The sequence below is a fragment of the Lederbergia panacisoli genome, from assembly GCF_024626525.1.
In the GTDB taxonomy this organism is placed as follows: Bacteria; Bacillota; Bacilli; order Bacillales; family Bacillaceae_C; genus Lederbergia; species Lederbergia panacisoli.
In genome coordinates this window covers 288,357-346,027 of the sequence record NZ_JANJGU010000002.1, presented here as the reverse complement: position 1 = coordinate 346,027, position 57,671 = coordinate 288,357, and the positions used below count along the sequence as shown (strand labels likewise).

The window sequence follows — 57,671 nt, the reverse complement described above, 5'->3', positions numbered from 1 at the left end:
TGAGGTTGCCGGCATCAATCGTTCCAACACTATTACGTCCTCCAGGCCAATCTGCTTTTAATAAAAATGAATGAAGTGCCACTTTAAAATCCTCCGTTTCATAAAACTCGTGTTATGATTATAACATCTTACTACATAAAGGAGCATGTAATATGAGCCAATTCCCTCAAGTAAAAGATACCTTACAATTGATTGAGAAATTAGTTTCGATTCCGAGCCCTTCCGGAAATACACGAAAAGTAATCGACTCTTGTGAACAATATTTAGAAAATCTCGGTCTCGAAATGAAACGAAACCGCAAAGGCGGCTTGTTGATTACCATTCCAGGAAAAAATAAAGAGCAACATCGTATGTTGACTGCACATGTCGATACACTTGGAGCGATGGTAAAAGAAATTAAGTCAAATGGAAGATTGAAACCTACGATGATCGGTGGATTTCGCTGGAATTCAGTTGAAGGCGAATATTGTAAAATTGAAACAGATTCAGGAAAAACATATACTGGAACGATTTTAATGAAGCAAACATCTGTCCATGTATACAAGGATGCAGGGGAAGCAAAAAGAAATGAACAAAATATTGAAGTAAGAATTGATGAGATTACGAAAAGTGAGGAAGAAACGAGAAAGCTAGGCATTAATGTTGGCGATTTTGTCTCATTTGATCCACGTGTCCAAATAACACCAAGTGGTTATATTAAATCTAGGCATTTGGATGATAAGGCGAGCACAGCTATTTTATTGCAATTAATCAAACATATTCAGTCTGAAAAGATTGAATTGCCTTATACAACTCATTTCTTAATTTCAAATAATGAAGAGATTGGATACGGCGGCAACGCTAATATTTCTCCTGAAACTGTTGAGTATTTAGCGGTAGATATGGGAGCGCTCGGTGAGGGGCAAGCATCTGATGAGTACACTGTTTCAATTTGCGCGAAAGATTCGAGCGGTCCTTATCATTACGGCTTAAGGAAGCATCTCGTCCAATTGGCGAAAGACAATAATATTGACTATAAAGTAGATATTTATCCATATTATGGATCTGACGCGTCGGCTGCGATTAATGCTGGCCATGATATCGTCCATGGCTTAGTAGGGCCAGGAATTGAATCCTCTCATGCCTTCGAAAGGACCCATGAGTCCTCACTCATTAATACGGAAAAGCTTTTATTTGCTTATGTGATGTCGCCAATAACTGAAATATAACTTTTTCTATAATGCGTCCGGATTCAAAAGTTCGGACGCATTTTACGTAAAGGAGGCGAAAAACAATTAAAACAAATTTTTCAGAAGGTGAATTAGTGCAAATTCTTTCAAATTATTCATTGGGAAACTATTTAGCCTCAGCTCCATTTACAACTGGAACGGTTCAAACAAATATTAAAGTCCAAACAACAGACGGTCAGTTTGTTTTTAGATATTATGAAAATCGTTCAGTCCAATCTGTTTTATTTGAAACGAACTTTCTTATTTATTTAAGTAAACACGAATTTCCTAGTCCAAAACCATTTATTAATAAGGATGGGAGGTTTGTTGGGACTTATAAAGAAAAGCCATATGTTCTTTTTGAATATATGGAGGGAGAACATAGTAACGACCCTAATGGAATCCAAAAAATGCAACTGATTAAATTGGCAGCAAAATTACATAATATTAGTAAAAACTATACACCTTTATATAAAGAATTTAGATTAAATTATAATGTTAAAATGTGTCGGGAACTAGCGCGACAACAATCTGAACGATTTACTACAAAAACTGCAGTAGAAAAGTTTCTTTGGCTAGAGCAGGAGTTGACCCAATTAACTCTTCCTGAATCATTACCAAAAGGGATCTGCCATGCAGATTTTCATTTTTCGAATATCCTTTATAAGGATGAAAAATGTAGTGCATTAATAGATTTTGACGATGCTAATTATACGTATCTTTTATTTGATCTTGTTGTTTTAATCGAATATGAGGCATGGCGACACGATGTTGATCAATATCTTAATTTGAACAAGGCAAAGGAAGTAATTTTAGAATATATGAAATATAGACCTTTAGAAGATATTGAAAAAAAGCATTTATTTGATGTTTATAAATTAAGTATTTTAATTGATTGTGTTTGGTATTTTGATAGAGGTAATGTAGACGACTTTTATGAAAGAAGAAAAATTGATTACCTCAATCAAATAGGTAGAATAATTTTTTACGAAAAACTTTTCGAGTAAATTGTAAAGGTTTATTTAAAAACTTACCGTTGATATTCATTCTTCTAAGGAATATGATAGAAAAAGACTGAACAACGGAAGGAATTATGTGTATGGCTAAAACATTAAAAGCAGAAGTGGAATCAAGAAGAACTTTTGCAATCATCTCTCACCCAGATGCCGGAAAAACGACTATGACGGAGAAACTCCTTTATTTTGGCGGAGCGATTCGTGATGCTGGTACGGTAAAAGGCAAAAAAACTGGCAAATACGCTACATCCGATTGGATGGAAATAGAAAAACAAAGAGGAATTTCCGTTACATCATCTGTTATGCAGTTTGATTATGATGGATTCCGGATTAATATATTAGATACCCCTGGGCACCAGGATTTCAGTGAAGATACTTATCGAACGCTCATGGCAGTAGATAGTGCCGTCATGATTATTGACTCCGCAAAGGGGATCGAGGAACAAACTTTAAAATTATTTAAAGTGTGTAGAATGAGGGGAATCCCGATTTTCACATTTATAAATAAATTAGATCGACAAGGGCGGCCTCCACTTGAGTTGCTAGCTGAGTTGGAAGAAGTGCTCGGAATTGAATCCTATCCAATGAATTGGCCAATTGGAATGGGAAAAGAATTTTATGGCATTTATGATCGTTATAACAAAAGAATTGAACAATTCCGAGTCGATGAAGACCAAAGATTTTTGGAATTGGATGAAGATGGGGAAATACTTGGAAATCATTCCTTAAAGGAATCGGCGTTATATACCCAGGCTTTGGAGGAAATTATGTTATTAGATGAAGCCGGAAATGAATTTTCGGATGAGAAAATTAATAATGGAACATTGTCTCCTGTGTTTTTTGGTAGTGCATTAACGAACTTTGGTGTCCAAACTTTTTTAGAAACATATTTACAGTTCGCGCCGTCACCTCAACCAAGAATGACAAATGAGGGAAAAATTGATCCAACTTCTGAAGGTTTTTCAGGTTTTATATTTAAAATTCAAGCGAATATGAATCCTGCTCATCGTGATCGTATCGCTTTTGTCAGGATTTGCTCCGGTCAGTTTGAGCGTGGGATGAATGTCTCCCTTGCCCGAACTGGAAAACAATTCAAACTTTCTCAATCGACGCAATTTCTTGCAGATGATAGAAGCACGGTAAATGCGGCCGTGAGCGGCGATATTATTGGGTTATATGATACGGGAACTTATCAAATTGGAGATACAATATCTGAAGGAAAACGAGATATTCATTATGAAAAATTACCTCAATTCACTCCCGAAATATTTGTACGAGTCACCGCAAAAAATGTGATGAAACAAAAAAGCTTTCATAAAGGTGTCGAGCAGCTTGTACAAGAAGGTGCCATCCAGCTTTATAAAACATACCGAATGGAAGATTATATTCTCGGGGCTGTAGGTCAACTTCAATTTGAGGTTTTTGAACATCGAATGAAAAATGAATACAATTCCGATGTAATCATGGAATCGATCGGCTCAAAAATTGCGAGATGGATTGAAAACGAAAAAATTGATGAGTCTCTTTCTAGCCAAAGAAGTCTGTTAGTTAAAGATCGATACGACAAGCCACTATTCCTTTTTGAAAATGATTTTGCCTTGCGTTGGTTCCAGGATAAGAATCCTAATGTTAAATTGTACAATCCGATGGATGAACATGATTAAGCTGAGAAAGGTAGTGTCCAAGGCACTGCCTTTTTTGACCTTTAGCCTTGATGAAAAGCCTTAATCCGCCAATCCCAGGATGAGGCTTTTTTATTTTTTGGACATACTATCCGTAAGGGAGGAATGTTTATGGCTAGAAGAAATAGGACGCTGGTTCCCGGGGCAAGAGCTGCTTTAGATGGCTTTAAGGCGAAAGTGATGTCTGAAAAGGGATATCATGTAAATCCTAATAATCCTAATGACGTAAAATATGAAATCGCGAAAGAACAAGGTGTTCCGCTTAAAAAAGGTTATAATGGCCACTTATCTGCTGAAGAAGCGGGAAAGGTGGGCGGTCCCATCGGTGGCAATATGGTTAAAGAGATGGTTCGAATAGCGCAAGAACAGTTAAGTAAAAATCCACAAAAATAAAAAGTGCCGCTCTGTCGGCATTTTTTGCTGTCTTAAGCTAATGTTTATATCAAAAAGAATCCATCGATTCAATATAATTCCAGTCGGCAAATTGTTATAATAAAATTGTCAAGGGAGTACGAAAGGGGTATACATAGTGAATTTGAGTAAATTTTCCATAAAGAGGCCTGTTTTTACGATTGTAACGATGTTTCTCGTCATTATTTTAGGTGTAGTTTCACTTTTAAAAATACCTCTAAAGTTAATACCTGAAATTAATCCTCCGATAGCCGTTGTCGTCACTTCATATCAAGGTGCTAGTCCCGCCGAAGTCGTTGATAAAATAACAAAGCCACTTGAAGCGAGCCTTGCAACATTGCCAGGGATTAAAAACGTACAATCTATTTCGAAGGAAGGTTCAAATTTAATCCTGTTAGAATTCTCTTGGTCTACCGCTATTGATGATATTCAAAATGATGTACTTCAAAGAATCGATCAAACACCAATCCCGACAGACGCCGGAAAGCCACGTTTTTTAAAATTTGATCCAGCACAATTCCCTGTCATTCAACTTTCTCTAAAGACTAATAAAGATGAAAAAAGTCTTAGAAACTTAACTGATAAATTAACTACTGAGCTTACGAAAGTAAATGGAGTCGCCAGTGTTAATATTACGGGTAATTTAGTAGAAGAGATCAATGTGACACTCAATCAAGATGAATTAAAAAAATATCAATTATCGCAAGCAGAAGTAGTGAATATTATCCAAGCCAATAATATTTCTACTCCCGGGGAAACAGTCCTCACAGAAGGAAAAGAACTTACGACTCGAATTATGAGTATGGTTCATTCAGCAGATGAAATTGCAAATCTTGCCATTACTGTTAATCCAATAAATGGTGAAAAAATTAGAATAAAAGATGTTGCTACAGTAAAACAGCAGGAGCAAACCGCGGAAAGCATTACACGTACGAATGAAAAGCCATCAGTATTACTAAGTGTGCTTCAAGAGACAGACGCCAATACAGCAGAAGTTTCAAAGGATTTTCAAAAAGAATTAAAATCACTATTAAATAAGGAAAAATATAAAGAAATTGAGTCAGATATCCTATTTGACCAAGGTGATTACGTAAGGATGGCGATCGGGAATATTGCCAACTCATTAATTCTTGGCGGAGCACTGGCAATGCTCGTATTATTTTTCTTTTTAAGAAATATTAAGAGTCCGCTTATTATTGGAATTGCCATACCATATTCCGTTATCGTTACGTTTGTATTGATGTTTTTTGCGGATTTTGCATTAAACATCATGACTCTTGGGGGACTAGCATTAGGAATTGGGATGCTCGTCGACAATGCCATCGTCGTAATTGAAAATATATATCGACATTTATCTATGGGAAAAGATCCAAAAGAAGCTGCCTTGCATGGGGCAAAAGAAGTAGCAGGCGCCATTACTGCTTCCACCCTTACAACAGTTGCTGTCTTTCTTCCAGTTGTTTTTATTAGTGGTCTACTAGGACAATTATTTAAAGAATTTGCATTTACGATTTCTTTTAGTTTATTTGCTTCCTTATTTGTTGCTTTGACGGTTGTCCCGATGCTCGCTAGCAGGCTGCTAAAAAAACCACAGGGTGATTATGAGGCAATAAGGCGTAGATCGAAACCAATGAATTTACTCGATCGATCCATTCGTTGGTCTTTGCGTCACCGATTTTTAGTGTTATTTACTGCAGTTTTATTATTCATAGGCGGAATATTCGGCATGACGACAGTAGGAACGCAATTTCTTCCACCAACAGATGAAGGTTTTTTTAGTGTTAATGTTAAGCTTGAAAATGGAGCATCACTATCCGAAACAGAGAAAGTAATTAGCGTCATGGAAAACGAGCTAAAGACGGAAAAAGATGTAGATGTATATGTCAGCTTAATTGGTTCCACGCAAGAGTCTACATTCCAAGGGGGAGGAATGGCGAATAGTGCAGAAGTATATGTAAAGTTAAAACCTCTAGCAAATAGAGACAAATCCTTATTTGAAATAGTTGATCATATAAAGCCTAAAATAGAAAAAGAAGTAGTGAAGGTAAATAAGGAGGCAACTCTCCGATTTAATGTCCAAGCTGCGTCCGGTATGGCGCCGCAAACGATGTCATTTAACGTTACAGACTCCAATAAGCAGAGACTGGAAAAAAGTACGGATAAAATTTTTAGCGCATTAAAAAATATAGAAAATGTAACAGATTTATCGACAACGACTGCTAATACCGTTGAGGAAATCCATATTACGATAGACCGAGATAAAGCATTCGAGGCTGGACTTTCACCTGCCCAAATCGCAATGATTTTTAATGACGCAACACGTGGGGTACAAGCTTCGCAAATTATTACCGATGATATGGAAATTTATGGTGTTAACGTGGAGTTTGATAAGAGTATTACAAGAAATATTGAGGAATTAAAATCCATATTAATAAGAAAACCTGACGGATCTTATGCCCAGTTAGCGGACTTGGCAAAAATTGAGGAAGGTACTGGTCCAGTTGAAATTCAACGTATTAATCAACTAGATTCAGTAGAATTTACTTTAAAATATAGTACGGAGACGAATTTAGGAAAAATGTCAAAAGCGGTAGAGTCGGAGATTGCATCTTTGAATCTCCCTAGTGATATAGAAATCACGTATAGCGGTGAAAAGGAATTACTAGAAGATTCAATCGATGATATGATCATGGCATTTATTTTAGCCATTATACTAATTTATATCGTTATGGCTGCACAATTTGAGTCATTTAAATATCCATTCGTTATTATGTTTACAGTACCGCTCATGGTCATTGGCGTCGCAATTTCCCTAATTGCAAGTAAGATGCCGATTAGTGTACCAGCTTTTATCGGGATCATCATTTTAGCTGGGATTGTCGTGAACAATGCGATTGTTATTGTTGACTATATTAATCAACGCAAAGAAGCTGGACTATCCAGCTATGATGCGCTGATAGAATCAGTCAAGGATCGTGCCAGGCCGATTTTAATGACTGCATTAACTACGATTTTAGGATTAGTGCCACTGGCATTAGGGATTGGAGAAGGAACAGAAATGAATCAACCAATGGGGGTTGCCGTTATTGGTGGTTTAATAAGCAGCACATTCTTAACCTTATTTGTCATTCCAGTAGTTTATAGTTTATTTGATCACGAAACTAGAAGAATGAATCGGAAAAGGAAAAGATGGAAGACAGAAAGCTAGAAAATATTAAAAATAATATATGTGAATATTGCCTTACTAGACTCCATACATTATAATAACAGTAAATTAATACATTTGACGTTAAGTCAAAGGGGAGTAGCGTTAGGTAGAATTTTCATTTCTACCTAAAACAAAGTCGTCATTTCGTGAAGGAATTCACCGGCTTTGTTGGCATGAAAATGTCTAGCAAGACCTTTGCCCATATGGCAGAGGTCTTTTTGTTTTTATTGAAAACAAAATTTCCTGCCTTGGGGATGTGAAAAATAAGGGAGGAAATTTAATGGAATTATCGATGATGTTGGAGTATGGATGGGTATTTTTAGTACTAGTGGGTTTGGAAGGGATCCTTGCTGCGGATAATGCAGTCGTTATGGCAGTAATGGTTAAACATTTACCGGAAAATCTACGGAAAAAAGCTTTATTTTATGGATTGCTAGGGGCCTTTATTTTTCGTTTTGCAGCCCTTTTTGCCATTACGTTTCTCGTCAACGTATGGCAAATTCAAGCAATTGGTGCTGCTTATTTAATCTATTTATCTGTTCATCATATTATTAAGAAAAAAGAGAAGACTAAAAAATCTGTAGAAAATGGTAAAGGTCAATCATTTTGGATGACGGTATTAAAAGTAGAAATAGCGGATATTGCCTTTGCAATTGATTCAATGCTTGCTGCTGTTGCATTAGCTGTAACGCTTAGACCCACTGGATGGTTCCAAGTGGGAGGTATCGATGGAGGGCAATTTATAGTCATGTTATTAGGTGGGCTTGCAGGTGTCGTTATCATGCGTTTTGCAGCTACATCATTTGTAAAACTGCTGGCTAAATATCCTACACTAGAAACAGCTGCATTTTTAATTGTTGGTTGGGTTGGAGTCAAATTAAGTGTCTTTACATTATCCCATCCTAATGTAAGTATTCTTAACGAACATTTTCCAGAATCAACTATGTGGAAATTAACATTCTGGACAGTGTTGATCGGAATAGCGGTAGGGGGATATTTAATTTCAAAGAAAAAAGCTATACACAATAAGCAGTCAGTAAATTTATATAACTGAAACGGTAAAGGAAGCTGATCCAATGTCAGCTTCCTTTTTACTTATCATTGTTGTTTTCCACTTAATTCAGCTTGCGCTTGCTGTACTAATCTTTTTGTTATTTCTCCGCCTACTGAACCGTTAGCTCTAGACACTGTATCTGAACCAAGAGTGACTCCGAATTCTTGGGCAATTTCAAACTTAACTTGATCTAAATATTGTTCTATGCCTGGGACGAGCAATTTATTACTGCTTCTAGCCATTTCAATTCTCTCCTTTAATTAAATTAACATCGTATTCATAGTATGGACTCAAACACAAAAAGCATAACTGGTAAATCCATCTCGATTAACTGAAAAATGTATATGATGGAAAATGAATAAAATGGATGTTTTTCTTTTCATTACATCGCTTTTTCATTATTATAAAAGAATGGATGTTGCATGGGAGGATTATAATAGGCATGAAACACTTAAAGAAACATAAGTTGACTAGGCTTACGCCTTTTAGGATCCTAGTTACATATTACGTATTAACCGTTGCTTTTTCAGCAATCCTCTTAAGTTTACCGTTTGCCAGAAAGCCGGATGCAAAATGGTCATTCATGGATGCTATATTTACAGCAGCAAGTTCAGTGAGTGTTACAGGTTTATCAACAGTGAACATTTCTGAGACTTTTACGGTGCCTGGTATTTTTCTACTTATGTTTGTTTTGCAAATAGGTGGAATTGGAATAATGACGATTAGTACTTTTTTCTGGCTATTATTAGGGAAAAAAGTTGGGCTTATGCACCGGCAATTAATTAGAACGGATCAAAATCAACTTAATCTTGCTGGTTTAGTTGCACTTTTAAAACAAATTATTTATATTATTTTGTTGATAGAACTTTTTGGTGCTCTCGTGCTCGGAACATATTATTTAAAATACTTTCCAACCTGGCAGGAGGCATTATTACAAGGGTTATTCGCTTCAATAAGTGCTACGACAAATGCAGGATTTGATATAACTGGGCAATCACTTATTCCATTTGCAAAAGATTATTTTGTACAATTTGTCACGATGATATTGATTATTTTAGGTGCGATTGGTTTTCCTGTTTGGATTGAAATTAAAAGATTTTTACTTCATAAAGATGCAAAAATAAGATTTCGTTTTAGCTTATTTACTAAAATCACGACTACAACATACTTTTTACTATTAATAATAGGCACGGTCGTTATAGTTGCGATTGAGTTCAATCATTTTTTTGTCGGAAAGTCTTGGCATGAGTCATTTTTCTATGCCTTATTTCAATCGACGACAATGAGGAGTGCTGGCTTGCTTACATTGGATGTTAATCAGTTAACTTTACCCACCATTCTCTTTTTGTCTTTTCTAATGTTTATTGGAGCATCACCAAGTTCGGTTGGTGGGGGAATCCGGACAACAACATTTGCACTTAACATCCTATTTCTTTTTCACTTTGCAAGGGGTCGATCCTCGATTAAAGTGTTTCAACGAGAAATTCATCAAGATGATGTGATAAAATCTTTAGTTGTGTTAATGCTCGCAGTTATATTGACAGGTTTGTCGATATTATTATTATCTATAACAGAGGATGCCAGCCTTATTTCTATTATTTTTGAAGTGGCATCGGCATTTGGAACTTGTGGAGCATCGATGGGGATCACGCCAGATTTGTCTGGTTTCGGAAAATCGGTATTAATTTTACTAATGTTCATTGGAAGAATTGGCATTTTGTCCTTTTTATTCATCATGACAAACAACGAAAAGGAGCCAGACTTCCATTATCCTAAAGAAAGAGTCATTATTGGATAGTTAAAATGAACATGATTTTTTAAAGTAAAAAAGAAAAAGTTTTTAGTCTATATTTAGAATTTAGCCTTTTGCTGTCCAGCTGCAGCGCTTGTGCTTTTTTTAATAGCCAACAGGAGGGTTTAAGATGGGAAACAAAATTAGAATTGGTATTACTGGTTATGGAAATTTAGGAAGAGGGGTAGAAGCAGCGATAAAACAAAACCCTGATATGGAGCTTGTAGCTGTTTTCTCTAGACGAGATCCTTCAAGTGTCATAGTTGCAGATCCAAAGGTAAAGGTGCTTCCGATTGCATCAGCCCAAGATTATAAAAATGAAATTGATGTAATGATTTTATGCGGCGGTTCTGCAACTGACTTACCTGAACAAGGACCAGCATTTGCAGCGCATTTTAATACGATTGATAGTTTTGATACACACGCAAAAATCCCAGATTATTTTGCAGCTGTGGATGAGGTTGCAAAATCTTCTGGTATGGTCAGTATTATTTCAGTAGGATGGGACCCAGGTATGTTTTCGCTAAATCGAATGCTTGGGGAAGCAATTTTGCCTGAGGGTGAAACATACACATTTTGGGGAAAAGGCTTAAGTCAAGGACACTCCGATGCTGTTAGAAGAGTCGCAGGAGTAAAGGCAGCTGTCCAATATACAATTCCGATTGAAGAAGCAGTAAATCGTGTTAGAAACGGTGAAAATCCTTTATTATCAACGAAAGAAAAGCATTTAAGGGAGTGCTTTGTTGTAGCTGAAGATGGAGCGGATTTGTCCGTTATTGAAAAAACAATTAAAGAAATGCCGCATTATTTTTCCGATTATCAAACAGTCGTTAATTTTATTTCAGAAGAAGAACTTCATGCAAACCATTCAAAAATGATGCATGGTGGATTTGTCATTAGAAGTGGGGAAACCGGAGAAGGCAATAAGCAAATTATGGAGTTTTCTTTAAAGCTAGATAGCAACCCGGAATATACTGCAAGTGTATTAACTGCTTATGCAAGAGCTGCATATAAGATGAGCACAGAAGGACAGTCTGGAGCTAAAACAGTTTTCGACGTTCCGGTCGGAATGCTTTCACCAAAATCGCCAGAGCAATTACGAAAAGAACTTTTATAATAAAAGAAAAACCCGGCATGAGGGGACTGTTTAAAAACAGTCCCTTAGCTGCCGGTTTTTTTGTGGATTTCTTTAGCTTGCAATGGATAAATGGTTGCACTTCCATCAGTCGGTTCGTAATAAATTAACCCGTAAGAAGATTCGGGAATGAATGTTTCACTTTGTTGGTATGCTTGAATGGAAAAAGGGAACATTTCAATTTGTGTATGTTTATAAAGTTCTCTTTCGTTTAGCTTTAGCTCTTTCATCATACTCTCTTCTTTAATTATGGCACCGTAAAGTTCTGAGCGTGTTTTTCTATCTAAAATATCATCCCACCATGCTTTTCGTGGTTTATAGCGTCTATTTAATAAATAATCATATTTCATTAAACCCTCTGCCAATGCAGAATGTTTTATATTATTTTCAGAAAGAAATTGTTTAAGTCGGGTGAATAAATCTTCCAACTGATGACCAATGCGCGACCAATTTTTCTTTTCCCAATACGTTCCAAATTCTTGGAAAAAATCAAACGGAGTTTCAAAGCTATGTGAAGTCAAAAATTTTACTGAACGGTCCATTCTATGATCATTCCAGTATTTTTCCAACACATCTTCCACTTGTTTTATCCTTATAATATCATCAAAATCAATGACGTTATTTCCTAAAATTTCGTACGGGGCATGATCCATATATGTGTATCCAAAGTGTTTAGCTGAAATTCTCAAACCTGTTCCACGGAGCATTTTCAAAAAGCCTAATTGCAATTCCTCAGGTTCAAGCTCAAATACATCATTAAATGTTTTCCGAAAAGAATCGTAATTTTCTTCTGGAAGTCCAGCGATTAAATCAAGATGTTGCAGAATTTTACCGCCTTCTTTAACCATTCTTACGGTTCTCGTTAATTTCTCAAAGTTTTGCCTTCTTTTTACAAGTTCATTTGTCAAATCGTTAGTCGATTGCACACCAATTTCGAAACGGAAAAGTCCTACAGGTGCTTCTTTATTTAAAAATTCGATTACTTCCGGTCTCATAATATCTCCCGTAATTTCAAATTGAAAAACGGAATCAGGCCGACGTTCATCAATTAAAAATTGGAACATTTCCATCGCATAGCTTCTGCTTATATTAAAAGTCCGGTCGACAAATTTAATTGTTTTTGCACCATTGTCCAACAAATATCTAATATCTTCTTTAATTTTTTCACGATTAAAATACCTGACGCCAACCTCTATAGAAGAAAGACAAAACTGACAGCTAAATGGGCAGCCCCTACTCGTTTCAATGTAAATGACTCTCTTTGACAAATGAGGTATATCCTCTGGAAATCTAAAAGGTGAAGGCATTTCACGTAAATCAATTTTATTGCGAACTGGATTAATGACCGGTTTACCTTCCTTCATATATCCAATTCCGAATACCTTTTCTAGCTCCAAACTGCCATTTATCTCATCTAAAAGCTGTTTGAATGTTTCCTCGCCTTCACCCATTACAATATAATCAATTTCCGGAAGTCTTTTGAGCCAGTGAATAACGTCATACGAAACTTCAGGCCCTCCTAGAACAATTTTTACATCAGGCATGATTTTACGTAAAATCTCAATTACCTTAATCGTTTCTACAATATTCCATATATAGCAGCTAAAGCCGATCACGTCAGGTTTTTTATTGTATAAATCAGTCACAATATTAAGCGTCGGATCTTTAATCGTATATTCCGCAAGCTCTATTGTATAATCTGGTTCTGCATAAGCTTTTAAGCAGCGAATTGCCAAATTCGTATGAATATATTTCGCATTCAAAGTACTTGCGATGATTTTCATTTAAAATTAATACTCCTTTGTCCCGACTAGCGCAAGCAGCCGTCGACTAGAAAACTTCTTGACCTTTTCCTTTATCGCAAGTCTTGGGCCCTGCAGTTTTTACGTCGATGAACAGACGCTTCCGCCTTTGTCCTATAATCCCTATTATTTTACAAGACTTTCCCAAAAACCACAAACGCGGGCAGTTATTCGTTCTGCCCGCGTGGTTCACTAAAGCTTTCTTTAAAACGACTGAATGATTTTTTCCACCTTGACCATTTTAATTCAATGATTGGTTGAGTTGCAGTAATTACAATTTTACTAGAAAGCAGGAACGTGAGTAAAAGCGATATGAAAAGCAAGATAAAAAGTGTTTTTGAATCGTATACATAGGATTCTATCGAACTTCCTCTGAATGCTCGAATAATAAATCCATGAAGCAAATACACATAAAGCGTATTCCTGCCCAATTTCGTAAAAAAGAATTTTCTTTTTGGAACGAAGGCAAAAAATCCTGCAATCATTAAGAAATTGATCGTGTAAACGCCCATTCTTTTAATCAATCCAATGGCCGAAAAGGTTTCTAAATAACTATAAGGTTTTGATCCTAATAACCACTTTTCATCTAACTCCGGAAAAACAAAGATCACTAAAGCAACAATTATAATTGTACCTGCCATCATTATTTTTGTTCTGGATTGCGATAATAGCTTAAAATGCTCCTTTTTTAAATAATATCCAACGATAAAAAATGGGAAAAATACAAAGGTTCTCGAAAGGCTAAGAAAATTGGAAATCCAATCGACGTAACCAACGATTAAGCCAATCAGTAATGCCAAACTAACTGCGTATATTGGCTTCAATTTATTGAAGGCAATCAGCATAATATTCCAGCAAAATAGACTGATTAAAAACCAAAGGGACCAGTGGGGATTTAAGATGTCGATCTTTAACATGGATTTACTGTATAAAATATAGTAAAAAATGGAGTATATGATTTGAAAAATGATATATGGAATGATTAACTTTTTAGTGATCTTCTTCAAATAGCCTTTTTCGTAAATGCCTTTTGCGAAAAAACCTGATATGAGAATAAAGGCGGGCATATGGAAGGTGTACAGTAATTTATATAGCGCGGAAAAAAACGAATTAGAATCTATATACGATTGGATTAAATGACCGAAAACGACTAAAAATATCAAGATGAATTTTGCATTATCAAAATAGTAATTTCTTTTTTCCATGACAATCACCAGTTTCATAGTTGTCTAACGCAAGCAACCATCGCCTAGCTAATTTTTTGTTGCTTACGCGTATGTTCTTGCTCTGTAAGTTTACCCCGAATTAAGCCGAAGTAACATTACGGTTCATTATCGATTAGATGACGCATGCTAAATATTCTGGTCAAATGTTAAGAAATAGTGACAACTTGTAAAAAGATTGTCTAATTTTGCGAATCCATTTACAATTACAAATATTGTTGAGATAATGGCATAGTTGAGTTTTAAGGTCAATATATGGGGGAGAACATAAAATGTATGGTGGAAGTAAAGAAAAAGCTCTATTTTTAATTAGAATTCAGGAAAAACGTGAGAAAATGTGTTTATTTGGAAAAGTTTATGGATTAAATTCACCCAAGACCATTCAGTGCAGCCAAGAACTTGATACTCTATTAAACGAATATTATCAATTATTTCAGAAGACAAAAAAGAGATATTCTGTTCCAATACATCGACATACTGTTACGAACAGTTATGCAAGGCAGTATTCACTTCCTTATGCTAAATAATGTAGCTTTAAAAAAGGATTAACGCTATTAAAGGTCGAATAGTAGATTTAAGGAAAAAATAAAATGTGAAAGGAATGATCAAATGGGGAAAGCAGCATTACAATTATATTCTGTAAGGGAAGCGGCCGAAAAAGATTTCCTTGGAACAGTCCGAAAAGTAGCTGATATGGGGTATGATGCCATTCAATTTGCCGGTTATTTTAATACTCCAGCACATGAATTAAAGAGTGTTCTCGATGAGAAAGGCATAACTGTCGCAGGCAGCCATATTATGTTTGACGCTTTTAAAGGTGTGCAGCTAATCGAAACGTTTAAATACAATCGAGAAATTGGAAATGACTTATTAATTATTCCAGCTATAGCCCCACAATATCGAGACAGTGAGGATGCATGGAAAAGGACAGCTGAAGAATTTAATAAAATTGGACAAGCATGTAAAGAAGAAGGCTTCACATTTGCATATCATAACCATAGCTTCGAATTTGAAAAGTTTGGCGATTCAACTGGATTCGATTTATTATTTGGTAATTCCGATCCGGATTTAGTAAAAATCGAACTTGATTGCTACTGGGCAACCTTTGCTGATCTTGATCCATTGAACATAATTAATAATTACGGAGACCGGGTTGTATCACTTCACCTTAAAGATATGACCGTAGAAAATGGGGAAAAGAGAAGCATTGAGATCGGTTCTGGAAGCTTGGATATTGAAAGCTTGCTTAATGTCGGTACAAAAAACAATGTAAGATGGTTCATCATTGAACAGGAAAAATTTGATGGCGACCCGATGGAGAGCTCAAAAGTAAATATTGAGAACTTAAAAAAGTTAATGAACAAATAAGTGTATCGAAACAACTCCGTCTAATTTTTAGTCGGAGCTTTTTCGTAAAAACAATTTGAAAGGGTGGAGGAAATGGGATATGAAGTTGAATTAATTGTAGATGCAAAAGCTGAGCTTGGAGAAGGACCATCCTGGGATTCCGAATCTAACGTTTTATACTGGGTTGATATTCTTGGTAAACGAATTCATACATATGAACCATCTACGGGCAAAACAGGGATGATTCAATTGGAAGAGCATATTGGTGCTGTCGTTCCAAAAAAGGGTGGAGGCCTCGCTGCTGTTCTGCAAAGTGGATTTTATCAAATTGAATTACCTTCTGAAAAGTTGACAGCGATTGCAGACCCTGAACAACATTTACCAAACAATCGCTTTAATGACGGGAAATGCGACCCGAAAGGAAGGTTTTGGGCTGGGACAATGCCTTATGATGGCGAGCAAGGAAAAGGGAACTTTTATGTCCTTAATCCAAATGGAGAAGTTAAGAAAGTAGTGGATAATATAACTTGTTCAAATGGAATCGCATGGAACCCTAATTATACGACAATGTATTATATTGATACCCCAACAATGCAAGTAGCGGCATTTGATTATGATCTTGAAACAGGCGAGATATCAAATAGGCGTGTGGCAGTAGAAATTCCTGAAGGAATGGGTGCACCAGACGGGATGACATCTGACGTTGAGGGGAATATTTGGGTTGCGCATTGGGGAGGTTACCGAGTTACAAGATGGAATCCGAATACAGGAGAAATGCTGGATTCTATTTCTGTTCCAGCAAAACAAGTAACCTCATGTGTTTTTGGCGGCGAGAATATGGATGAGTTGTATATCACAACTGCGAGAACAGGTTTGGACGAAGAAATATTAAAGGAATATCCTCATACAGGTGGTTTATTTAAGGTTAAAACAAATATTAAAGGATCTCCTACCTATAAGTTCGGAAATTAAAAGACTAGAATGATTATAAATGGGTAAACTGTCCAAAGAAAAAAGAGGAGGGTTACCTGATGGAAGATCATTTAATGTCCTTAACAAATAAAGTAGCTATTGTAACCGGTGCTGGATCAGGGATTGGCGCCGCATCTGCAATTAGACTTGCAAAGTCGGGCGCATCGGTTGGACTTCTCGATCTTAAAGAAAAGAAAGCCGAAAAGGTAAAGCAAGAAATTGAGCAATTTGGCGGAAAATCGATTATTATGGATGTTGATTTATCTGATCCAGAGCGGGTTAAAAACGCAGTCAATCATGTAGTGTCAGAATTTGGACGACTTGATATTGTATTTGCGAACGCCGGTATAAATGGAGTTATTACACCAATCGAAGATTTTTCACCAGAAGACTGGGACAAGACAATTTCTACAAATTTAAAAAGTACATTTTTAACTGTAAAGTATTCAATCCCTCATTTGAAAAAGGATGGCGGCAGTATCATTATTACAAGTTCAATCAATGGAAACCGCAAATTTTCCGGAATCGGCATGTCGGCGTATAGCAGTTCAAAGGCAGGGCAAATGGCCTTTGGAAAAATGGCGGCATTAGAGCTAGCTAAATATAAAATAAGGGTGAATATTATTTGTCCGGGAGCAATAGAAACAAATATCGGAGAGAATACACACCCGGATGAAGAAAAACTTAAAAAAGTGCAGATTCCTGTGGAATATCCAAAAGGGAGTCATCCGCTTGAGGAAGGACCTGGTCAACCCGAACAAGTAGCCAATCTTATCCACTTTTTGGCAACTGATGCTTCAAATCATATTTCAGGATCTGAAATTTACATTGACGGAGCGGAAACATTACTGTAAACAAAAAAACTGTCCAGACCAAAAGGTGATGTGCCCCCTATAAGTTAGAGTTTTATATTACGCAGCTAGTTGGCTGGTGTGAAGACGGTATTGAACCGGACTCATGCCAGCCAGTTTTTGTTTGATCCGTTTGTTGTTGTAATACTGGATGTAAGCCTCGATAGCCCGTTTCAATTCCTCATACGTGCGCAGCGGTTCGCCATAATACATCTCCTGCTTCAGTAATCCAAAGAAATTCTCCATGGGGGCGTTGTCCAGACAGTTCCCCTTCCGTGACATGCTCTGGAATACTTTGTGTTTTTTTAGGGTCGCAACCCATTTTCCGTGCTGGTAATGCCAGCCTTGATCCGAGTGAATGGTAGTCCGGTATTTTGCGTTCTTTACGATGTCAAGGGCTTCATCTAAGGGTTTCATCACAAAGTCAAGCGTCGGGCGCATACCGATTCCATACGAAAGAATCTCTCCATTATGCATATCCATCATTGGACTTAGATAGAGCTTTAGGCCATCCGCACACTTGAATTCTGTAATATCTGTGGTCAGTTTCTGACATGGAATTGTAGTATTGAAACGGCGGTGAATACGGTTTTTCACCACTGTACCGATGGTCCCCTTGTACGAACTATAACTACGTGATTTCCGGGTGAACTTATTGCCTTTCAATCCTAGCTTTTGCATAATACGTTGTACCTTTTTGTGATTCACTATGATGCCACGATTCTTCAATTCTAGTTGAATTCTGCGATAACCATAATTTTCGTTGTGCTCATCAAAAATGGATTGAATCGTTTCCTCCAACTCTTGGTTAGGATTTTCCCGTTTCATTTGTTTTACATGATAGTGGTAGGATGACTCTGGAATGCCGACAATCTGAAGTACATCCTTCAGTCGGAATTCTTCTTTGAGTTCGAATGATAGCGCTGTTTGTGCTTTTCGAGATAGCCGTCCGGATCCATCTGAAAAGCTCGCAACTTTTTTAGGTATTCCACCTCCAAACGGAGGAGTTCATTTTCCCGTTCTAACTTCTGTTCACGCGTCATTTCATCCTGTTGTGTTGGCTTCGGGTTCTTCTTGGCGTTCTTGCTCTTCGCTTTATCAGACATGACCGGCCGTCCTTTCGGGTTGTCCAGGGCTTCAATACCGCCTTCAAGGAATTTCTTCTTCCAATCGCCAATCATCGAAGGATTCGTCAATCCGAAGTGAAGTGCCGTTTCTGCCTGCGAAGCGCCTGTCCTTTTCATAAAGCTTAATACATCCAACTTGAATTGAACAGAATAAATTGCGTGCCTTTTCTTCCGAAATAATCCCTCTATTCCAAACTTCTTGTAGACGTTTACCCAATCAATGATCTGTTTCTTTGACTTTATATCGTGCTTTTCCGCCAATCTCTTATATCCAATTGTTCCCCCGAGGTATTCCCGCACCACCATCACCTTAAAGTCATCTGCATATTTAACCATAATAAAACACCCCAAAAGTTAGATTTTGACTCTAACTTCTGGGGTGCACTTCAAGGTCGGACAGTTTTTTTAAATCACTTATGAAACAGCTACTAATAAAATCTCATTATTTGTTAACCTAGCTTGCAAATTCTTTTCTTCTGGCTGATCAAGGATAAAGTCAGCAATTTTATCTTCTAATTGCTCTTGGATCACCCTGCGAAGGGCACGAGCTCCAAAGTTAGGGTGATAGCCTAACTCAACTAACTTTTCTTTTACCTCATCAGTAACTTCGAGTTTAATTTCTTGTTCCTTTACACCTTCCTCAAGCTCATTTAGGAGAAGTTGAACTATGGATAGTAAATGAGCTTTTTCTAAGTTATTAAATTCGATTATGCTATCAAAACGATTCAAGAATTCCGGCTTAAAGAATGAGCCGAGTGAATCAAGAATGTTAGTTTCTTTCACAATATCACTTTGACCGAAGCCTACATGGATTTGCTTGGCGCCACCAGTACCGGCGTTGCTTGTCATTATAATGACGGTATCTTTAAAGCTTACCGTTCTTCCTTGACTATCTGTGAGGCGTCCATCCTCAAGAATTTGCAGGAACATATGCTGGACATCTGGATGTGCTTTTTCGATTTCATCCAAAAGAATAATGCTATATGGATTTCTGCGCACTTTTTCTGTTAATTGTCCGGCTTCTTCATGACCGACATAACCAGGAGGGGAGCCGATTAATTTTGAAACACTATGTTTTTCCATATATTCACTCATATCGAGTCGAATTAATGAATCCTTCGTTCCAAATAGCTCTTCGGCAAGGCTTTTCGTCAATTCTGTTTTACCTACTCCAGTTGGACCAACAAAAAGGAAGGAACCGATTGGACGGTTTTTCGCTTTAAGCCCCGCTCTGCTGCGACGTATTGCTTTGGAAACCTTATTCACGGCTTCTTCTTGCCCAATGACCTTTTTAGCAAGGCTTTCCTCAAGGTGCTTCATTTTTTTCTGTTCTTCGCTTAGAAGCTTTCCAACAGGAATTCCTGTTTTAAATTCTATGATTTCTTGGATATGGCTAACTTCTACGATAGGCTTATCATTATTTGAATGATCATTTAACGATTTTTCAAGATTTACTTCCTCGTCACGAAGCTTTGCAGCAAGTTCATAATTTTCTTTGGATAGAGCTGCTTGTTTTTCTTGTTCAATTTCTACAATTCGTTGCTGAACATCTTCGTATTTTGGTGATTTCATTGTTAAGTTTAATTTCGATCCCGCTTCATCCATTAAATCAATCGCTTTATCAGGTAAATAACGATCTTGGATATATCTGCTTGAAAGTTCGACACATGCCTTAATTGCAGCATCACTATACTTGACTTGGTGATAGTTCTCATATTTTTCTTTCAAGCCTTGTATGATTACAATCGCTTTTTCACTGGAGGGTTCACCAACTTGTACAGGTTGAAAACGCCTTTCAAGGGCAGCATCTTTTTCAATTTGTCTATATTCCTTAAGAGTTGTGGCGCCAATTACTTGGAGCTCACCTCTAGCAAGAGCTGGCTTTAAAATATTGCCAGCATCCATTGATCCTTCCGCTGAACCAGCACCAACAATGAGATGAATTTCATCGATAAACAATAATATGTTTTTTCGTTCTTGCAACTCTGTAATAAGCTGCTTCATTCTTTCCTCAAATTGTCCACGTATACCAGTATTAGCGACAAGTGAAGCGACATCAAGCAAGTAAATCTCTTTATTTTTTAATTTTGCAGGAACATCCCTCTCAATTATCTTTAAGGCAAGCCCTTCAGCAATGGCTGTTTTACCAACACCTGGCTCACCAATTAAGACTGGGTTATTTTTATTTCTACGATTTAAAATTTCTATGACTCTATCAATTTCTTTTTCGCGTCCAATGACAGGATCGATTAACCCTGCTTTTGCAGCATCATTAAGATTTCGGCCAAAATGATCAAGAAATCCATTGTTTTTATTGGGTGTTTTTGTTTTTACATTATTATTAAATTTATTTTCCGGCATCGAAAAGTTTTTGAATAAGTCTTCAAATCCACTTGGACCTTGCATTGAAGCATTTAGTTTTTCTTTTTCTTTTTGATAGCATTCAGAACATAAAGGCAAGGTCTGCTTACGACCATTAATATTTAAGTGGAGTTGAATGTTTGCATGATTAGTTTGACATTTACTACATAACATGAATATCAATCCTCCAATTTGATTTTGACTAACTTTGACCAATTCGTTAAAAAATTGAAGGCTGAATAGGGGGTAACTGACCTATTTTGACCTTATATTGATAGTATACACTGACCTATTTTGACTTTCAAGTTTTTTAATCATTTTTGTTGGATTTTTTTTCGTTTCAGTACATATGGTTTTAAAAGGGTGAAAAAAGAAGAAGAGGAGCAATGTCTTGAAAAAATGGACAGGCGCTTTACAAGTGGCTGCAGTTTATGTTGGTACTGTGATTGGTGCAGGCTTTGCTACTGGGAGAGAAATCGTCGAGTTTTTTACACAGTATGAATTTTGGGGATTGATATCCATATTATTAGCAGGATATTTATTTGTTTTTCTAGGGTCAAAAATTATGATAAAAGCGATTGATATACAGGCATCGTCTTTTGAGGAATTTAATGAATATTTATTTGGTAAGTTATTTTCTAAAGTTATGAATATATTTACGATGATTATGTTGATAGGGGTATGTGCGGTCATGCTTTCGGGGGCAGAAGCTCTATTTACGGAACAGCTCAGGTTCTCCCATACGATTGGCTCTGTTATCACAATTGCTTTAGCGTTAGTTGTCATGGCGGTTGGGGTAAAAGGGTTATTTGCTGTCAACACATTTGTTGTCCCGATGTTAATTTTTTTCAACTTAATCCTATTAATAAGGTCTTTTGAAAGCGAGCATTTATTCATTTCCTTACTAAATATTCCTGAAGGTTTCATTAGCATAAAAGCGATTGTTGCAGCTTTTTCATATGCTGCCTTTAATTTAGCTCTTGCTCAAGCTGTCCTAGTGCCAATTGCAGTGGAGATAAATGAGAAATCAATTGTGAAGCTCGGAGGATTCGTTGGGGGGGTAATATTAACAATTATATTGATCTCCAGTCATATCATCTTAACTTCGATTCCCAATCCAATATTATTTGATATTCCTATGGCAGTTATCGTAAAAGGGGCGGCAAGCGGGATTTATTTCATCTATCTATTCATTATATATGGGGAAATTTTCACTTCATTAATTGGAAATATGTATGGATTGGAACGTCAAATACATCGTTACTTGGACATTAAAAGCTTTTGGATTCATGGATGCATCATTTTTATTGTTTATGTAATAAGCAGGGTAGATTATGGTAAGTTGCTTGGCATACTTTATCCTTTTTTTGGTTATATCAGTTTGCTATTTTTATTAATTCTTTGGATGAAACCTATCTCGAAAAATGAATAAGGCGGCTAACTAAATGGCCGCCTTATTGTCATTTCTTTTCAATTGTTTCCGCCATTTTTAAGAATGGATCGAGATAGTTATCTTCAATTTTAGTGAAAATCGATAATTTTAATATGAAATCTTCCTTTTTAACTAAATATGCAGTAACACGTTCTTCTTTATTTTCAGCTTGGAAAATATGGGCATTCTCCAGCCACTTTTCCGTACTTTTCGCTTCTAGTTGCTTAACTTCTGAATTTACAGCTGTCAATTGATCTTTAATCGTTTGGACTGCTTCATCCATATTCATTTCACTTGGAAGTAATTCAATTCTCATAAAGTGCCGATCATTTTCTTTTAAATAAAGAACATCTTTATTTGGTTCCTCACCAGTTAGTTCAAACTCTGGTAGAACGTAAAGAGAATAATCTTGATTATCGCTTGTACGTAAGAAGGCAGTATCTTCTTTTGTTTTCTGATTGACTTCATATGTCATATTCATTTCAAATAAACGGATTTTCTGTGATGTATCCTCTTCCTCAACAACACTTTCTTCATTTGTTGCATCAGTATTCTCTTGTTCTACTTTTTCAGCTGCACTATCTTCTTTTTTAGAGGTGTCATTCTCTTCTTGATTTCCACTCGAACCGCTTCCAGTAGTTAAATTAGCTTCTTCACGACTCGTAGTTCCACATGCAGCTAGTAGCAGTATTGCTAAAAAACAAGCAGCAATTATTTTTATTGTTTTTACCATCTTGCTTCCTCCTTAATTAATATCCCTTCTGTTTTGTTAGACGCAGTGGGAGGAAAAACGTTACAATTTAATATTTTTCCAAATTATGATAGCGGAAAAAGAATCAAAAGGAGTAAATCAAAAACTAAATGGGACACAATTAATAATGGCATGCTTCGTTTCCATACGTATAAGATTCCCCAGACTAGCCCACTTACAAACGCTGCAATGATTAGAATAAAATATCCTGATAAGCAAAAAGCGATGGCATTAATTAGAGCCGAAGCTAAAATTGCTTTTCCGATACTCATTTTCCCCATTAGTCTTTTTAATATAAATCCTCGCCAAAATATTTCCTCGCCAGGGATGATAATAAAAAACAATACAAAATAATGCCAAATCCATTCAAGTGAGAAACGGCTGTATAGTTTCGATACTTGTATGCTAAACGTTTTAGGTAAAAAAGAAAGAACCCAGTCACCTGCTGCAAAAAGTAAAAAGAGGGCGACCCCTGAGAGGACTCCTATTGAAATATATTGCTTTGTTGAGACCTCGTCGTCCAGTTTTTCATTAATGATCGCGAAGCTTATTAAAAACAACATTGTCGCTGTATATAAATACCAAAATACTTGTTTGCTTTCAAAAGTAATATAAATTAATACAAATGCCAAAATAAATCCAATCACTAATTTCCAATCAAAAAAATTTTTCTTCATCATGTCTTCCTTTCAAATGTAAATCAATCTTTAAATAACAAAATGCAAGCGGCATCGCTTGCATTAAACGTTTACAGATTCATGAATTATTTTATAGTTTTTATGATTTACAACCGTTTTTTCTTCTAAATCGAAGTCGCGGTAATTTTCCATATACGTTAAATCTACAATGACAGAATTCTCATTTATTTTTTCGACAATCCCTTGAAGACCGTCTTTAAATTCAATAATATTCCCAACTTCAGCGATTTTCAATATTGATCTCTCCCTTGTTTTTCATCTATCTCTAGTGTTATTTCAAGGTGTAAAACGCTTTTTCTACTATATTGCACTATTCTTAATAAAAGTGCAAGATGAAATACAAATTGTTTGCTAAAAAATGTATGATATAGAAAGAAACTAAAAATGGACAAAATTTGCAATGATGTTGTGATGTAGTTGTCGCCTAGGAGGAATTAGATGTTAACAAAGCTAAGCAAACTGAAGAATGAAATTTCAAAAGTACTTATAGGAAGAGAAGCAGAAATGGATTTTTTGATCATTTCCCTGCTGCAAGGAGGACATGTCTTATTGGAAAGTGTACCTGGTACGGGAAAGACCTTATTAGGGAAGACTTTTGCAAAAAGCATTAATGGCGAGTTTAAAAGAATTCAATTTACTCCGGATGTATTGCCAAGCGATGTGAGTGGAATACAATATTTCAATCCGAAGACGAAGGAGTTTGAACTAAGACCTGGTCCAGTCATGACGAATATTTTATTGGCAGATGAAATTAACCGGGCTACGCCAAGAACGCAATCAAGCTTACTGGAAGTAATGGAGGAAAAACAGGTTACTATTGATGGTGAAACATTGAAATTACCTGATCCTTTTATGGTAATTGCTACTCAAAATCCAGTTGAAACACAGCAAGGTACATTCCCGCTGCCAGCAGCACAATTAGATCGGTTCTTTATGAAGCTAAATATTCAATACCCTAGTTTTGAAGAAGAATTGAATATGATTAGAAGGTTCCGTGAAACCGACCCTTTTACTAATATTACAGCTGTTTTATCTACTGAAGATATTTCTAGTATGCGCGCAGCTGTTAAAAAGATTAAAGTTAATGAAGATATTGAAAAATACATATTAGCGATCATTCGTCAAACTAGGGAGCATGCAGATATTGAACTTGGTGCAAGTCCAAGAGCTGCTTTGGCGCTGATTCGAGCTAGTCAAGGAGCGGCTTTTTTAAAGGAGAGGGAGTATGTAATTCCAGATGATGTACAAAAATGCGCCCAAGCTGTTTTAGCCCATAGGCTTCATATAACAATAGAAGCTTCTCTTACAAAAACGATTGAGGGAGTTTTTTCTGAAATATTACAAAGTGTCGCAGTACCTGTAGAGGCCGGGGCAAAATGAAACAGTGGTTCCGTTTTCCTAATCCCACTAACAGGTCTTTATACTATACATCCCATATTTTATTTCTTTTAGTCATCATTGCTTTTTTTGTAAATCAATTGTTTACACTATTTATTTTTATTTCTTGCCTAGTTATTGTACTATTACATTCATATTATTTAAAAATTGCGGGTAATCATTTAGATTTAGTAAACGTAAAAGAAAAAAACTTTTTCATTATTGATGATGAAGCGAGATGGAAAATTATTTTAATAAACCGAGGAATGCCGATCGTTAAGGCTACTTTAAAACTAACGTTTGATGCATGTGTCCTTCCAATGGGTGCCCCTTATAAAGTAAATAACGGTCTTGTAGAAATCACGATTCCTTTTTCCATTTGGAAGAATGAAGAAAAGAATGTTTTTGTACCTGTCATTGCGAGTAAGAGAGGAAAATCACAAATAAGAGAGTTGACCGTTAGAATTCCCCATTTATTTGGAAGTGGGTATATTGACCTTATTTATCAAAATCAAATAAATACTCAAATGCTTGTTTATCCAGGAAGGAGTTCAGTTTACTTATCTGATCTGGAGTTTAAAAATAAACAAGGATTACAAGATGTCTCTACATCATTATATGTTGATACGATGCATCCAATTGGAGTAAGAGATTATATGGCCGGCGACCCGTTTCAGCATATCCATTGGAAAGCAAGTGCTAAAACCCAAAACTTACAATCGAAAGTATTTTCGAGGATTGCGTCACGTGGATGGATGTTCATTTTGAATATTTCCGAGCAATATTCAATCAATGCCAGACTAGAAGAGATGATTGCTCAAACTGCATTTATGATTGATTACGCACTGAAAAAGGAAATCCCTTTTTCTTTGGCTGTTAATGTAAGGTCGTTTGGAAATACTCCTTATTATTATTTAAAAGAGGGTTCGGGCCCTAAGCATAGGCAAGCAGCCCTCGAATTGCTTACAGTACTTAGCTTTTCATCGCTTTTGTTTCCGCCTGTGCAGATGTTAAGCCATTTGAGAAATGAAGATTTACCTACAGTCATTATTTATTCAGGATCTGAGAATATCGATATCCAACATAAACTTATGGATTTATCCACAACAGGACGTTCAATCTATGAAGTGGTAAATGTTCATGGCAAGGGAGTTTTAAGGCAATGGAAGCAAAAGAATATGGCGGGATGATGACTAAGAGGTATGTTAAGTGGGGGAGTATTAGAAGCTTTTTATTAAAAGCAATTTTAGTAAGTTTAATTATTTCTCCAATTCATGCAAAGGGCTTATCTTTTAATTCGATTGCTTGGCCATTCTTACTATTGGTGAGTATCGGTTGTTTAGTTGTTTTAGTATTTCAAACTATTAATGTAAAAGGATTTAAATTTAATTTTGTTTTATTTGCTTTACCTATTACATTTTTAATAAGCGTAATGATACGCGTTCCTTTTTGGATTTTTCTTTTCGCGGCGTTATTTCTTTTCATTATTTTAAAAAATGAACTCGAGAACAACCTGCATGACGAGATTGTTGGTGGCGAAGGGATACTAGTATATACAGTATTAGCGGCTCTTGTAATTTGGGCGGTTGCTGGGATATTCTCTTTTTCATTTTTATATTCGGTGCTTTTTCTCGTTTTGCTTCAATTTTTAATTTTTTCGATTGGGACCTTTGTGGGCAGATATTTTGAATTAGGCATTGAAAATGGCAAGAAGTTATTTTTCCTTACATTTACCGCTGGAACGATGGGGATATTGCTAGGTGCCTTTTTCATTTCGTACTTATTTTCCCATTATCTTCGCCAATTCCTTGATGTGATTCTTTCAATATTTGCGAAATTACTGATATTCATAAGTGAACCAGTTATCGTTTTATTTACAAAGTCATTATTAAATAAGGAAACAGAGGAAACATCTATTATTTCACCTGGGGATGTATACGGTAACTTGGATTCTGAAGATGTATTGAATCTTGAACCGACAAATGCTTCAAATCATTTAGCCATAGTTTTCGTTTTAATCATCATAGTCGTGGTCGGGATGTATGCTTTTAAAAAGTTTCGAACCAAGCGTCCACAACCTGTTGATCACAATACAACATCAAACACTTTTTATACAAAAGTCACTCCACTGCAAAAGAGGGAAACAGTAAGTCCTCAGTATAGCTTTATTGAAAATGAGATTCGCAATGAAATCAAATCCCTTGAGAGATTTGCTGCAAAAAAGAAATTGGAGCGTTTTCCATATGAATCTTTTAGGGAGTGGTTTAACAGGATAGGTGTAAAAATTTCTAAAGAATCAAAGAATATATATGAAGGAGTTCGTTATGGGAATATAAATGCAACAAATGATGAGATAAAAAATTTCATTGCAGAAATAAATAATGTAAAAGAAGAAATAGAGCAAATTGGCAAAAAATGGAATGAATAAAGTCGAAAAGTAAGGGTATATATTTTTTTAGCCTGATTTTGTTGCTCAACCATTGACGAAACGCCAAAAATTGGCTACTTTTGTATTAGTAAGCTCAATAAATTTTGTTTTGAGAAAAGGAGACGATGGGAAATGATTGAAAAACAATTTACAGTAACATCTGACACAGGGATTCACGCAAGACCAGCAACAATGCTAGTACAAACTGCAAGCAGATTTTCTTCTGATATTCAACTAGAATACAAGGACAAAAAAGTGAATTTAAAATCAATTATGGGTGTTATGTCACTTGGAATTGGAAAGGGTGTAAACATTACAATCAGTGCTGATGGTAATGATGAAGAAGAGGCAATGGCTGGCATTCAAGAATTATTCGAAAAAGAAGGACTTGCGGAGTAATGTCCACAATTTTAAAAGGGATAGCCGCATCTAGTGGAATTGCCATCGGAAAAGCATATCGGCTTGTTGAGCCGGATCTTTCATTTAGTAAAACTGCTATCTCGAATGCCGAGGATGAAATCAGTAGATTTCACTCGGCAATAAATACTGCCAAAGCGGACCTTGAAGTAATTCGGGAGAAAGCTTTGGCGGGTCTTGGAGAAGATAAAGCAGCGATATTTGATGCCCATCTTCTCGTATTAAGCGACCCAGAGTTACTGTCGTCCATTGAAGATAAAATAAAGATGGACATGACGAATTCAGAAAGCGCTTTAAAAGAAACAACTGATACGTTCGTATCCATTTTTGAAGAAATGGATAATGAATACATGAAAGAAAGAGCAGCAGATATCAAAGACGTCTCAAAACGGGTTCTTGCACATCTGCTTGGGGTGAAAATACCGAACCCCGGATTGATTGCGGAAGAAGTCGTCATCATTGCAGTAGATTTAACGCCGTCTGATACTGCGCAACTGAACAAAGAATTTGTTAAGGGGTTTACGACCGATATTGGCGGACGCACATCTCATTCAGCCATTATGGCTAGGTCTATGGAAATTCCTGCTGTAGTAGGGACGAAAAGTGCATCCAGAAGTATTGAAAATGGTGATACCGTTATCGTCGATGGTCTCCGCGGTGAAGTACATATTAATCCAACACCTGAAATCATTAATAAATATGAGGACGATTTAAAAAATTTTGAATTACAAAAAGCTGAATGGGCGCTTCTGAAAGACGAAGCTACTATTACAAGTGACGGCAAGCATGTTGAGTTAGCAGCAAATATTGGATCATCGCAAGATGTTGACAATGTCCTTGCTAACGGTGGAGAAGGTGTAGGTCTATATCGAACTGAATTTCTATATATGGAAAGAAATCAGTTGCCTACTGAAGATGAACAATTTCAGGCTTATAAAGCTGTGCTTGAAAAAATGGAAGAGAAGCCCGTCGTTGTGAGAACACTTGATATTGGCGGCGATAAACAACTCCCATACTTAAATTTACCGGAAGAAATGAATCCATTTCTCGGGTTTCGAGCGATACGCCTTTGCCTCGAAGAGCAAGAGATTTTTCGCACCCAACTTCGCGCTTTATTACGTGCAAGTGTATATGGAAATTTAAAAATCATGTTTCCCATGATTGCAACGCTTGATGAATTTAGGGCTGCCAAGGAACTATTAATGGAAGAAAGACAAGCCCTTTTAGGCAGCGGCGTTTCAGTTGCTGATGAGATTGAACTTGGGATCATGGTAGAAATTCCATCTACTGCTGTATTAGCGGATCAATTCGCGAAGGAAGTTGATTTTTTTAGTATAGGTACAAATGATTTAATACAGTATACAATGGCTGCAGATCGAATGAATGAACGCGTATCATATTTATACCAACCATATAATCCAGCCATTTTACGTCTAGTCAAAATGGTTATTGATGCCGCACATAAAGAAGGAAAATGGACTGGCATGTGTGGGGAGATGGCTGGAGATGAAATCGCGATTCCGATTCTTTTAGGACTTGGTTTGGATGAATTCTCAATGAGCGCATCATCAATTCTAAAGGCAAGAAGTCTAATAAAAAAACTAGATCAAAACGAAATGAAACAATTAGCGGAAGATGCATTATTGAAGCAAACGACTAATGAAGTAATTGATTTGGTAAAAGATAATGTAATGTAAATGTAATATTTTTTAAGTGTATATTTTTTAAAAGGGTGGTATAGAATAATAATCATGATTGATATGACGATCTCCTAGTCATTTCATTCTCATTTTTCCCCCTTTTTTGCCGGACATTTTGTCTGGCTTTTTTTATTCAGTTATTTCATTGGCGAATAATTTTAAAAAACTTTTTATTTGAACAATTTCTAAATTTAACAATTAATAATTTCAAAATCTATGATAATATCTCAGTAAAGGGAAAAATTGCGGAGGGACAAATGGGACAAATAGGAAAAATTAATATTATTGGGTTGCATCATATAAGTTTATCGGTTACAAATTTGGATAAATGTAAACATTTTTATGGACATGTACTTGGGTTAAAAGAAATAAAGAGGCCAAACTTCAATTTTAATGGTGCTTGGTACCAACTAGGTGATCAACAGCTTCATTTAATTGTTCATCCAGACTCAAATACGTTAAGAAAAAAAGAACATGTTGATACGAAGGACGGACATTTAGCAATTAGGGTTGCAAATTACGATGAGGCTGTAAAGCATTTAAAAGAACATAATGTTCCGTTTATGGAAAACCATGGTAGTAAAAGTGGGTTCGTTCAGGTCTTTTGTTTAGATCCAAGTAATAATCTTATAGAGCTTAATATTGAAAGTGAAAAGGAATATTACTAAAGCCGTAAATCTTTCGGCTTAGTTTTTTAATAATATATTGTATACTAGTATTATTAATGTGGTAAGTGTGCTGCGAATGGAGGAAATAAACGTGATAAATAAAGAAACACAACGAGGTTCAACGAGGGATTATTCGTATAAAAAGCTGAAGCTGAAAATTCTAAATTTAGAGCTGGAACCGGGAACGAAAATTTCTGAAAAAGAAATAGCAGATGAATTTCATGTGAGTAGAACGCCCGTTCGTGAAGCTTTTATGAAACTAGCTCAGGAAGAGTTATTAGACATTATACCTCAAAGCGGGACGATTGTATCACGGATCAATTTGGATTATGTGGAAGAAGGAAGATTTATTAGGGAAAAGATTGAGAAGGAAATTGTAATATTGGCATGCAATGAATTTCCGGAAGATGATCTTTTTCACCTTGAAACCAATCTTGCCTTACAAGAGCTTTGTATCGGTAAAAATAACTTCTACCAGCTTTATGAGTTGGACGAAGAATTTCACCGAATTTTATTTAATGGTGTTGGCAAGGCACGGACTTGGAAGATGCTGCAACTTTTGAACAGCCATTTTAATAGGTTAAGGCTATTAAGATTATCCAAAGTTTCAAATTGGGATAGTATCATTTCCCAGCATAAATCGATTTATCAGTTTATCGTTGAAAAAAATTCAGAAGAAGGGAGTCAAATGATGGAACGGCACTTACAAATGGCAGTTGTTGAGAAAGAAATAATGAAGAAAAAATATCCGCATTATTTTATATAAGTGTACAGAAAGGGTGTAAGTAATGCTTCCAATACATGATAGTTTACAAGGAAAAATTGCGGTGGTAACAGGAGGGGGAGGAGTCCTCGGGAGTTATATGGCAAAAGAGCTTGCTAGACAGGGAATGAAGGTTGCGATTATCAATCGAACACAGGAAAAAGGCCAAAAGGTAGCGGATGAGATTACTAGTCTAGGTGGTGCAGCAGTCGCCATTCAATGCGATGTGGTAAATTTAGAAAGTGTTAGAAAAGCAGAAGAGGAAGTTTTTCAATCGTTTGGCCCATGCGATGTTTTGATTAATGCGGCAGGGGGAAATCATCCTGAAGGCATGACGACAAATGAAATATTTAATATTAAGGATTTGGAAGATAAAGAAGTTAAGAGTTTTTTTGATTTAACTTTAAACGGTTTCGAATATGTATTCAATTTAAACATTATAGGGACGTTGCTGCCGACACAAGTATTTTCGAAAAGAATGGTTGGAAACAGTGGGAATATTATTAATATTTCATCGATGAGTGCATACAGCCCGATGACAAAAGTGCCAGCGTATAGCGCAGCAAAAGCAGGCATTGAAAATATAACGAAATGGCTTGCAGTACATATGGCTGAAACGGGAATCCGTGTTAATGCCATCGCCCCAGGTTTTTTTCTGACAACACAGAACGAGGCTTTATTAAATAATCCTGACGGATCAAATACGGATCGTACAAAAAAAATATTGGCAAATACTCCAATGAGGCGTTTAGGGAAACCAGAGGATCTTCTTGGGACACTATTATGGCTGGTCGATGATGAAGCAAGTAATTTTGTAACTGGAATAAGTGTACCGGTTGATGGTGGATTTATGGCGTATTCTGGCGTATGAATGAATTATAGATAAGGCTAATTCCAATTTATATAGGAAAGCCTTATTTTTTAAAAATCTTGGTCATTCCCTTTAATTTGCTATGAAACTCATTCATTTGTTCGGGAAATGAGCTATTATTCTCAATAAAATATGAAGTAATTCAGCTTGCTAGTATTTGTTAAATTAGAAAAAAAGCAGAAAATGGTATAATAATGATAAATTTCATTATTGAATGGAGGGTTTTAAATGGAGTTTGGATTTAAAGGCAAGAATGCTTTGATAGTTGCATCCAGTCAAGGGTTGGGAAAAGCCATAGCAGAGCAGTTTGTAAAAGAAGGCTCGAATGTAATGATTGCTAGTAGAAATGAAGAGCAATTAAGATCAGTACATACAGAATTAGAAAGTTTGAATGGAGGAAATGTAAGCTGGATTCGCTGTGATATAACGAATCCTCAGGAAATTAACGAAATGGTACAAAAAACGGTCGAGGTTTTTGGCGGTATCGATATATTAGTCAATAATGCAGGAGGTCCTCCAGCTGGCGGGTTTGAAGACATGGATGATGAGGCATGGCAAAAATCCTTCGAACTGAATCTACTATCTTATATAAGGATTATTAGAGAAGCACTACCTTATTTAAAAACTAACGGTGGAAAAATCATCAATATTGCATCTTCCTCCATACGTGAACCAATTCAAGGTCTGATCCTGTCTAACACTTTTAGGGTAGGCATCGCGGGATTATCTAAAACGTTGGCAGATGAATTTGCTCCATATAATATATTGGTGAACACTGTGGCGCCGGGAAGAATTTATACGGATAGAATTAAACAGTTGGATCAGTCAAAAGCTGAAAAGACAGGTGTTTCAGTTGAGGAAGTTGCAAAAGCGGCCCATGAAAGTATTCCTTTAGGCAGAGATGGAAAACCTGAGGAATTTGCTAAAGTAGTTGTGTTTTTAGCTTCTGATGGAAATACATATATGACCGGAAGCAGCTTTTTTGTAGATGGTGGGAAATTAAGATCAATTTAATCTTTTATTGGAGGAGTGGATAATTTGAGTACAATTAAATCAATTGGTTTTATCGGAATTGGCGTTATGGGTAAAAACATGGCAAATCACTTACTTTCGGAAGGATACAAGCTTTTTGCATATAGTAGAACAAAAGAAAAGGCAAAAGATTTACTTGAAAGTGGAGCGGAGTGGAAGGATACTCCTAAAGAAGTGGCGGAAAATGCCGACATAATTATTACAATGGTAGGCTATCCCCTCGACGTCGACGAAGTTTATTTTGGGGAAAATGGATTATTTGCAGGTGCTGGCAAAGGAAAAGTTTTCATTGATATGACGACATCCACACCGACATTGGCCAAAAAAATCTATGAAGAAGGAAAAAGGGTTGGAGTACATACACTCGATGCTCCTGTTTCCGGAGGGGACATCGGAGCTAAAAATGGGACACTGTCGATCATGGTAGGGGGAGATGTAAACACGTTCGAGGAAATGATGCCTATCTTTAATATATTGGGCGGAAATATCGTTTATCAAGGCGAAGCAGGTGCGGGCCAACATACAAAAATGTGCAACCAAATTGCTATAGCTTCAAACATGATTGGTGTAACCGAAGCAATTGTATATGCAAGAAGAGCCGGGTTGAATCCTGAAACCGTACTAAAGTCTATCAGCAGCGGTGCAGCAGGAAGTTGGTCAATGTCTAATTTAATTCCGCGAGTTCTTAAGGAGGATTATTCACCTGGATTTTTTATTAAACATTTTATTAAGGATATGGGAATTGCATTGGATGAAGCGGAAAAAATGAATCTACGCTTACCCGGGCTTGAATTGGCGAAAAAAATGTATGATTCCCTTGCTGATAAAGGAGAGGAAAATAGCGGGACGCAAAGCTTAATTAAATATTGGGATTAACATGATAACAGCCATTGAAAGGTAGGAAGACATATGGAGGATCGTTCTGGAATACTACTGGAAAGCGGAACGAATGAGCTAGAAATTATTGAATTTGAAATTAATCATCATAAGTTTGGCATCAATGTTTTAAAGGTAAAGGAAATTATTAATCCTTTACCTATCACGCCTATTCCCCATGCACATCCAAATATTTTAGGAGTGATGCAGCTTCGAGGGGAAGTAATGCCTGTTGTAAGTTTGGAAAGAGCGTTAGGATTAGATCCAAATGGTAGTAAAAATAATTCTTATGAAAAATTTTTAGTTGCGGAATTTAACTTGCTGAAGGTCGTTTTCCATGTGCACCATGTATCGCAAATCCATCGAATCTCATGGGATAAAATTGAAAAGCCATCGGAACTTTACGATGTAGATTCTTCACAAGTAATTGGGGTAATAAATAAATCCGACAACATGATTCTATTATTAGATTTTGAAAAAATCATAGTAGATATTAATCCTGAGGCTGGTATTCATGTAGGGCAAATTAAAAAACTTGGGAAAAGGGAACGTTCAAGCAAGAAAATCGTGGCTGCAGAAGATTCACCATTATTAAGAAAACTTCTGAATGAAACTTTGTCAATGGCTGGTTATGAGAATGTTGAGTTCTTCGAAAACGGAATAGATGCCTTATCCTATATTGAATCATTAATAAATGAAGGGAAAAACATCTATGATGAGGTACAACTTGTCATAACAGATATTGAAATGCCGCAAATGGATGGCCATCATTTGACTAAAAGAATTAAAGAGAATCATAGAATATCAAAAATACCCGTCATTATTTTCTCTTCTCTGATTACAGATGATCTACGTCATAAAGGACAAGAAGTTGGAGCGGCAGCTCAAGTGAGCAAACCTGAAATTAATGAGTTAGTATTAAAAATTGATCAATATATTTTATAAACACAAAAACCCGGACACATTTTATGGTCTGGGCTTTTTAGTGTTAGAAGAAACTGTCGCCTAATTTTTTGAAAACAGGTCTTTCCGATATAGTTTGGTTATTTTTTTGATTTTCCTTTAAGCCGGTGTAATTGATGAGAAGTTGTTTTGCCAAATTAAGTGACATGCGGGTTTTTGGGTTGCGGGAGTGTTGATCAAGATGTCCGAGATGAGGCAAATGTTCAAAGTCTTCTTTAGTTGGTGGGATATGAAAAGAATAGTCGCCACATTTAACTAATACGTCGGATTGCTGCTGGCTGAATTTAGGATTTCTGGAAAAGTGAAGTCCAATTTTAGTGGCTTTTTTTTCCTGGATCATTTTGTTTAATGCATTTTTTTTAAGGGTGTATAAAAATTTGGGGTTTATTGCTGTCTTGGCGTGACGATTTACTGTAAAAATAGCTTGGGAAAGATTTGGTATAGTTGGTTCTAAAAAGTTGTTGGTTGGTTTGTCCATACGTGGGACCCCTTTCCATTGATTTTAAATGTCTGAATAATTAATATTGTATCATTAAAATGTAGGAAAGGGAAGATGATTAGCCGAATAATGAGTGTAAGGAATAATATCAACTTGTCTTTATCATTCTTTTAATGCTTGTGCAAAGCTTATATTCAATGTTATATTTATCTATGCCCATTTTAAGCTCTGTAAAGGAATTGGAGATGATAAGATGAGGAAGAACAATAGATTTGAAGTCATTTTCATTCCTACAAATTCTGGAATGATTAAATTATATATATATGGTTTCAAACCTTACGGATCTTGGGGACATGTATTTGCTTCTATGAATGATATTTCTATAAATGTAAAAGGTTATAATCGAAAAAGAACTATTATCAAGGCCCTTGCCCAGTTAAATGAATCATTATTAAATATGAAGGAAGAATAGTGGAAGAACTCAGTTCGCAAGCTGTCCGTTTCGGGCAGTTTTTTATTTGATTTCTTCCTCCATTGTCGTTTATAATCTTTTTGTCTTTCCAAAAGAAAGGAGACTAAAAATGTCACAGTTATTAAGTATTATTCAAAGGCTTCAAGCTATGCAAAAAGCAGAGGGACATGAAGAATTTCCGCAAAGGCTTTTTGAAGTAAATGGAAAAACGTTATGTCAAGTAAAGTATTTTCCTACAACTAAAACATTTGAAGTTGAGGAATATGATAAGGACATGAATAAACAAAAATATCAGTTTGATGATATCGATATTACTGCGATAGAAATTTTTGAAATTGTTCAAGAAGAAAAAAATCCCTCATAAGAACGTATCGAAAATCATTTTGTAATAAAATATTAAATCATGTAAGAATGTCATATTATCTTCATGATTTATGTTAAAATGGAAATGAGAAGATACTAAAGAGATGAGGGAGTTTGCTTATGATTTCCTTACAAAGTCATGAATTTATGGATCCAAAAATCAGTGACTATATAATCCCTTCTGAAAAAGTTGCCCATGTGCAAATAGGAAATAGCCTTGAACATGCACTGCTTGTCTTAACAAAAAGTGGTTATTCTGCTATACCTGTATTGGATGCTCGTTTTAAACTACATGGTTTAATCAGCTCTCCTATGATAACAGAAGCATTGCTTGGTTTGGAACGGATTGAATTTGAGAAATTAACGGACAAAAAAGTGGAAGACGTAATGGCCGTTAAAATTCCAAAAGTGGGGCTTCACGACAAATTTGAAAAAGCATTAGCTTTACTGATTGATCATCCTTTTTTATGTGTTGCGGATGAGGACGGATATTTTGAAGGAATCTTTACGAGAAGAGCTCTTTTGAAAGAACTCAATCATTATATTAGAAAAATAAATCATGTATAGAAAATGCTAAATGCTTGAAAAAAAACGGCTCCCTTATAGGGGGCCGAATTTTTTAAATTCATAAAGGGGAATAAAAAGTCATATGTCACTTTCAGATTATCAATTACTCGTTGTTCTTGCCAAAGAGTCGAATATGAGGAAAGCTGCGGAAAAATTATTTGTTTCACAGCCAGCCCTGTCACAGAGGCTGCAAAATATTGAGAAACAGTGGGGAACAAAGTTATTTATTCGTACGCAAAAAGGCGTTATCCTGACCCCATCTGGTGAAATGGTTGTTAATTTTGCCGAATCGATGTTGGAGGAACAGGAACGTATCCATGAAGAAATACAGGAACTTAATACGAAAGTACATGGGACATTAAAGATAGCTTGTGCTTCCATAGTTGGTCAAAACTGGCTGCCAAAAGTGTTAAAACAATTTGTAAGCGCTCATCCTCATGCGAAAATTTCGTTAATAACCGGGTGGAGCAGCGAGATATTGAAAAATCTTTATGAAGGAGAAGTTCATGTAGGAATTATTAGGGGAGCGACTGATTGGAAAGGGGAAAAAATTCATCTTTTCGAAGACAGCCTTTATTTAGTGGATCGTGAAATAAGTAGAATAGAAGATGTAATGGAAACAGACCGGCCATTCATTCAGTTTAAGAGTGATTCCAATTATTATCAAGAAATTCAAAATTGGTGGCATAGGCAATTTCAAACTGTACCTAAACGGACAATCATTGTAGATCAGATCGAAACATGTAAACAAATGACTTACAATGGAATTGGGTATGCAATATTACCGGCGATCACTCTTACTGGCTCGGAAAAAGATGTATATAAAATCCCTCTTATGGATGAAAAAAATCACCATATAAAGCGAGATACTTGGTTATTAGGATATGAATCTGCGTTTGAATTAAAGCAAGTTAAAGCTTTTTTAGAAGTTGTGCAAAAATATTTACAATAAGAAAATAAGAACTTTTTGCTGCTTTTTTCGTCTACTTTATATAGGGATTTTTCAAGGGGGACAATATGAGTAATATTAAAAAGATATCCACAGCAATATTATTTTTATTTCTAGTATGGCAATTTTTCCTGACGCCATCTGTTTTTGCAGCGAAGACATCAATTGAATTATCAGTAGAAGAAGGCTATGAAGGGATGATAAAGAGTGGTAGAGGTTATCCTATCAAAATCAAGTTAAAAAATAATGGGTCCGATTTTAATGGAGACCTCTTAATCGCTTTTTCCAATGACTATAATCTGAGCGGTTCAAAAGCCATTAAGATTGAGCTCCCGAAAAATAGTGAAAAAACGTATGAAGTCATTATGCCAGGCACTTCTTTATATAATTCGAATTTCAGCAAAGAAAATATTGCCTTATACGAGGGCAGCTGGAAAAAGGGGAAAAAGGTATCAACAAACGGTAAAGGAAAGTTAACATATAGGTCAGTAGAGGATAACCAAGCAACGATCGGTTTAATTACTGAAAATCTTGATCGATTAAAGGCATTACAGCTAATTAAGTTAAACGGTAAGCAGCCGAAGATCATTCATTTGACCAAAAATAATATTCCAAGTGACGCAATGGGATTGCAATTTTTTGACTATTTAGTTATTGATGACTATTCTGTATCAGAATTATCGGAGAAACAACAAAAAGCAGTTATGGGCTGGATAAATGGAGGAGGAGCACTCATTACAGGTGCTTCTGCAAAAGCTCAGCATGCTTGGGGTGAGCTGGAAGAATTACTTCCCATGCAACCATCTAATAAAGAAAAAATAAATGACTTATCATTTTTGCAACTAAAAGATGAAAAGCCCACTTTTGACTCGCTTGATATTCAGACTGGGAATGTATCAAAAGATGCTGAACTAATAGTAGCAGTGGGTGACAATCCCATTGTCATTATGAGAAAAATAGGTGGAGGTGAAATTTGGCAAACAGCTTTTTCATTAGGTGAAGAACCTTTATCATCATGGAACGGTTATACAGATTGGATGCAATATATTCTTTCAACTATGGATTCTAAATATAATAGTAATGTTAATCCTGAGGGAATCTATCAACAAATTTACAATAGCCTAGGATCGACGAATGAATTATTTTCTGCATCTATTTTTTCGATGGGCACAGTCGTTTTGATCATGCTCGGTTATATGATTATTATTATTCCGATTTTATATATCATATTAAAGAAAGTCGATAAGAGAGAACATAGTTGGTGGATCATACCGACATGCGCCATCATTATGTCAGCAGGTATTTTTGTTATAGGAGCAAAAGACCGAATTAAAAGCCCGCAGCTTTCGGAGATGGGGGTGTTTAAGGCAAATCCAAACGGTGAAATTAGCGGAATGTACACCGCTACTGTTTTTTCAAATCGGAGTGGAGATTTTCAGCTAACTGTTCCGAAAGAGGAGTTTTATGGAATTCCTGTAAACAGTAGTGATGGGTTTGGTGGAGAGCGTGCTTTAGGGAAGGCCGTAATGTCTGAAACTAGGAACGAAATACATTATGATTTTCCTAATGTAGAATATTGGTCAGCTCGATCCATCGTAGGTCATGCAACAAAACGGGTATCTGGACAATTTGAAATAAATCTAGAAATAAAAGATCGTACATTAAACGGGAATATCGTCAATCAATACCCTTATGATTTTGAAGAATTGTATATTTGGTCAGGCAACTATGCTTATAAATTAGGTGCTGCCAAACAAGGAGAGGTTATTGATGTAGACCTCAATTTAAAAGAAGCCATATTATCAACACCTCTTGATTATGGAATATATAATTACCAAAATAATCGGGAACTAGAAGACATGAAAAAGGATGAACTAAAAATGGCGATCCTTTCAAACTCAGCTTCTTTTGAAAACTCTCCCATTGTTTTTGGATATACAAATAACAAAATAATTGATCTTGGAGTCGCAAATAAAAAAGAAAAAAACACTCGTTCAGCCGTTATTTATCAGTCTTTTTCAGCAGCTGGAAAGATTAAAGGGGCTTTTGCATTACAGAATAATCAGTTGGCGATCGATATTACCCCAATTGAAGGCAATATTTACGATAAATTTGGTGAATATGAAATGGGGTTGGAGGATGGAATATACCAGATTGTATTATCACTCCCAAAACAAATTGATACGGAAAATACCGTCTTTAATTCGATTCAATATAATATGAATGGTTATGGTTCTGTAAAGCTCTCCCTTTTAAATGTAAAAACGGGCGAGTACACAGGGATTGAAGAAGGACAATCAAAATCCGCTAAAGATGAACTTAACCAATTTGTTTCCGAAGACGGAAAAATTACAATCAAATTAGAAAAATTCAATTCGCAAAATGAACCATATATTACGTTGCCAGAGTTTATTGTTAAAGGAGCGGTAAAATAATGATAGAGATAAACGGATTAACAAAAAAGTATGGCTCTTTTACTGCTTTGGATTCTTTAACAATCAATATAGATAAAGGGATTGTTTTCGGAGTTGTTGGTCATAATGGAGCGGGTAAATCTACCGCCTTTTCAATATTGGCTACTTTACTTTCGCCAACATCTGGTACTGCTCGTATTAATGGTGCTAGTGTAACTCAAGAACCTGAAAAGGTTCGGAAGCAAATAGGATATATGCCGGATTTCTTCGGTGTATATGATCATTTGCGAGTAAGTGAATATTTGGATTTTTACGGAGCGAGTTATTCGATTTCTGCAAGGGATCGAGCCATCCTTATTCCACAGTTATTAGACTTAGTTAATTTAACTGAAAAGGAGAATTCCTATGTTGATGTGCTTTCACGAGGAATGAAGCAGAGGCTTTGTCTTGCCAGGTCCCTTATTCATGATCCTGATGTGTTGATTCTTGATGAACCAGCTTCCGGCCTCGATCCTCGTGCGCGTGTAGAAATGCGAGAAATTTTAAGGGAATTGAAAAACATGGGGAAAACAATCCTTATTTCATCCCACATATTACCTGAGCTATCTGAAATGTGTGATGAAATTGGTGTAATCAATAAAGGGCAACTAGTTGCTCATGGGACCGTAGCGGATATCCAACAACAGCTCCAAGCGGATAAGGTAATTGTTGTTACATTAAATGAACAAATAGAGAAAGCCGTCTCGTTTTTTGAAGATGATCCCGCGGTTTCTAGAATTTCCCGAATAGATAATAACACCATTCAATTTCAATATTCAGGAGATGAAGAGTCACAGGTGATTTTATTAAGAAAAGCTATATTAGCAGAACTGCCCATTTTGAGTTTCAAACAATTAGAATCCAATCTAGAAGATGTGTTTATGGAAATTACGAAAGGAGTAGACTTACATTGAAAAGTTTATTCATCAATCCCGTTTTAAATAAAGAATTTAAGCTGAGATTTCGCTCTTTTCGTACTTTCATCGGGTTGCTTTCATACTTGATTGCTATTGGAATTGTCGTAATAGGGTATATGCTCCTCGAAACTTCATTTGGAGGGGGATCTCAATTTATTCGCCCTACACAAAGCAGAACGATGTTTATGGTACTCGCATATTTGCAGTTAGGACTGATTTTATTTATAACTCCCGGATTAACGTCTGGAGTTATTAGCGGGGAACGGGAGCGGCAAACATTGAATATTTTACTTACAACCGCTCAAAGTTCTACGAGTATTATTTTAAGTAAATTGATTTCTTCTATTTCCTATTTATTGCTGTTATTAGCTGCAAGCCTTCCATTTTATTCATTAGTATTTCTTTTTGGAGGTGTTTCGCCAGCAACAATCATGAAGGTGATGGGTTTTTACTTGTTTACTATATTTGTATTTGGAAGCTTTGGTATTTTATTTTCAACTTTAATTAGACGTACCATTGTATCGATGATTTCAACATATGGTATAACGCTTTTTCTATCAGGCGGCGCGGCTTTATTATTTGCCATAGCATTAAGTTATTACGATTTTGCCAATCTAAAACCACCATTGGTACTTCCGTATATTTTGGCTGCATTTAATCCTCCGATAGTATTCAGCGGATTGTTTGAAGAAGGGATTAATCAAGCATTTATTGATAAGACCGGGATATCCTTCCCCCTTATTTGGAGCTATTTCATCATCTATACAATTTTGGCTGTGCTCTCATTATGGGTGAGCATTAAAAAGCTAAGGCCGAATATGAATCCGAAAAAAGGATGATTTCTATGGATGTACAAAAATCATTTTATTCGCTGCTTAGAAAGGTGAAATTACAATTACAATTTGAGCATTCAGCTAGAAAATTTCAGTATTTTCTTAGTGTCTGCAGTGCTTTTATTCTATGCTTGTTCATATTGGCACGTTTCACAGTCATAATCGATATGAATTTGTTTATCATGACATTCATATCGCTGGCAGCCATTGTTTTTTTCGTACAGTTTTGGAGAACGAGACCTGGATTTAAACGTGCAGCTCAATTTTTTGATCAATATTGTGGAGAAGACAGGGCATCAACAGCACTAGCATTTATTAATGAGAAAGAAATGATCCATCAATTCCAAAGAAAATATGCATTATTTCATATGAAAAAAGCAGAAATCGATGTTCTAAAAAGAAAGAAAAAATATATATACCCCATTCCCTTATGTTTATCGCTGTTTTTCATCGCTATGACTTCAGGTATGGTCTTATTTCCTAATGATAAGATGGAGGAAGCAAAGCAACAGAAAAAAGAGAGGGCACTCGTTGAGGAAACAGTTAAAGAACTTGAAAAACTCATTAAGAAAAAAACAAATCCAATTGCGAAAAAATCAGTCGAATCCGCGATGGATGATTTAAAAGGCATGAAAAATGCCGATGAAGCTTTGAAAAAACTTAATAAACAGAGTAACGAGCTAATGCTAAAGAAAACTCAATCAGATGAAAATAAAGCTGCGCTAGCAAGAGCCATTAATCAATTGAAAGCTGGTAATTTTAAAGAATTGGCAAAAGCACTTCAAGAGAATAATAAAAAGCTGATGGAAAGTGAACTTGAAAAATTAGGAGAACAAATATCGCAATTTTCTAGTGAGCAAAAGAAATTATTAGCTCAAATAATCCAAAGTAAGTCTGACGGTTTAAGTTCAGAAGATATTCACTTATTAAAAAATCGGTTGACTACTATGCTGGATAAGGCATCCCAGTCCTCACAATTAGGAGATTCACAAAAAATCATGCAAACTGCATCTGAGTCCCTGTTAGAAAAAATGCTTAAGAATAATATTCAATCTTCTACAACCATTGCTAGTAACCAAAATAATCAAAACCTAGATGCTCCCAAGGGTGAAAAAACGAGCACTGGTTCTAAAAATGGACAACAAAACAGTTCTTCTGCTGGAAATGGAAACGAAGGACAAGGAGAGAGCGGCAATTTCGAGGGGATTGGTAATAATGGTAATTCAAATTCAAACGAGGGTTCGGCACCTGGAAGTGGAGCGGGACTTGGCATGGGTTCACGGAACTTAACCATACCAGAAACAGTGGATGGGAAAATCAATATAGAAAAAGATTCCGGGAAAATGGGTGAAGGTAAGCCTGTAGAACAAGGAGAAGGCAACGGACCCGTTTTAAAAGGATCGGTTCGCCCATATGAAGAAGTATACAATCAATATGAAAAAGCCTCCCGAGAAAGCACAAACCGAATGCAGCTACCAACCGAATTAGAATCTATTGTAAAAAATTATTTTTCTAAGATTAATCCAGATCGGGAGTGAATAGATAGATGAGCGTTAGTGAACAGGATTTTATACAAGCGGCGGAGAAACTTGATAGGATTAAACATGAAATACAAGCATTTATTGTTGGCCAGGATGAAGTAATTGATCAATTACTTTGGACGATTTTTTCTGGAGGGCATGCGTTACTTGAGGGATTGCCCGGGCTTGGAAAGACGATGCTTGTGAAAACAATTTCAGAAGTACTCGACTTATCCTTTTCAAGAATTCAATTTACACCAGACTTAATGCCATCTGATATTACTGGAACGATGATGATTCAACCAGATGAAAATGGTAAGCAAAGGTTTGATTTTTTTGAGGGGCCAATCTTTTCAAATATCGTCCTAGCGGATGAAATCAATCGGGCAACTCCGAAAACTCAAAGTGCACTTTTAGAAGCAATGGGTGAAAAAACGGTGACAATCATGGGAGATACTAAGGAGATGGCGAATCCGTTTTTTGTTCTTGCTACCCAAAACCCTATTGAAATGGAAGGCACATATCCATTGCCCGAAGCGCAGCTTGATCGTTTCACTTGTAAAATAAATGTCTATTACCCAGATAAACAAGCATTAAAAGAAATTATCCATCGTACAACTGGTGTGGAAAAGCCAAAGCTAAAAAAAGTTATGACAAGTGACGATGTATGTAAAATCCAAATGTTAACGAAACATATCATTATTTCTGATGAAATTCTAGATCTAGCGGTCAATATTATAGCAGGGACACATCCTAATGATGGGGGCGCGTGTCCTTCAGTAAAATCTTATGTTCAATACGGTTCAGGTCCAAGGGGGTTGCAAAGCATAATTAATCTTGCAAAGGCACGCGCCCTTTTTGCTGGAAGATTCCATGTTTCAATCGGGGATATTAAACAAGTTGCAAATCCAGTTCTCCGCCATCGAATCTTACTAAATTTTGAAGGAGAAGCAGCAGATATTTCTCCTGATGCATTGATTGCTGAAACAATCGAATGGGTACAACAAGATGGTGTACTAAAGTGACGATGTTTACACATGAGTTTCTTGCGCGTCTAAGGAAATTGCGTCTCGTCGTAAACTCAAACCGAACCGGTGTCCATAAAGGAATTCGCCGTTCACATAAATTTGGCTCCTCTTTGGAATTCTCGGATTTTCGTACATACCAACCAGGGGACGACGTCAGGCTTGTTGATTGGAATGTATATGGACGTACGAAACGCCATTACATAAAAAGATATTTAGATGAACAGGAAATAAAAATTGCCATTTATTTAGACTGTACTTCCTCTATGAGAATAGTAGATACAAAATGGCTGCTAGCAAAAAAAATAGCTGCCGCCTTAAGCTATATTGCGTTGATGAATGAGGATAGATTATCATTTATTCCTGTTTCTGCTATTGACACACGAAGTGTAGATAGAAAAGGAAGTAATTATGCAAAACAAGTTTTGTCTGATATTATTCAACTCCAAATAAAAGAGACAACTTCTTCTTTTATTAAGGAAATGGATAAGAAAATTCAAAAAGGGAAACAATTGTCTCTTATCATTACTGATGGGATGGAATCAATTGATGATTATGAACAGGTGCTTCTAAAAGCTGCTTCAGCAAAGTCACAAATATGGTTTATTCACGTTTTAAGCAAAGAAGAAATCGACCCTGACTTTACTGGGGATGCAAAGCTTATTGATAGTGAGATGGAGACGGAAGTAAATGTTAGTATTAGTTCAAAGCTCGTATCGGCCTATCAGTTAAGATTAAAGGATCATAATGAAAAACTAAAATTTATTTGCAGGAAGCTTGGGATCCAATATATTTTTTTAAGTGACGAAAAGTCCGTTGAAGAATTGTTCATTGCAAATTTTATTTCTCGCGGAATTGTAAAATGAGGTGACATGATGGGTTTACTAAATCCAATCTTTTTATTATTAGCGTTTCTGATTGCCGCAGTTCTCGTCTTTTATATGTTTAGAAAACGCTATGAAAATAAAAGAATCCCATCTAACATTCTGTGGGAGCAAGTGATGAATGAATGGCAAGCTTCACCATGGCTTGATAAACTACAGCGAAATTTATTATTGTTTCTTCAACTATTGATATTATTTTTATTAATGATGGCTTTAGTCCGTCCATACTGGATGACTAAAGGAATTGTTGGTGAACAGATTATCATAGTCATTGATACCTCAGCCTCAATGTCAGCCGTTCATGACGGAACTTCACGTTTTGATGCAGCAAAGACTGAAATTTCCGCAATGATAAAGGATATTAAGAATCAAGAAGTAACGATCATTGCAGCTGGAAGTGTGCCGACATTATTAATCAATAGGGAAGCCAATCTGCAAAAGATTCGTAATGTGATAGACGAAATAAATCTTTCCTATGAATATAGTGATATGGACAAAGCGATTAGACTTGCTAACTCACTGGCTGTGAACGAAGAGTCAAGTCTATTTATTTTTTCTGATTCAGTTAAAAAGGAAGATCTGAAAGAACTATCAGAAACAATTCCGATATCAGTTTTTAATATGGGAGAAGAAGGCGAAAATATATCATTAAAATCCTTCGGCATAGGGGAAAAAGATCATATTATCACAGGGATATCCGTTGTAGAAAACCAAAGCAAAGAACAAAAGACAGCTATTCTACAAATTAACTCTAATGAAAATGTTTTATTTGAAGAGAAAGTAGAAATGGAGCCCGGTGAACAAAAGTTTGTTCAGATTCCTAAACTTTCGGAAAGTGATTACTATAAAGCTAATATTCTCGTGGATGATGACTATTCAATGGATAATGAGATAATCGCTGTAAATAAACCTTCATTAACAAAGGTTTATTTAGTTGGAGATATAAGTCCTTTTATGAGGAGAGGATTAGAAAATATCGGGTATGAGACAATCCAAATAAAGGAAAAAGATATGAATACGGATTTATCAGATGGAATTGTAGTTGTGGAAAATATGCCGATGAAAAAGTGGCCGAAAAGACCATTGATCGCTATTACACCAGTTAGGGATAAAGAAATCCCAATTCTAACTGAAATAATTACAGAAAAAGACCCCGTTTTCCAATACGTAGACTTTAATAAAACATATATACAATCTGCTTTTACTGGTAATGGAATTAATCTTCCGGTGATTGCAAGCAGTGATGAAATTCCACTTATTCAAAAAGGAACAGTAAATGGATACCCTGCCTTAGTCATTCAATTTTCTATCGAGAAATCAGACTGGCCACTGCAAACAGGCTTTCCTATTTTTCTATATCAATCTTTTCAATGGCTTGCGGCAACTGAAGAATTTTTTGGTTTTTTTCTTCCGGGTGAAAAGCGTTGGCTTAACGTAGAGGCAAACGATAAAGAATGGAAAGTGTTTAATGATACCGGAAAATTCATTAACTCGTTCAATTTACTTGAAGAAAGCTTTACTGCTCCACAAAGACCGGGTCTTTACCAAACAGTCGTTAATGGAAGGACTGCTTATTTTGCAGTGAACTTGGATGATCGGGAAAAATTGATTCCTTCTTCTTCTTCCTTTAGTGTAAACCAGCTGAAACAACAAAGTGACCAAATAAAAGTAAATCGTATATATGATGGGTTATGGTTTTGGTTCGTTCTTATTGCCTTGATTATTTTGTTTATCGAGTGGGAGGTGATGAGGCGTGGAACTCGAGTTTAACTATCCGTTTTTACTATTCTTATTAATACCAGCAGGAGTTGTCTTATATCTCTTTTTCAAACAGAATAAAGGCTTCAATAATGCTGAAAAGATATGGATTATATGTATGAGAAGCTTAGTGTTTGCATTAATTATTTTGAGTCTAGCCACGCCTCAGCTTGTTTTCAAGACGGATGAAAAAAATGTTGTTTTCCTGGTAGATGCATCAGCAAGTATGATAGGTACAGAGGACAGTATATTATCTTGGATCGAAAAAAGTATTCAATCAAAAAAAGAAAAAGACCAGTTTGCCGTTTTAACAGTTGGAAAGAATGCCGCAGTCGAACAATCTTTTCAATCCAATAAAGAAGTGGTACAAGAATTCGCAAGTGATATTAATCGGTACGATACAAATATTGAACAAGGTATTCAATTGGCTAGTTCTCTTTTTTCAAGGGCTGCAAATGGTCGTATTGTATTATTTTCTGATGGTAATCAAACAGCGGGAAATATTCTTGATGCTACACGCTTGCTAAAGCAAAGGGGCATCGTTTTGGATTATTTGCCTATTTCTAGCCAATATCGGCAAGACATGGCTGTAACAGAATTTACGGTACCTTCGGCTTTATATGAGGGAGAAAAAGTAAAATTAACAATGAAAATTGACAGTAATTATGCTGCAAACTCTACTGTTAGAATTACGTTGAATGACGAAGAAATAATAGAGGAAAATGTTGAGATAAAAGAAGGCACAAATTTATTCAATTTTTCACATGAAGCAAATGAATCAGGATTATACGTTTATAAAGCTGAGATAGCAGCGAAAGGAGATACTTTTGCTGAAAATAATTATTTGCAAGCCATTTCAAATGTAACAGGTACTCCAAGGGTATTGATTGTGCAAACAGAGCAAAATGAAGGTGTAAGACAAGCACTACATTCTTCGGGATTGAAGATTGATCAAATAACTCCACAACAACTGCCAACAACACTTTCTAGTTATTTACGATATCAGTCAATTCTTTTTAATAATATTGCCGCCACTAATATTGGTGAAAAGAAAATGAAGCTGATCAATCAGGCAGTGAGGGATTTTGGAATAGGATTTGTAATGACAGGTGGAGAAAATAGTTTTGGCCTCGGTGGTTATTTTAAGACACCTATAGAAGAATTGCTGCCTGTTGAAATGGAAGTGAAAGGGAAGCAAGAGCTTCCATCACTAGGACTTATCATTGTATTAGATAGGTCAGGCAGCATGGAAGGTGAGAAACTCTCCCTCGCCAAGGAAGCAGCTGCAAGATCTGTAGAGTTGCTTCGTGAAAAAGATACATTAGGCTTTATTGCGTTTGATGACCGCCCATGGGAAATAATCGAAACAACACCCATTAATAATAAGGAAGAAGCAATCGAAAAAATCCGTTCTGTAACAGTGGGAGGAGGAACGGAAATATATCCGGCTCTCGAAGAGGCTTTTAAAAGCTTAATCCCTTTAAAACTACAGAGAAAACACATCATACTGCTAACGGACGCTCAATCAACGACAAATAAGGATTTTCATGCCCTCATTGACAGTGGAAGAGAAACAAATATTACGTTATCAACTGTCGCATTAGGACAGGATGCAGATAAACGTTTATTAGAAGATTTGGCTGAATATGGATCGGGAAGATTTTACGATGTTGTAGATGATACCGTTATCCCAAGCATTTTATCTAGGGAAACGGCTGTCCTTACAAGGACATACATTGTGGATGAGCCATTTTACCCGACCGTCCACTCAGGCTTTGATTGGGATCCATTATTTAGTAAAGGTGTTCCTGAAATGAATGCCTATATTGCCGTAACACCTAAATCAACTTCACAAATAGTTCTATCAAGTGATAAAGAAGATCCTATCCTTGCTGAGTGGCAATTTGGTCTTGGGAGAACCATTGCTTATACATCAGATTTAAGCGGTAAATGGGCTGGAAATTGGGCGAGGTGGGAGAAGTGGCCAGATTTTATGAATCATCTTATTAGTAGAACTCTGCCCACTTATAATAGTGAACCATACGCCGTACATGTGGAAACTAGAAATGGTCAGACTGTGATTCAATTGCAGTCTTCCAGTAATGATCTTGGCCCAATCGAAACGGCAGTAGTATCCCAATCTGGAGAGCCCGTCGATGCTAGTATGAAAATTATAGGACCGGGTAAATATGAGCTTGTAATGGATCATGATCCCGGAATGTATTTCTTACGAATAAAGCAATACACAGAAGAAGGGGAGGGGAAACTATACAAGACCGGTTTTACCATCCCATATTCTGATGAATTACTTATAAAAGGAAATAACTTTGCACTTCTTAATGAGGCATCAAGCATTACCGGTGGAAGACAATTAATAAATGAAAAGATGGCTTTTGATTCCCTCCCAAAAAATCCAGTAAAAAAACAGCCCATCTCATTTTTGTTGATTTTTATTGCATTTCTATTATTTTTTATAGAAATTGCGATTAGAAGGTTTGGTTTACTTCCTATAAGATTATTCGCCAAGAAGTATATGAAGCCTAGTCAAAAAGAGAATAAGGAAATTATAGTTCCGAAAATTAAAAGATCAATCAAAACCGATACGCTCTCCTCGCAAACAAGTCCTGTGACCATAACCAGTAATAAAGCAGGAAATAAAAAAGATAAGCCTAAAAAGGACGATATAAATAAGCAAAGTCCTCAAGAAAGCATGAAAAGACTTCTAGATGCAAAGAGACGGAGTAATCGGTAACTATTCGACAAAATGCGTTTTATTTTATTATTATTACTACTAATGATAGGATTAGATTAGAGAATTGATGAAGATTGATGAATGTTATTTCTCAAATTTGGCGATACTATAAAATGAAATCACTATTTACTTATAGTTATTATAAATAAATTTGACAAAGTTCAACATCGAACCTATAATATAAATTGTGACTTATTAATAATTGAGAATATCATCATTATTTTCTCAATGGAATAATAATAAAACGGAGGTTTTTTCATCATGGCAGAACGTATGGTAGGAAAACAGGCACCTCGCTTCGAAATGGAAGCAGTAATGTCTAATAAAGAATTTGGTAAGGTAAGCTTAGAAGAAAATATGAAAAATGATAAATGGACAGTGCTTTTCTTCTATCCAATGGATTTTACATTCGTATGCCCAACAGAAATCACTGCTCTTTCTGACAGATATGACGAGTTCGAAGACTTGGATGCTGAAGTTATTGGCGTATCCACTGACACAATCCACACTCATTTAGCTTGGATTAAAACAGATCGAACTGATAACGGTCTTGGAGATCTAAACTATCCGCTTGCAGCTGATACGAACCATGCTGTAGCAAAAGAATACGGTGTATTGATTGAAGAAGAAGGAATTGCGCTTCGTGGCCTCTTTATTATTAGCCCTGAAGGGGAGCTAATGTATTCTGTTGTGAATCATAACAATATCGGTCGTGACGTTGACGAAACATTACGTGTTCTCCAAGCATTACAAACTGGTGGTCTTTGCCCAGCAAACTGGAGACCTGGACAAGCAACATTATCAGTTTAATATGACGATAAAGAGGACAGGCCATCCAAGTGTCTGTCCTTATCTTTGAAATATGCAAGAGGAGAGATTCATATATGAAACTTAGAGAACCGATGCCTGAGCTTGCTGGTGCAACAGAATGGCTGAATGGTCAAGTGACAAAAGATGAATTGATTGGAGAAAAGCCAACTTTATTCCATTTTTGGTCTATTAGCTGCCATCTTTGCAAAGAAGCAATGCCACAAGTAAATCAATTCCGCGATGACTTTAACGATAAATTAAATGTAGTCGCTGTTCATATGCCTCGCTCTGAGAACGATCTAAATCTTGAAGAAATAAAAAAGGTCGCAGCGGAACACGGGATTACTCAACCAATTTTTGTCGATAGTGAATTGAAATTTGCTGATTCTCTTGAAAATCAATACGTTCCAGCTTATTACGTATTTGATAAGGAAGGGAAGCTCCGTCATTTTCAAGCTGGCGGCGGCGGTATGAAAATGCTTGAAAAAAGAGTTAATCGTGTATTGAATGAAGTTGAAAAATCATAATTTTTTTTATATTTAATTTTGCGCCCAAATTACTTGTTGGGCGTTTTTTTTGCGTTATAATGTTGTATGTGAAGAAATAATATATATATCAACTTCAGACTTTTGGAGTAGGATGTTTCCGAAATTGGGAGGAAAGGTGAAAAAGTTTGAAAAAATAGTGGAAAAATATTTCGGAAGCCGATATATTAGTTATTACGGCCAATTGCCACAGGGGAGGGAATTGTATGGACACATTAAAAAAGTTAAGGCAATACTACTGGCCATATAAACAATACTTTTTCATTTCAATGTTCTTTTTGCTATTTGTGACGGCAATTACAGTTATTTATCCGATCATTCTTCAGCTAACAATTGATGAAGTAGTATTGAAAGGTCAGTACAGTTGGATAGTCCCATTAACACTTAGTTTTTTAGGGATTATGATCATTAAAGGAATTGTTACTTTTATCCAACAATATACTGGAGAAATATTTGGAATCAAAGCCGTATATAGTTTACGTAACGCATTATATGAGAAATTGCAGTTTTTGCCATTTCGTTATTACGATAATGCAAAAACGGGTGATCTAATGTCGCGGCTAACCGCAGATGTGGAATCGTTCCGTTTCTTTTTATCTTTTGGATTTTCAGAATTATTCCGCTTTATTTTAATGTTAACGGTTGCCTTTGGGGTCATGTTTTATTATTCGGTTCCACTTACACTCGCAACGATGATATCACTGCCTTTTTTGTTTTTTGTAGTGTATAAGTTTGATAGAGCGGTGCATCCTGCTTTCCGTGGAATCAGAAAATCATTTGGTAAATTAAATACAAACGTTCAAGAAAATATTTCAGGGATTAACACGGTAAAATCGTTGTCCAGGGAAGAGTTTCAAACTGGGAAATTTAATGATTCCAATGCAGATTACAAAGATAATATGATTTCGACTTCAAATATTTGGGCTAAGTATTTCCCATTGATGGAGTTTCTTGGAAACGTTTGTGTAGTTGCTTTACTTTCATTTGGGGGCTACCTCGTTATAAAAGGATCACTCCAACCGGGTGAGCTTGTTGCTTTTTATAGTTTAGTAGGATATATTTTATGGCCGATTATGAGTTTAGGATTTACAATCAATATGTTTTCGCAATCAAAAGCGTCAGGGGAAAGACTTCTTGAGATTTTAGAGGCTAAGGAAGATATTGTAGATAAAGAAAATGCTTATGCTCCTAGCCGCTTAAAAGGTGAAGTTGAATTTAAAAATGTATTCCTTAGATATGCAGGTGACGATAATTCTGCATTGAAGGATATTAGTTTTAAAGCTGAACCAGGAAAGATTATTGGTCTTGTAGGTTCTACTGGTTCGGGTAAAACAAGTATTACCCAATTGATTACAAGATTTTATGAGCCAGAATCTGGTGAAGTCTTAATCGACGGTAAAAATGTAAATGAGTATGCTTTAAAATCACTACGCAGTAATATTGGGTTTGTGCTGCAAGAGAGTTTCCTTTTCTCTTCAACAATAAAAGCAAATATTGCATACGGAAAACCAGATGCAACAATGGATGTAATTATTGATGCTGCCAAGAGGGCAGATGCACATAATTTTATCGTCGAGTTGCGTGATGGCTACGATACCATACTAGGTGAACGTGGGATGGGATTATCAGGTGGACAAAAGCAAAGAATTGCCATCGCCAGGTCCATTTGCCTTGATCCAAGCATATTAATTCTTGATGACGCAACTAGTGCTGTAGATATGGAAACGGAGTTTAAAATCCAAGGTGCTATGAGGGAAGTAATGAAGGGCAGAACAACCTTTATTATTGCCCATCGTATTTCTTCGTTGAAGCATGCCGATGAAATTCTTGTATTGGAAGATGGTAAAATTGTAGAAAGAGGCACTCATGATCAGTTGATTCATAATGGTGGTCAGTACGAGCGCGTCTACAAAATCCAATTCCAAGATCAAAGGGCGATATTGCAAGGCCAGAGAGGGTGAGAAAGAATGGAAAAAACTAAAAAAATCAATCCACTCGTATTAGAACGTTTTCGCTATTCATCTGAACAATTAATTGATAAACCATTTAACTGGAAACAAATGGGGAGGCTCTTTGATTATTTAAAACCATATTCGAAGAATTTATTGCCTGCTTCCATTATTACAGTATTAATAACTACGGCTGTAAGGCTAATTATTCCGATATTAATTGGGGTATACGCACTCGATAAAGCAATTAAGCAGGAAAAAAATCTTTCATATTTAATGTGGATTGTTGCGATTATTGCCTTCCTTTTCGTAATATCGTACGTAGCCAATATTTATCGGATTAAATGGAGCAATGAACTTGGTCAGAAGGTAATCTATGATCTTAGGAAACATGTATTTACACATGTGCAAGGACTTTCCCATTCCTTCTTTGATCAAAGGTCAGCGGGTTCCATCCTTGTGAGAATCATGAATGATACGAATTCATTGCAGGACTTGTTTACGAATGGTGTTATCAATATTTTTATGGATATGTTAATGCTCGCTGGTGTAATTATTATCTTATTTACACTAAGTCCCGAATTGACATTAGCCGTCCTAGTCATTCTTCCATTAATGTTCTTAATTTCTACGACGTTGCGTAAAAGCATTCGTAGATCTTGGCAGTTTATGAGAATCAAGCAATCTAAATTGAATTCACATTTGAATGAAAGTATTCAAGGAATCCGTGTTACACAAAGCTTTACTCAAGAAAAAGAAAATATGGCGTTTTTCGATGGCGTCAATTATGAGAACTATGAGGCTTGGCAAATCGCTACGAAGAAAAGTGCCTTTTTCCGTCCATTAGTTGAGTTGACGAACGCAATTGGTACGGGTGTTCTAATTTGGTACGGTGCACATTTAATCCAGGCTGATTCATTATCATTAGGACAATTTGTTTCATTTGCTTTTTACCTAGGAATGTTTTGGGAGCCTATTTCAAGGATTGGGCAATTGTATAATCAACTCTTAATGGCGATGGCTTCATCGGAACGTATCTTTGAATATTTAGATGAGCGTCCGATCGTCCATGAGAAGAAAAACCCGATCGAACTTAAGGATATTGCTGGACATATTGAATTTGATCATGTTGAATTTTCATATGATGATAAGAGAAAAGCATTAAAGGGTATTTCTCTTGAAATGTTATCTGGGCAAACAATTGCTTTAGTTGGGCATACAGGGTCAGGGAAATCAACGATAGCAAACTTGATTACACGATTCTATGATCCCACTGCTGGTGCTGTGAAAATCGATGGACATGATTTACAAGAAGTTTCTCTTCAAAGTCTACGTCATCAAATTAGTGTCGTTCTGCAAGATACATTTATTTTCTCAGGAACCATAATAGAAAATATCCGATTCGGAAATCCTACGGCTACGGATGAGCAAGTAAAATCAGCAGCACGTGCCATTGGCGCAGATAAATTTATTGAAAACCTCCCAATGGGATTTGATACGGAAGTTGAAGAGAGAGGAAATATTCTATCTGTTGGGGAAAGGCAGCTTCTTTCATTTGCGAGAGCCTTGCTTGCGGATCCTCGAATCATAATTCTTGATGAAGCGACTGCAAGTATTGATACGGAAACGGAAATGCAAATCCAACATGCATTAAAGACTTTATTAAAAGGAAGAACGTCCATCATTATTGCACATAGGTTATCGACTATTCGCGATGCGGACAAAATATTTGTTTTAGAGCAAGGAAATATTATTGAAGAAGGCAACCATGACGAGCTAATTGCTCAAAGAGGCGAGTACTACCGTCTTATTGAAGCACAATTTAAAGTAATGGATGCGATTTAATTAGAAATGTAAAAGGATGTGCACATAGAGGCACATCCTTTTATTCCTTTATTTCTGTATATGAAAAATTTTCAACTTCAATTATCCGTTCTGGATGGGAATAAATATTAAGCTTTTCTTTTCTTACAAAACCAATGACCGTTATCCCAAGATCGTTTGCGAGTTCTATTCCAAGAGTCGTTGGGGCAGATTTCGATATTAATATTCCTACACCGATTTTCGATATTTTCAAAACGACCTCTGAGGAAATTCTCCCGCTAAAAACGACAATCTTATCCTTTACAGAAATATGTTTTTGTAATATTTGACCATAGAGTTTATCAAGTGCATTATGTCTTCCGATATCAGAACAGCTGAAAAGGATATTTTCATTTGTACAAAGGGCGGCATTATGAACCCCGCCTGTTTGCCGGAAATCGATTGAGTCTACCTGTAATTGATTCATTAACTTAAAGCAGTCATGAATGGATAACAGATGTTTACTTAAAATGGTTTTGGCTGTATTGGCATCGTTGTAAAAATAAAACTGCCTGCTTTTCCCACAACATGAACCGATCATTCGCTTTGAGAAAAATTCCTTGTTGATTGATTGCTTTATTTTTAGATGGACATAGGCAAATCCACGATTTTCATCAATTTCGATGGAAAGGATTTGACTAGGATGTCTAATTATTCCTTCTGAAGCAAGAAAACCTATGACGAGTTCTTGCAAATTTGTAGGACTGCACACAATCGTAGCAAATTCTTCGTCATCCACATAAATGGTAATGGGATATTCTATAGCTGCTAAATCGATAGTTTCGAGTAAATCGTCGCCATCGTATTTTATTACCTTTAGCTCGCCCTTCATATGATTGTTCATAAAGTCGCCTTCTTAACTAATATCCTGTTCAAGGTCTTCAATCCTTTTTTCCACATACTTCGTATCTTTTTGGGAAAGGTATAAATCAGCTTTTTCTACAGTCACGCTAGCATTGTATTCTGGTATTCCTGCGTATTTCTCATAAACCCCCTTCGGAATTAAAACATTTCCTTCAGGCCAGTAAACTGAAATATTACCTCTTCTCGTATCAGCGTATTTTGCTTTCCCTTGAAATGTGCCATAGTCGTTATGAACGACAACCGCCTCTTTATCTACTATTCCATGTGCACGTGCATCTTCAGGGTGAATGAGTACATCATAACGATCAGCATCATTAAAGGGATCTGTTTCACTATAAATCATGGAATTAAATTGCTTGCCGCGCCTAGTCGTTAAATAAAACTTACCGTCAGGCTTTTTAACATCAGGCAATTCAATTGGAATGAGACTTGCTTTTCCATCTTCAGTAGGACATATCCCATCTTCACAAAGCCAAGCGCCGCCCCATTGAAATACATCGCCGCGTTCTTTTAGATGCTGGATTCCGTCATAATTAGGATTGGCAACAGCAATCTCAGAACGAATTTGTTCTGCTTCTGTAAAATGAAATAAATGTTTTTCCTCCGGTTTCACGAGTCCGGCAAGTTCAACGTAGATCTCCCATTCCGAGCGGGCTTCCTCGATACGAGGTCCTTTAATTTCAGGAGAAAAGTATACCATCCGTTCAGTTGATGTGGATGTGCCGCCTCCACGCTGTTCATATCTTGTCATGGCAGGGAGGACAATCACTTCTTCTTTAGCATCAACAAGGGTGGAACTGTTCAAGATGATATCTTGATGTACACGTAAATCTATATTTTGTAAGCATTTCTCGATAAAATGTGGATCAGGCATTGTTTCTAGAAAGTTTCCTCCAGAAGTATAAAAGACATTTATTTTTCGTTCGTGGTCCTCAGGGAGCATGGCATTTTCTAAGGAAACTCCAACTATATCCCCTTGCCATTTGGGGATTTCAAAATTCCAGAGCTTTTCAAGACGTTCAATATTGGTTTGATCAAATTCTCCTCCCGGAAGTGAAAATGGATCCGCCCCCATTTCACCAGAGCCTTGTACTCCTGAATGCCCGCGAATTGGCATAACTCCACAATACTTACGCCCAATAAATCCACGTAAAATGGCTAAATTGGCAACTTGGGAAATGTTATCGGTGCCAAAACGATGTTGGGTTAGTCCCATCGACCAAACAAAAACACCACTTTTGGCATTTGCAAGAAGAGTGGCAAATTCCAACATTCTTATCTTTGATATTCCAGAAGATATTTCAAGTTCTTTCCAATCTAAATTTTCAACATGCTCCCGTAAACTGTCTATGCCCTTAGCATGGTCACGAATAAAATTAAGATCGATCGCAGACCCAGGCAGTTCTTCTTCCATTTCAAACCAATGTTTGATAACGCCATTCATGAAGGCGATATCTCCACCAATATTTACTTGGTAAAAATCATCGGCAATTTTTGTGCCGAATAATGCCGAATCTGGGATGGAAGGGACCCAATAACCATC

General features: G+C 36.3%; 53 protein-coding genes and 1 riboswitch (2 of these 54 cut by a window edge). Of the genes, 40 read left to right on the top strand and 13 right to left on the bottom strand.

Features of this window, described 5'->3' with window-relative positions; translation table 11 throughout:
• A protein-coding gene (locus NQ185_RS04600; RefSeq protein ID WP_257580397.1) for an OsmC family protein crosses the window boundary here: on the bottom strand, positions 1-82 show its 5' portion. The gene continues 350 nt to the left of window position 1, outside the view; the window shows 82 of its 432 coding nt (coding positions 1-82); its start codon is at positions 80-82; the stop codon falls past the left edge of the window.
• A gap of 70 nt (positions 83-152) precedes the next feature.
• Here NQ185_RS04600 and NQ185_RS04595 point away from each other — a divergent pair, with 70 nt between their 5' ends.
• The 6 genes from NQ185_RS04595 to NQ185_RS04570 all read left to right on the top strand — a co-directional run bounded on the left by NQ185_RS04595 (position 153) and on the right by NQ185_RS04570 (position 8,579).
• On the top strand, positions 153-1,208 hold the full coding sequence (locus tag NQ185_RS04595) for a M42 family metallopeptidase (protein WP_257580395.1): 1,056 nt from the start codon (positions 153-155) through the stop codon (positions 1,206-1,208).
• Positions 1,209-1,303: 95 nt separating this feature from the next.
• A complete protein-coding gene (locus NQ185_RS04590) occupies positions 1,304-2,215 on the top strand; it encodes a homoserine kinase (RefSeq protein WP_257580393.1) in 912 nt (303 codons plus the stop codon).
• A gap of 92 nt (positions 2,216-2,307) precedes the next feature.
• Positions 2,308-3,888, top strand: a complete 1,581-nt coding sequence (locus NQ185_RS04585; RefSeq protein ID WP_257580392.1) for a peptide chain release factor 3 — start codon at positions 2,308-2,310, stop codon at positions 3,886-3,888.
• A gap of 129 nt (positions 3,889-4,017) precedes the next feature.
• On the top strand, positions 4,018-4,299 hold the full coding sequence (locus tag NQ185_RS04580) for an alpha/beta-type small acid-soluble spore protein (protein WP_257580390.1): 282 nt from the start codon (positions 4,018-4,020) through the stop codon (positions 4,297-4,299).
• Between the two features lie 136 nt (positions 4,300-4,435).
• Positions 4,436-7,525, top strand: coding sequence for an efflux RND transporter permease subunit (locus NQ185_RS04575; protein ID WP_257580389.1), 3,090 nt, complete (start codon positions 4,436-4,438; stop codon positions 7,523-7,525).
• A gap of 79 nt (positions 7,526-7,604) precedes the next feature.
• Positions 7,605-7,774, top strand: a riboswitch (yybP-ykoY riboswitch).
• A gap of 31 nt (positions 7,775-7,805) precedes the next feature.
• Positions 7,806-8,579 (top strand): TerC family protein, encoded by a 774-nt coding sequence (locus NQ185_RS04570; RefSeq protein ID WP_257580388.1) that lies wholly within the window; start codon positions 7,806-7,808, stop codon positions 8,577-8,579.
• A 44-nt stretch (positions 8,580-8,623) separates the two neighbouring features.
• Here NQ185_RS04570 and NQ185_RS04565 read toward each other — a convergent pair whose 3' ends face one another.
• Positions 8,624-8,821, bottom strand: coding sequence for an alpha/beta-type small acid-soluble spore protein (locus NQ185_RS04565; RefSeq protein ID WP_257580387.1), 198 nt, complete (start codon positions 8,819-8,821; stop codon positions 8,624-8,626).
• A gap of 173 nt (positions 8,822-8,994) precedes the next feature.
• Between NQ185_RS04565 and NQ185_RS04560 the strand changes: the two genes are divergently transcribed.
• Both NQ185_RS04560 and NQ185_RS04555 read left to right on the top strand, forming a co-directional pair.
• Positions 8,995-10,377, top strand: coding sequence for a TrkH family potassium uptake protein (locus NQ185_RS04560; protein ID WP_257580614.1), 1,383 nt, complete (start codon positions 8,995-8,997; stop codon positions 10,375-10,377).
• Between the two features lie 124 nt (positions 10,378-10,501).
• Entirely contained in the window at positions 10,502-11,488 is a 987-nt protein-coding gene (locus NQ185_RS04555; protein ID WP_257580386.1) for a diaminopimelate dehydrogenase, read from the top strand.
• Between the two features lie 44 nt (positions 11,489-11,532).
• Here the strand turns inward: NQ185_RS04555 and NQ185_RS04550 are convergent, their stop codons facing one another.
• Both NQ185_RS04550 and NQ185_RS04545 read right to left on the bottom strand, forming a co-directional pair.
• Entirely contained in the window at positions 11,533-13,290 is a 1,758-nt protein-coding gene (locus NQ185_RS04550; protein ID WP_257580384.1) for a B12-binding domain-containing radical SAM protein, read from the bottom strand.
• A gap of 185 nt (positions 13,291-13,475) precedes the next feature.
• On the bottom strand, positions 13,476-14,513 hold the full coding sequence (locus NQ185_RS04545; protein WP_257580383.1) for an acyltransferase family protein: 1,038 nt from the start codon (positions 14,511-14,513) through the stop codon (positions 13,476-13,478).
• 290 nt (positions 14,514-14,803) lie between these two features.
• Here NQ185_RS04545 and NQ185_RS04540 point away from each other — a divergent pair, with 290 nt between their 5' ends.
• From NQ185_RS04540 to NQ185_RS04525, 4 genes are all read left to right on the top strand, one after another.
• Positions 14,804-15,058 (top strand): aspartyl-phosphate phosphatase Spo0E family protein, encoded by a 255-nt coding sequence (locus tag NQ185_RS04540; protein WP_257580382.1) that lies wholly within the window; start codon positions 14,804-14,806, stop codon positions 15,056-15,058.
• An 82-nt stretch (positions 15,059-15,140) separates the two neighbouring features.
• Positions 15,141-15,899 carry a sugar phosphate isomerase/epimerase family protein gene (locus NQ185_RS04535; RefSeq protein ID WP_257580380.1) on the top strand — a complete coding sequence of 253 codons (759 nt, stop codon included), beginning with the start codon at positions 15,141-15,143 and terminating at the stop codon, positions 15,897-15,899.
• Positions 15,900-15,971: 72 nt separating this feature from the next.
• Positions 15,972-16,850, top strand: a complete 879-nt coding sequence (locus NQ185_RS04530) for an SMP-30/gluconolactonase/LRE family protein (RefSeq protein WP_257580379.1) — start codon at positions 15,972-15,974, stop codon at positions 16,848-16,850.
• 74 nt (positions 16,851-16,924) lie between these two features.
• Positions 16,925-17,704: an SDR family oxidoreductase gene (locus NQ185_RS04525; RefSeq protein ID WP_257580613.1), complete on the top strand. Its 780-nt coding sequence runs from the start codon at positions 16,925-16,927 to the stop codon at positions 17,702-17,704.
• A gap of 57 nt (positions 17,705-17,761) precedes the next feature.
• On the opposite strand, the gene NQ185_RS04520 is transcribed toward NQ185_RS04525, so the two are convergent.
• From NQ185_RS04520 to NQ185_RS04510, 3 genes are all read right to left on the bottom strand, one after another.
• Positions 17,762-18,688 carry an IS3 family transposase gene (locus NQ185_RS04520; protein WP_257580611.1) on the bottom strand — a complete coding sequence of 309 codons (927 nt, stop codon included), beginning with the start codon at positions 18,686-18,688 and terminating at the stop codon, positions 17,762-17,764.
• Positions 18,589-19,164 (bottom strand): helix-turn-helix domain-containing protein, encoded by a 576-nt coding sequence (locus tag NQ185_RS04515; RefSeq protein WP_257580378.1) that lies wholly within the window; start codon positions 19,162-19,164, stop codon positions 18,589-18,591. The genes NQ185_RS04520 and NQ185_RS04515 overlap by 100 nt, the downstream gene beginning before the upstream one ends.
• A 78-nt stretch (positions 19,165-19,242) precedes the next feature.
• Entirely contained in the window at positions 19,243-21,363 is a 2,121-nt protein-coding gene (locus tag NQ185_RS04510) for an ATP-dependent Clp protease ATP-binding subunit (RefSeq protein WP_257580377.1), read from the bottom strand.
• Between the two features lie 217 nt (positions 21,364-21,580).
• Between NQ185_RS04510 and NQ185_RS04505 the strand changes: the two genes are divergently transcribed.
• The gene (locus NQ185_RS04505) at positions 21,581-22,621 is read left to right on the top strand and encodes a YkvI family membrane protein (protein WP_257580376.1); all 1,041 of its coding nucleotides are present in this window, start codon (positions 21,581-21,583) and stop codon (positions 22,619-22,621) included.
• Positions 22,622-22,649: 28 nt separating this feature from the next.
• Here NQ185_RS04505 and NQ185_RS04500 read toward each other — a convergent pair whose 3' ends face one another.
• The 3 genes from NQ185_RS04500 to NQ185_RS04490 all read right to left on the bottom strand — a co-directional run bounded on the left by NQ185_RS04500 (position 22,650) and on the right by NQ185_RS04490 (position 24,304).
• Entirely contained in the window at positions 22,650-23,354 is a 705-nt protein-coding gene (locus tag NQ185_RS04500) for a DUF8580 domain-containing lipoprotein (protein ID WP_257580374.1), read from the bottom strand.
• Between the two features lie 83 nt (positions 23,355-23,437).
• On the bottom strand, positions 23,438-24,049 hold the full coding sequence (locus NQ185_RS04495; protein WP_257580372.1) for a CPBP family intramembrane glutamic endopeptidase: 612 nt from the start codon (positions 24,047-24,049) through the stop codon (positions 23,438-23,440).
• Between the two features lie 63 nt (positions 24,050-24,112).
• On the bottom strand, positions 24,113-24,304 hold the full coding sequence (locus tag NQ185_RS04490) for a YkvS family protein (RefSeq protein ID WP_213128406.1): 192 nt from the start codon (positions 24,302-24,304) through the stop codon (positions 24,113-24,115).
• Positions 24,305-24,508: 204 nt separating this feature from the next.
• Here NQ185_RS04490 and NQ185_RS04485 point away from each other — a divergent pair, with 204 nt between their 5' ends.
• The 11 genes from NQ185_RS04485 (at position 24,509) to NQ185_RS04435 (ending at position 35,147) form a co-directional block, all read left to right on the top strand.
• A complete protein-coding gene (locus tag NQ185_RS04485; protein ID WP_257580367.1) occupies positions 24,509-25,450 on the top strand; it encodes an AAA family ATPase in 942 nt (313 codons plus the stop codon).
• Complete coding sequence (locus NQ185_RS04480) at positions 25,447-26,637, top strand: DUF58 domain-containing protein (protein ID WP_257580366.1); 1,191 nt, start codon at positions 25,447-25,449, stop codon at positions 26,635-26,637. The genes NQ185_RS04485 and NQ185_RS04480 overlap by 4 nt, the downstream gene beginning before the upstream one ends.
• A complete protein-coding gene (locus NQ185_RS04475) occupies positions 26,610-27,875 on the top strand; it encodes a hypothetical protein (RefSeq protein ID WP_257580365.1) in 1,266 nt (421 codons plus the stop codon). The genes NQ185_RS04480 and NQ185_RS04475 overlap by 28 nt, the downstream gene beginning before the upstream one ends.
• A gap of 132 nt (positions 27,876-28,007) precedes the next feature.
• A complete protein-coding gene (locus NQ185_RS04470; protein WP_257580364.1) occupies positions 28,008-28,274 on the top strand; it encodes a phosphocarrier protein HPr in 267 nt (88 codons plus the stop codon).
• Positions 28,274-29,989, top strand: coding sequence for a phosphoenolpyruvate--protein phosphotransferase (ptsP, locus tag NQ185_RS04465; RefSeq protein ID WP_257580363.1), 1,716 nt, complete (start codon positions 28,274-28,276; stop codon positions 29,987-29,989). The genes NQ185_RS04470 and ptsP overlap by 1 nt, the downstream gene beginning before the upstream one ends.
• Before the next feature lie 260 nt (positions 29,990-30,249).
• On the top strand, positions 30,250-30,660 hold the full coding sequence (locus tag NQ185_RS04460; protein ID WP_257580362.1) for a VOC family protein: 411 nt from the start codon (positions 30,250-30,252) through the stop codon (positions 30,658-30,660).
• A gap of 91 nt (positions 30,661-30,751) precedes the next feature.
• A complete protein-coding gene (locus NQ185_RS04455; RefSeq protein WP_373370772.1) occupies positions 30,752-31,426 on the top strand; it encodes a GntR family transcriptional regulator in 675 nt (224 codons plus the stop codon).
• A gap of 22 nt (positions 31,427-31,448) precedes the next feature.
• A complete protein-coding gene (locus NQ185_RS04450) occupies positions 31,449-32,294 on the top strand; it encodes an SDR family oxidoreductase (RefSeq protein ID WP_257580360.1) in 846 nt (281 codons plus the stop codon).
• 228 nt (positions 32,295-32,522) lie between these two features.
• Entirely contained in the window at positions 32,523-33,308 is a 786-nt protein-coding gene (locus NQ185_RS04445; protein WP_257580359.1) for an SDR family oxidoreductase, read from the top strand.
• 33 nt (positions 33,309-33,341) lie between these two features.
• Positions 33,342-34,202, top strand: coding sequence for an NAD(P)-dependent oxidoreductase (locus tag NQ185_RS04440; protein ID WP_257580610.1), 861 nt, complete (start codon positions 33,342-33,344; stop codon positions 34,200-34,202).
• 33 nt (positions 34,203-34,235) lie between these two features.
• A complete protein-coding gene (locus NQ185_RS04435) occupies positions 34,236-35,147 on the top strand; it encodes a chemotaxis protein (protein WP_257580358.1) in 912 nt (303 codons plus the stop codon).
• A 43-nt stretch (positions 35,148-35,190) separates the two neighbouring features.
• On the opposite strand, the gene NQ185_RS04430 is transcribed toward NQ185_RS04435, so the two are convergent.
• Positions 35,191-35,643, bottom strand: coding sequence for a YkyB family protein (locus tag NQ185_RS04430; RefSeq protein ID WP_257580357.1), 453 nt, complete (start codon positions 35,641-35,643; stop codon positions 35,191-35,193).
• A gap of 214 nt (positions 35,644-35,857) precedes the next feature.
• Between NQ185_RS04430 and NQ185_RS04425 the strand changes: the two genes are divergently transcribed.
• From NQ185_RS04425 to NQ185_RS04350, 16 genes are all read left to right on the top strand, one after another.
• Positions 35,858-36,076, top strand: a complete 219-nt coding sequence (locus NQ185_RS04425) for a hypothetical protein (RefSeq protein ID WP_257580356.1) — start codon at positions 35,858-35,860, stop codon at positions 36,074-36,076.
• Between the two features lie 109 nt (positions 36,077-36,185).
• Positions 36,186-36,440 carry a YkuJ family protein gene (locus NQ185_RS04420; RefSeq protein ID WP_257580355.1) on the top strand — a complete coding sequence of 85 codons (255 nt, stop codon included), beginning with the start codon at positions 36,186-36,188 and terminating at the stop codon, positions 36,438-36,440.
• A 119-nt stretch (positions 36,441-36,559) separates the two neighbouring features.
• A complete protein-coding gene (gene cbpB / locus NQ185_RS04415) occupies positions 36,560-37,006 on the top strand; it encodes a cyclic-di-AMP-binding protein CbpB (protein ID WP_257580354.1) in 447 nt (148 codons plus the stop codon).
• Between the two features lie 82 nt (positions 37,007-37,088).
• Positions 37,089-37,958, top strand: a complete 870-nt coding sequence (ccpC, locus tag NQ185_RS04410; protein ID WP_257580353.1) for a transcriptional regulator CcpC — start codon at positions 37,089-37,091, stop codon at positions 37,956-37,958.
• A 65-nt stretch (positions 37,959-38,023) separates the two neighbouring features.
• Entirely contained in the window at positions 38,024-40,390 is a 2,367-nt protein-coding gene (locus NQ185_RS04405) for a DUF8725 domain-containing protein (protein ID WP_257580351.1), read from the top strand.
• The gene (locus tag NQ185_RS04400) at positions 40,390-41,322 is read left to right on the top strand and encodes an ABC transporter ATP-binding protein (RefSeq protein ID WP_257580350.1); all 933 of its coding nucleotides are present in this window, start codon (positions 40,390-40,392) and stop codon (positions 41,320-41,322) included. Before NQ185_RS04405 ends, NQ185_RS04400 begins: the two co-directional genes overlap by 1 nt.
• A complete protein-coding gene (locus NQ185_RS04395; protein ID WP_257580349.1) occupies positions 41,319-42,164 on the top strand; it encodes an ABC transporter permease in 846 nt (281 codons plus the stop codon). The genes NQ185_RS04400 and NQ185_RS04395 overlap by 4 nt, the downstream gene beginning before the upstream one ends.
• Positions 42,165-42,169: 5 nt before the next feature.
• On the top strand, positions 42,170-43,696 hold the full coding sequence (locus tag NQ185_RS04390; protein WP_257580348.1) for a DUF8809 domain-containing protein: 1,527 nt from the start codon (positions 42,170-42,172) through the stop codon (positions 43,694-43,696).
• A gap of 8 nt (positions 43,697-43,704) precedes the next feature.
• On the top strand, positions 43,705-44,703 hold the full coding sequence (locus NQ185_RS04385; RefSeq protein WP_257580346.1) for an AAA family ATPase: 999 nt from the start codon (positions 43,705-43,707) through the stop codon (positions 44,701-44,703).
• 2 nt (positions 44,704-44,705) lie between these two features.
• Positions 44,706-45,569 (top strand): DUF58 domain-containing protein, encoded by an 864-nt coding sequence (locus NQ185_RS04380; protein WP_257580608.1) that lies wholly within the window; start codon positions 44,706-44,708, stop codon positions 45,567-45,569.
• Positions 45,570-45,578: 9 nt separating this feature from the next.
• Positions 45,579-47,357 carry a vWA domain-containing protein gene (locus tag NQ185_RS04375; RefSeq protein WP_257580345.1) on the top strand — a complete coding sequence of 593 codons (1,779 nt, stop codon included), beginning with the start codon at positions 45,579-45,581 and terminating at the stop codon, positions 47,355-47,357.
• On the top strand, positions 47,341-50,097 hold the full coding sequence (locus NQ185_RS04370; protein ID WP_257580344.1) for a VWA domain-containing protein: 2,757 nt from the start codon (positions 47,341-47,343) through the stop codon (positions 50,095-50,097). The genes NQ185_RS04375 and NQ185_RS04370 overlap by 17 nt, the downstream gene beginning before the upstream one ends.
• Positions 50,098-50,358: 261 nt before the next feature.
• The gene (locus tag NQ185_RS04365; protein WP_257580342.1) at positions 50,359-50,907 is read left to right on the top strand and encodes a peroxiredoxin; all 549 of its coding nucleotides are present in this window, start codon (positions 50,359-50,361) and stop codon (positions 50,905-50,907) included.
• 74 nt (positions 50,908-50,981) lie between these two features.
• Entirely contained in the window at positions 50,982-51,434 is a 453-nt protein-coding gene (locus tag NQ185_RS04360; protein WP_257580341.1) for a TlpA family protein disulfide reductase, read from the top strand.
• Positions 51,435-51,658: 224 nt separating this feature from the next.
• Entirely contained in the window at positions 51,659-53,413 is a 1,755-nt protein-coding gene (locus NQ185_RS04355; RefSeq protein WP_257580339.1) for an ABC transporter ATP-binding protein, read from the top strand.
• A gap of 6 nt (positions 53,414-53,419) precedes the next feature.
• Positions 53,420-55,246, top strand: a complete 1,827-nt coding sequence (locus tag NQ185_RS04350; protein WP_257580338.1) for an ABC transporter ATP-binding protein — start codon at positions 53,420-53,422, stop codon at positions 55,244-55,246.
• A gap of 40 nt (positions 55,247-55,286) precedes the next feature.
• Here the strand turns inward: NQ185_RS04350 and fdhD are convergent, their stop codons facing one another.
• Together fdhD and NQ185_RS04340 are read right to left on the bottom strand one after the other, a co-directional pair.
• Positions 55,287-56,108 (bottom strand): formate dehydrogenase accessory sulfurtransferase FdhD, encoded by an 822-nt coding sequence (gene fdhD / locus NQ185_RS04345; RefSeq protein ID WP_257580336.1) that lies wholly within the window; start codon positions 56,106-56,108, stop codon positions 55,287-55,289.
• A gap of 12 nt (positions 56,109-56,120) precedes the next feature.
• Positions 56,121-57,671 carry the 3' portion of an FdhF/YdeP family oxidoreductase gene (locus NQ185_RS04340; RefSeq protein WP_257580334.1) on the bottom strand. 801 nt of this gene lie beyond the right edge of the window, so 1,551 of the gene's 2,352 nt are visible here — the last part of the coding sequence; its start codon lies off the right edge, out of view — the gene reads right to left on this strand; it ends in the stop codon at positions 56,121-56,123.

Excerpts from the sequence above, each read along its gene's own strand:
- NQ185_RS04500 (WP_257580374.1), bottom strand. The coding sequence starts at position 23,354 with ATGGTAAAAACAATAAAAATAATTGCTGCTTGTTTTTTAGCAATACTG.
- NQ185_RS04355 (WP_257580339.1), top strand. The coding sequence starts at position 51,659 with ATGGACACATTAAAAAAGTTAAGGCAATACTACTGGCCATATAAACAA.
- NQ185_RS04460 (WP_257580362.1), top strand. The coding sequence starts at position 30,250 with ATGGGACAAATAGGAAAAATTAATATTATTGGGTTGCATCATATAAGT.
- NQ185_RS04420 (WP_257580355.1), top strand. The coding sequence starts at position 36,186 with ATGTCACAGTTATTAAGTATTATTCAAAGGCTTCAAGCTATGCAAAAA.
- NQ185_RS04475 (WP_257580365.1), top strand. The coding sequence starts at position 26,610 with ATGGAAGCAAAAGAATATGGCGGGATGATGACTAAGAGGTATGTTAAG.
- NQ185_RS04425 (WP_257580356.1), top strand. The coding sequence starts at position 35,858 with ATGAGGAAGAACAATAGATTTGAAGTCATTTTCATTCCTACAAATTCT.
- NQ185_RS04435 (WP_257580358.1), top strand. The coding sequence starts at position 34,236 with ATGGAGGATCGTTCTGGAATACTACTGGAAAGCGGAACGAATGAGCTA.
- NQ185_RS04550 (WP_257580384.1), bottom strand. The coding sequence starts at position 13,290 with ATGAAAATCATCGCAAGTACTTTGAATGCGAAATATATTCATACGAAT.
- NQ185_RS04595 (WP_257580395.1), top strand. The coding sequence starts at position 153 with ATGAGCCAATTCCCTCAAGTAAAAGATACCTTACAATTGATTGAGAAA.
- NQ185_RS04565 (WP_257580387.1), bottom strand. The coding sequence starts at position 8,821 with ATGGCTAGAAGCAGTAATAAATTGCTCGTCCCAGGCATAGAACAATAT.
- NQ185_RS04375 (WP_257580345.1), top strand. The coding sequence starts at position 45,579 with ATGGGTTTACTAAATCCAATCTTTTTATTATTAGCGTTTCTGATTGCC.
- NQ185_RS04405 (WP_257580351.1), top strand. The coding sequence starts at position 38,024 with ATGAGTAATATTAAAAAGATATCCACAGCAATATTATTTTTATTTCTA.
- NQ185_RS04400 (WP_257580350.1), top strand. The coding sequence starts at position 40,390 with ATGATAGAGATAAACGGATTAACAAAAAAGTATGGCTCTTTTACTGCT.
- ccpC (WP_257580353.1), top strand. The coding sequence starts at position 37,089 with ATGTCACTTTCAGATTATCAATTACTCGTTGTTCTTGCCAAAGAGTCG.
- NQ185_RS04530 (WP_257580379.1), top strand. The coding sequence starts at position 15,972 with ATGGGATATGAAGTTGAATTAATTGTAGATGCAAAAGCTGAGCTTGGA.
- NQ185_RS04485 (WP_257580367.1), top strand. The coding sequence starts at position 24,509 with ATGTTAACAAAGCTAAGCAAACTGAAGAATGAAATTTCAAAAGTACTT.
- NQ185_RS04525 (WP_257580613.1), top strand. The coding sequence starts at position 16,925 with ATGTCCTTAACAAATAAAGTAGCTATTGTAACCGGTGCTGGATCAGGG.
- NQ185_RS04585 (WP_257580392.1), top strand. The coding sequence starts at position 2,308 with ATGGCTAAAACATTAAAAGCAGAAGTGGAATCAAGAAGAACTTTTGCA.
- NQ185_RS04515 (WP_257580378.1), bottom strand. The coding sequence starts at position 19,164 with ATGGTTAAATATGCAGATGACTTTAAGGTGATGGTGGTGCGGGAATAC.
- NQ185_RS04430 (WP_257580357.1), bottom strand. The coding sequence starts at position 35,643 with ATGGACAAACCAACCAACAACTTTTTAGAACCAACTATACCAAATCTT.
- NQ185_RS04480 (WP_257580366.1), top strand. The coding sequence starts at position 25,447 with ATGAAACAGTGGTTCCGTTTTCCTAATCCCACTAACAGGTCTTTATAC.
- NQ185_RS04470 (WP_257580364.1), top strand. The coding sequence starts at position 28,008 with ATGATTGAAAAACAATTTACAGTAACATCTGACACAGGGATTCACGCA.
- NQ185_RS04535 (WP_257580380.1), top strand. The coding sequence starts at position 15,141 with ATGGGGAAAGCAGCATTACAATTATATTCTGTAAGGGAAGCGGCCGAA.
- ptsP (WP_257580363.1), top strand. The coding sequence starts at position 28,274 with ATGTCCACAATTTTAAAAGGGATAGCCGCATCTAGTGGAATTGCCATC.
- NQ185_RS04380 (WP_257580608.1), top strand. The coding sequence starts at position 44,706 with ATGTTTACACATGAGTTTCTTGCGCGTCTAAGGAAATTGCGTCTCGTC.
- NQ185_RS04510 (WP_257580377.1), bottom strand. The coding sequence starts at position 21,363 with ATGTTATGTAGTAAATGTCAAACTAATCATGCAAACATTCAACTCCAC.
- NQ185_RS04495 (WP_257580372.1), bottom strand. The coding sequence starts at position 24,049 with ATGAAGAAAAATTTTTTTGATTGGAAATTAGTGATTGGATTTATTTTG.
- NQ185_RS04385 (WP_257580346.1), top strand. The coding sequence starts at position 43,705 with ATGAGCGTTAGTGAACAGGATTTTATACAAGCGGCGGAGAAACTTGAT.
- NQ185_RS04555 (WP_257580386.1), top strand. The coding sequence starts at position 10,502 with ATGGGAAACAAAATTAGAATTGGTATTACTGGTTATGGAAATTTAGGA.
- cbpB (WP_257580354.1), top strand. The coding sequence starts at position 36,560 with ATGATTTCCTTACAAAGTCATGAATTTATGGATCCAAAAATCAGTGAC.
- NQ185_RS04450 (WP_257580360.1), top strand. The coding sequence starts at position 31,449 with ATGCTTCCAATACATGATAGTTTACAAGGAAAAATTGCGGTGGTAACA.
- NQ185_RS04445 (WP_257580359.1), top strand. The coding sequence starts at position 32,523 with ATGGAGTTTGGATTTAAAGGCAAGAATGCTTTGATAGTTGCATCCAGT.
- fdhD (WP_257580336.1), bottom strand. The coding sequence starts at position 56,108 with ATGAACAATCATATGAAGGGCGAGCTAAAGGTAATAAAATACGATGGC.
- NQ185_RS04365 (WP_257580342.1), top strand. The coding sequence starts at position 50,359 with ATGGCAGAACGTATGGTAGGAAAACAGGCACCTCGCTTCGAAATGGAA.
- NQ185_RS04350 (WP_257580338.1), top strand. The coding sequence starts at position 53,420 with ATGGAAAAAACTAAAAAAATCAATCCACTCGTATTAGAACGTTTTCGC.
- NQ185_RS04580 (WP_257580390.1), top strand. The coding sequence starts at position 4,018 with ATGGCTAGAAGAAATAGGACGCTGGTTCCCGGGGCAAGAGCTGCTTTA.
- NQ185_RS04390 (WP_257580348.1), top strand. The coding sequence starts at position 42,170 with ATGGATGTACAAAAATCATTTTATTCGCTGCTTAGAAAGGTGAAATTA.
- NQ185_RS04545 (WP_257580383.1), bottom strand. The coding sequence starts at position 14,513 with ATGGAAAAAAGAAATTACTATTTTGATAATGCAAAATTCATCTTGATA.
- NQ185_RS04570 (WP_257580388.1), top strand. The coding sequence starts at position 7,806 with ATGGAATTATCGATGATGTTGGAGTATGGATGGGTATTTTTAGTACTA.
- NQ185_RS04560 (WP_257580614.1), top strand. The coding sequence starts at position 8,995 with ATGTTGCATGGGAGGATTATAATAGGCATGAAACACTTAAAGAAACAT.
- NQ185_RS04540 (WP_257580382.1), top strand. The coding sequence starts at position 14,804 with ATGTATGGTGGAAGTAAAGAAAAAGCTCTATTTTTAATTAGAATTCAG.
- NQ185_RS04360 (WP_257580341.1), top strand. The coding sequence starts at position 50,982 with ATGAAACTTAGAGAACCGATGCCTGAGCTTGCTGGTGCAACAGAATGG.